We start from the raw sequence: 57,671 nt of genomic DNA, 5'->3' as shown, positions 1-57,671 counted from the left end.
CTGTGGCTAGAAAATCCGGGGCCAAAGTTTTTAACGCACTTGACACTGACTGGCACGAAAACATAAAAGATATCGAGGCAATGGGGGTTGCTGTAGAACAACTTTGTCCTGCACATGGGTGCAGAATTTAGCTTTAGCATGAAATCACCAGAATCAATTCGTTCTTTTACACAGTCTGGAGCCAAGTCGCCCGAAGACCGGCAGCTTAGGGGCGATTTCAGCCGGTAACAAAAGTCCGCTTCTGGCCGAAGAGGACAGTTCAACGTATAAGGCGAACCTTTGGAGAGTTTCCAGCCAATGGGTCAATGGCTTTGACCAAACGAGCAATATGTAAGCAGGGATCTAAAGACATATCTTTTATTTTAAATTTAAATTCGTTTTCTATGTGTGGCATGGCTTGCTTTTGCTTTGAGATTATTGCTCCTAGCCGTACTGAGGAATGATGCGCTTTTAATGTGGCCGCGAACGGTTGAGGTGTTTCTTGATACCTCATCGCAGTCGTGCACATAACATCCGATAGTAGTGCTTCCGGCAATGCGGGTAGGCCGGCATTTTTCCATTCAGTGTGTAATGCACCTTGAATGTCGTGGCCATCTGCCCCGCTCATTTTGATGTCGAATGCACGCAAGACCTCTTTCATGGTTTTTTCCACAAATGAAAGACTTTCCCACCGAGCAAGGGCGTAAGTAGCCTTGCTGTGAAGAATATAGTTGGCCGCAGCGTTCATGTGAATAATGCTCGCAGGATTGAAAACACTAATATTGTATAGAGCGTTATAAAAGTCAGTATATTCTTGCTCCAGAAGCGAATGCCTTTTCGAAGAAATTGAAGAAGCACTACTTTCTGTGATATCAATTACTGCTTGGGTCAACGGTATTTCATCTACGCGCAGCAAGGGCATTCTCAGTAAATACGCGCTGCCGTCAATCTCACAAGCTATGGAAGGAAAGCAATAGGAAATATGACTTCTGTCTCCATAATGCTCGTCAATCCAATTACTAACATTTTTACCGGCATTATCTGGGTGCGAGCCGAAAATTATTCTATAGCCATCTTTTTGGATGGTATCTATAGCGGTGAATACCGCCATTCTGGGGTCCGCTAGTCCGGCTATCCGATGTTTTACATAAAGCATGTATAAATGGAATTTTTCGGTGCCCTGGTCTAGATCATCCTGTGTGATCTCGATTTTTTTCATTCTCTGAAAGTCCATTTATGTTAGTGAGGCCGTACAACCACAAGGTGGCGATCTGGGCTAGGACAGCAGCAACAGTGTATGTCGCATTAGAGGTGGATGGATGAGTCGCTTCTGGCCAGGAGCAGCGCTTGCTGAGAGTCTACTCCTGGCCGTTAGCAGTCCTCTACGAAGGACTGCCTTGGGCTTAAAGTAATTCTTGGCCCCTCCCCCCATCAAACCGCCCCCGAGCCGCCCGAAACTCCTCCGCATTCTCCAGCAACCACGTCCACAACGGCACCATATGCGCCAGAAAACTTCGCCCCAGCGGAGTCAGTTCATAATCAACACGCGGCGGCACTTCGCCGTAATCGCAACGCGAGATCAAGCCGTCTCGTTCAAGTTGTCGCAAGCTGCGGGTCAGCATGCGCTGGGTGATGCCTTGCAGGCGGCGGCCGATTTCTGCGTGGCGCAGTTTGCCTTCCACGCCCAGCGTATGGACGATCCCCAGTGACCAGCGATTGCCCGCGTGGGTCAGGACTTCGCGTTTGAGTCCGTCATCTTCGGCGCTGAGCGCGTCGCAGGTGGCTTGGGACAGGCGGATGACCTCATCTTCACTCATTGCGTTCATGCGGTATCACTCGTGTGCCTTCTTCTGAATATTCGTCAAGGGTGACAGGATAAAACATCGCTGATCACTCACCGGGAATTACTGATGCACTCACACGACACTGCAACAACCGACACTATTCTGGTCCTGGGCGCGGGCGAACTGGGTATGGCGGTGCTTCGCGAACTGGCAGCGCGGCCGGCTGCTCGCGTCACGGTCATGCTGCGGCCATCGGCTTTCGATAAACGCCAAACCCTTGAAGAGCTGAGCGCTCTGGGCATCGAGGTGGTGTCTGCCGATGCCGCAAGCGACTCCGAGGAAAGCCTCGCCGCGCTGTTCAGCGGCTTCGACACGGTGGTCAGTTGCCTGGGTTTTGCAGGCGGTGCCGGGACGCAACTCAAACTGACCCGCGCCGTGTTGCAGTCCAATGTGAAGCGTTATGTGCCGTGGCAATTCGGTGTGGATTACGACGTGATCGGCTACGGTAGCCCTCAAAACCTGTTTGACGAGCAACTGGACGTGCGCCAGATGCTACGCGGCCAGTCGCGTGTGCAATGGCTGATCATTTCCACGGGCATGTTCACCAGCTTCCTGTTTGAACCTGCATTCGGCGTGGTCGACCTCAACCAGAACATCGTGCGCGCTCTGGGTAGCTGGGAAACAGCCGTGACGGTCACCACGCCCGAAGACATCGGCCGCCTGACCGCCTCCATCCTCTTTGAGCCGGCGCTGGTCAATGAAGTGGTTTTCACGACGGGCGACACCCTCACCTACCGGCAATTGGCGGACACTGTCGATCGGTTACTCGACCGTACGGTTGAACGTGTGGAGTGGACAGTGCCTGCACTCATGGCAGATCTGGCTGCCGCACCCGACGACTCGCTGCGCAAGTACCGGGCGGTGTTCTCGCAAGGCAAAGGCGTCGCTTGGCCCAAGGCGCACAGTTACAACGCCGAACGGCAGATCGACACCATCACTGTCGCGCAATGGATTGAACAACATTTGCTCTGAGCAGGTGGCGTGAACTGCGACCCACTCTTTAACTGATCAAGACCGCATCCCCATCCAGATCACCGCCTCAGTCCATGCCGTCACAACCGGTGTCAGAGCCCTGAACCAGGGATCGCGCACATCGATCTGCGCAGCTGAGTGGTCATGATGGTGTTGCTCTTCTTCCACGATCGAGGCAATGGCCGCGACTGCGTGCGGGTCGATATCGCGTAGCTCATGCAGTTGATGGGCCAGGTGTTTGAGCACCACACTTTCAACCGCGACGGTCGTTGCGACAATGGCTTTGCGGCCTAAGAGGCCGGTGATCAAACCCAACGCCAGGCCGCCGATGCCGCACAGCCAGTAACTCCGGCAGCGGGGGTAGTTGCGGCGTTGCAGTTCAGCCTGAAAGACCGTCCGATGGCGGCGTTCGTGGGAGAGAAATTCCTTGAGCTCATCCACCATGCCCGGCGCGAAAAGCCGGGCCATGAACAGCTGGCCGCTGTAGATACAGATCGCACCGTGCTCGCCTGCATGGTCAACCTTCATCATGCGGTTACCGAGGTCACTTCCATTAGCCATGTAGTCTGGGGGGTTCACGCTGAGATGCCTTGTCATGGAAGAGGCCTTGGCCGCGACAGTACGTTGAAACGCTGAAAATGTGTTGCCTGTAAGCAAGTCGTCGCGGCCAAGGCCCCTCCCACAAGTGATATGTACACCTTGACTGATCGGCATTAGAGCATGTACTTGCTCTTCGGCAGGCATCGTGCTGTCACGTCGGACAGATAAACAAGCGCAGCGTTCACATTCCCGCCTCTCGCCCTCGCCCCACAGAAACCAAAGCCGTCACCAGACTGCCCACCCCCGCCACGCCCATCACCAAGGCCATACCTTTCGGTGTCCCATCGGACAACCAACCGACAAGTGCCGCGCTGAAGATGCCGCTGCCGTAGTGCATCGCGCCCACCAATGAAGATGTGCCCGTTGGGGGAAGAAGGCCAGTGCCCAGGTGCCGATGTGGAAAAGTCGTTCGCTGCCCGTGCGGCTCAGTAATCAGCCTTTGGCGTAGTGGTTGATGCGTTGCGTTATCAGCGCTGAGCACCCAGCATCTCGGTGATCCAGCGGATCTGGCGGGTGATTTCCTGCATCTTCTCTTCAGGCACGGCCTGTCGCGCCTGGGCGAAACTGGTCAAGGTCTTATGTTTCTTGAGCAACAAACGCTGCCATTTGAGCAGAAAAGCCGGGCTGCGGGCCTGCATCTGCAACGGGCCGAAAAACAGTTCCTCAGCGCTGTACATCACCGGCCCGGAGCGGTCGGCGACGATGATTTCGTAGTCGAAGCGGTTTTCCCGCAGCACTTCCTCGCAGAGGATACGGTAGCCATTTTCCATCAGCCATTGGCGCAGCGGTTGCTCGCCACCGTTGGGTTGCAGGATCAGACGTTCCTGACCGCTCAGATACGCCTTGCCGCTGTCGAGGATGTCGCGAATCGTCTCGCCGCCCATGCCGCACAGGCTGATCGCAGTGATTCCGTCTTCCGGCCTGATCGCCGCCAGCCCATTGGCCTGGCGCACGGTAATCGATTGCTCCAGGTCGTTCTCGCGCACGGTACGTTGCGCCGCATGAAACGGCGTCAACGCCACCTCGCCCGCCACCGCCGCAACAATGGCACCACGGCGCATCAAGGCCACTGGCAGGTAAGCGTGATCCGAACCGATATCGGCCAGACGCGCACCCGCTGGCACATGCGCGGCGACACGCTCCAGGCGCATGGACAATGTCTGTTCGTTCAACTGCCGCCCCTTTTCACCACAAACGTTCGGCACCTTTGGCCGATCGGGGCGCGATTCTGTCGAGTAATGACGGGGATTTCAAATGTTTGGCCAATAACGCAAAGACAGACCGAACTAGCACACACCCGAAGAGGTTTCAATAGACTGCCTGAGCTATAGGTTTTATCGAGCCCGCGTGGAGAATGTCTTGTTGAACAGTGTTGCCGCTTATCAGGCCCTGCACTACCTACCTGTACATCACGTGGATACGAAAAATGACCCTGAATAAAACTGTTATTCAACTACTCATGGCCGGCGCGACGGTATCGTTGCTTCAGGGTTGCGGGATCGTGGCATCCAAAACCGTCAGTGATACGAGTTTGCAGGAAAAAGCGGCCGTGACACTCAACACCACGCCAGAGAAAGTCAGGATTTTCGACAAGCGCGGCGAACTGGACTCGGTGAAGTTCAAGGCACAAAGCAGCAAAGGTGTTTATAACTGCTATTACACCACCCTCGTGGCTCTGGATTCCGACACGCTTTGCTCGGGTCCGGTGGAAGGTTCCGGCAAACAGACACCGTCTGACACTGCAGCCCCAGCCAACTGCAATGCGCTGCTGAAAGCAGCCAGGCGCTGCGGATCATGAAAGGCTCCGTTAGCGCGCTGTTCACGCTGACGCTGGGCAGCCTGGCACTGAGCGGTTGCGTGCCGATAGCGCCGCCCGCTCAAGGGTTCAACGCCATGTCGGCCCAGCCGGTTTCGCAGCCAGCCTCGATGCTGGAAGCACGAAAGGCTCATGACGAGATGTTTGCCCGGTTCAAGACCTCAGGCAAAGCCATTCTGGTCGTGCCGAGCGCCAGTCTGGACAGCCTCAAGACAGACTTCGGGAACAACGATGACATCGCCAGGTTCTTGCGACTGCGCTCGGGAGTCACCGAATGGACCAACACCTCTCGCCCGTCCTCCAGTATCAAGGTCGGTTACGACACCAGTAACAAACCCGATGAAAACAATGGAGAAAACTCCTACTTCCAGTTGGTATTCGGCAGAACACTCTACAAGATCTACCTGGTCGATCCCGGCCATTACAGCATCAGTGGCGTGAGCTACAACCTCCCCCGCACAGCCGCATTCGAGGCCCCTGGCGGACGCAACATTCAGCCCTCGTCACTGGGTTACGCCATGCTCAAGTCGATAACATTCGATGAGTTCGAGCGGGGCAAGAAATGGGAAGACGCCAGCTACCGCAACGAAACCGTGCAGGAGGATTACTGCACCTCCGTACGCGTGGTCAATAACGAATGCACAAGCTGGGGGAAAAACTCCTACGACGTCAAACGACAGACCTCGCCAGCAGGCTGGACGGAAAGCATAAAGCAGCGAACCATTGAAGCCCGCAGCGTGACGGCCAAGATCAACAAGGAGTTCGCGAGCTTCGATATTGCCTCGGGTGAAGTGATCCTGATCGATGGCTTCTTTGCCGAACCACCTGCCGCCGAACTGCGGGAAAACAGTTGCAAGCAGGCCGATCAGGAACAGATGCGCTGTGAGCTGAAGCAACTGACCCTGGTGCAACTGCTGGGCGAGGTCGAGGAAGTCAGGAAAAGTCAGAACCCGGCGGACTGGGGTTTGCCGAAAATGGCTGAAGTCCTCAAAGGGCTGACCTATCGACCGATCACTATCAAGGCGCGTGAAACCAGCGGCAAGTCGGTGTGGGGACCGTCATATAGCGTGAAGGCGAACTGAGGAAGAGTGATCGCCTTGCCGCCAGCGTGGGGCAAGGCGTTGTCATTCGTTTTCACAGATCAGCGTCGCCCGCTCCGGGTGCTCACATCGACCCACACAGCCAGCACCAGAATGCTGCCCTTGACGATCATCTGCCAGTAGCTGTCCACGTCGAGCATGGACATGCCGTTGTCCAGGCTGGTGATGACCAGTGCTCCGAGCAAAGCGCCATAAACCGTGCCGGAGCCGCCGCGCATGGAGGTGCCGCCGATGAAGCAGGCGGCAATGGCGTCGAGTTCGCCCATGCTGCCGGCCGAGGGCGAGCCTGCGGCCAGGCGTGCGGTGTTGACCATACCGGCGAGCGCACACATCACGCCCATGATGCCGAAGATCCACAGCTTTACGGCCTGCACATTGATACCCGACAGCCGCGTGGCCTCCATATTGCTGCCCACTGAATAGACACGGCGTCCGAAGACAGTCTGGCTGGTCACGTAGCTGAACACACCTAGCAGAATCAGCAACAACAGCACCGGCACGGGGATACCGTCGTAGCTGTTGAGGGTATGGACAAAACCGGCCAGCACCGCGCCGATCAACACCACGCGCAGGATGTCGCGCACCAGCGAATGCGCCGCCAGCCCATGGAGAGCGCGATTGCGACGCTGCTTCCAGGTCAGGAACAGCGTCAGCGCAAACAGCACAACGCCCAGGCCTGTACCGACCGAATGCGGCAGATAGCCCTGTCCCACGTAAACAAGCTCAGACGATACCGGGGCGATGGTGGTGCCGCCGGTAATCCCCAGCAAGATACCGCGAAACGCCAGCATGCCGCCCAGCCCGACAATGAATGACGGGATGCGCAGGTAAGCGGTCATGTAACCGTTGGCGATGCCGATCATCAGCCCGCACAGGACGACAATGCTCAGGTTCGCCAGCAGCGGTACGTGATAGATCACATCGAGAATCGCCGCCAAGCCACCGAGCAGGCCCAGCAATGAGCCAACCGACAGATCGATCTCGCCACTGATGATGACCAACACCATGCCGCAGGCCAGAATCCCGGTGATGGACATCTGGCGCAACAGGTTGGAGAGGTTGCGCGGGGTCAGGAAGCCGCCCTCGGTCTGCCAACTGAAGAACAGCCAGATAATCGCCACGGCGATGACCAGTGCGAGCATTTTGTAGCGGGTGAAAAGCTGTTTGACCTGGTTCATCTAGGCGGACTTCCGATCATTATTGTTATGGCCAGCAGCCTGGCTGAGCGCGGCGGCAAGCACTTGCTCCTGAGTGAGTTCGTGATTGATGAAGTCACCGCGCAACTGACCTTCGCCGATCACCAGCACCCGGTCCGAGACGCCGAGCACTTCGGCCAGCTCCGAGGACACCATGATGATCGACACGCCTTCGGCCGCCAGTGCGCCCATCAACTTGTAGATTTCATACTTGGCGCCAACGTCCACGCCACGGGTAGGCTCATCAAGAATCAGGACCCGGGGTTTGGTCAGCAGCATCTTTGCCAGCACGGCTTTTTGCTGGTTGCCGCCAGAGAGGCTGGTGATCGGCAGGAACGGGCTCGCGGTCTTGAGGTGCATGCGCGCGATTTCCTGATCGATGCCATGCAGCTCGGCTTCAGCATCGATACGGGTCAGCCTGGAGTAGTTCTCCAGTACCGCCAGGGTGATGTTCTGGCCGACACCCAGATCCGGAATGATGCCTTGGCGCTTGCGATCTTCGGGGACCATGCACAAACCGGCACGAATGGACTTGAGCGGCGTGCCGGTGTCGACTCGCTGGCCTTCCAGCCAGACTTCGCCTTCATGACGACCGGGATACGCGCCGAACAGCGCCGAAACCAGCTCCGTGCGACCGGCACCAACCAGCCCGGCGATACCGAGAATTTCACCGCGCTTGAGAACGAATGAAATGTCGTCGACCCGCTTGCGCTTGGGGGTATCGACGTCATAGCAAGTGATATGACGCGCCTCGAAAATCACGTCACCAATGCTATGGGGCTCGGTAGGGTACAGGTTGCTCATTTCCCGCCCGACCATCTGGGTGATGATCCTGGGAATGTCCATGTCCGCCATGTGGGTCGTGGCAATGTGTTTGCCGTCCCGGATCACCGAAATGGTGTCGCAGACGGCAGCCACTTCATCGAGTTTGTGGGAGATGTAGACACACGCAACGCCCTTGGCCTTGAGGTCGCGGATGATGTCCAGCAGCACCTCGATTTCCGAACGGGTCAGGGCCGAGGATGGCTCATCGAGGATCAGCAGGCGCGCCTGCTTGTTCAGCGCCTTGGCGATTTCCACCAGTTGCTGGTAGCCACCGCCGTACTGGGAAACCGGTAGCGAGACATTCATGTCCGGCACTTTCAGCTCACGCATCAAGGCTTCAGCGCGGTGGGTCATGGCCGGGTAATTCATGCGCCCGCCAAACAACGTCAGCTCATGGCCCATGAAAATGTTTTCGGTCACCGACAGGTCGGGAACCAGGGTCAGTTCCTGATGAATGATGACAATGCCGGCGGCTTCGGTTTCGCTGATCGACTGCGCCTTGAGCGGCTGGCCGTCCCAGAGAATTTCACCGTCCCAGGTGCCATGGGGGTAGACCGCCGACAGCACTTTCATCAGCGTGGATTTACCGGCGCCGTTCTCGCCGCACAATCCGACGCACTCCCCCGGCCTGATCCTGATGTCGATGCCATTGAGGGCTTTGACACCGCCAAAGGTTTTGACGATGCCGTTCATTTGCAGCAGGTAGTCGGACATGGCGAGGGCTCACGCAAAGGGTCCACTCCCCGGCAGGGCCGGGGGTTTTACTCAGACCGGTCAGATCACTGCCCGGCAATCTGTGCCTTGGTGTAGAAGCCGTCCTTCTCCAGCAGGTCGATGTTGTCCTTGGTCAACGGGGTGGGCGTGAGCAGGATGGTGTCGACCTTCTTGCTGCCATTGTCGTACTGCGAGCTGTAGGTGGGTTTCTCGTTGCGCGCCAGTTGCACCGACAGCTTGGCGGCCTCGGAAGCGATCAGCTTCAGCGGTTTGTAAACGGTCATGGTCTGAGTGCCATTGATCACTCGCTTGACCGCTGCCAGGTCTGCATCCTGCCCCGAAATCGGCACCTTGCCGGCCAGTTTTTGCGCAGCCAGAGCCTGAATCGCACCGCCAGCGGTGGCGTCGTTGGAAGCGACGATGCCATCGATCTTGTTGTCGTTACGAGTCAGGGCATTTTCGACAATGCTCAGCGCTTCGGTGGGGTTCCACTCCTTTACCCACTGTTGGCCGACGATCTTGATATCGCCCTTGTCGATGGCCGGTTGCAGCACTTTCATCTGGCCTTCGCGCAGAATCTTGGCGTTATTGTCGGTGGGCGCGCCACCGAGCAGAAAGTAATTGCCCTTGGGCGCGGCTTGCAGCACACCGTTGGCCTGCATCTCGCCGACCTTTTCGTTATCGAAGGAAATATAGGCATCGATGTCGGCGTTGAGAATCAGGCGGTCATAGGACACCACCTTGATCCCGGCCTTCTTGGCTTCGGCCACAGCGTTGGTCAGCACGGTGGCGTTGAACGGCACGATGACGATCACATCGACGCCACGGGAGATCAGGTTTTCAATCTGGGAAATCTGCTTCTGCTCGTTGGCATCGGCCGACTGGACAAAAACCTTGGCGTTGAGCTTTTCTGCCGCCGCCACGAAGTAATCCCGATCCCGTGACCAACGTTCCAGGCGCAGGTCATCGATGGAGAAACCGATTTTCGGGTTGGCAGAATCGGCCATGGCCGGGATGGACAGCAGGGCCAGAGCACTGGCCAGTAGCGTGCGTTTGACTTTATTCATGGTGGTGCGTCCTTTTATTGTTGTTTGAAAGACACTGCCTGACGATGAGTATCGTGCTGGTACAACTGTAGAGCGTCGTGAAGCCGGGCCAGTACAGATTTGTCGTGTGAATGTAACAACGTCATTGGCCCGACGAACGGGCCAGACCGTCAGCTATAGATGAACCGGTTGACGACGTTTTCGAGCATTTCCTGCCTGCCGCTCACGGCCTGCGGATTCAACTCCTGGGCAAAGGCATGTTCGGCCAGCGACTCAAGGCTGAAGCCACCTGCCAGCACCTTCTGCCCCAACGGCTGCTGCCAGCCTGCATAGCGTTGATCCTTGAATTGCTGAAGCCGGTCGTTCTGCAGCATGACCGCTGCGCGCTCCAGTGACAGAGCAAGAACATCCATCGCGGCGACATGACCATGAAACAGGTCCACTTCATCGAGGCTCTGGCGGCGCACCTTGGAGTCGAAGTTGAACCCGCCATTCTTGAACCCGCCGGCCTTGAGGATTTCGTAGGTGGCCAGGGTCATCTCTTCGACGCTGTTGGGGAACTGGTCGGTGTCCCAGCCGTTTTGCGGATCACCGCGGTTGGCATCGATGCTGCCAAAGATCCCCAACGACGCGGCCGTCGCAATCTCGTGATGGAAGCTATGCCCCGCCAGGGTCGCGTGGTTGGCCTCGATATTGACCTTGATTTCGTTTTCCAGACCGAACTGCTGCAAAAAGCCGAAGACGGTGGCGCTGTCGTAATCGTACTGGTGCTTGGTGGGCTCCTGCGGCTTGGGCTCGATCAGCAGGTCGCCCTTGAAACCGATCTTGTGCTTGTGCTCGACCACCATCTGCATGAAGCGGCCCATCTGTTCGCGTTCGCGCTTCAAGTCGGTATTGAGCAGGGTTTCATAGCCTTCACGCCCGCCCCACAACACGTAGTTGGAGCCTTTGAGGCGCTGGGTGGCGTTCATGGCGCTGAACACCTGAGCGGCGGCGCAGGCGAACACTTCCGGGTCCGGGTTGCTGGCGGCGCCTGCGGCAAAGCGCGGGTTGCTGAAACAGTTGGCGGTGCCCCACAACAGCTTGATACCGCTCTGCTCCTGATGCCGCTCCAGATGATCGACCATCTGCGCAAAGTGGTTGCGATATTCTTTCAATGAACGGCCTTCCGGCGCCACATCCGTATCGTGAAAGCAGTAATAGTCGATCCCGAGTTTGGTGAAAAACTCAAAAGCCGCCTCCGCCTTGCCAATGGCCACTTCTAGAGGGTCGCCCGCACGCTGCCACGGACGCTTGAACGTACCGGCACCGAACACATCGGATCCCGGCCAGACGAAGGTGTGCCAGTAGCAGACAGCCATGCGCAAGTGCTCGCGCATGGGTTTGCCGAGGATGACTTTATTGGCGTCGTAGTGGCGGAAGGCTAGAGGAGAATCGCTGGCCGGGCCTTCGTAGCGAATCCTGTCGATGTCGGGGAAGAACGGCATGGGTCGTGTCCTTTTGTTGTTCTTGTCGGTGTATCGATACTAGCAACGGCCCTGCGTCTGAAAATTATGAAAGTCACCAACGCAGGGTGCGATTTTGAGTATTGAGATTCACCTTCGACGCGCCTAGGCTGTGACGACCACCTTGGTGTTGGCAGACCCGGGACAATAACAATGAAAACCGTACCGCCCGTTCACCGCGTTGCACTGTTGTTCAACGGCAGCAAGATCTACGACCGCGGCATCATCAGCGGCATCGGCAATTACCTGAGCAGCACCCGCGCCTCCTGGGACCTGTTTCTTGAGGAAGACTTCCTGTGCCGGTTGAAAGGCATCGAGCGCTGGCAGGGTGACGGGATCATTGCCGACTTCGACGACCCGCTGATTGGCGAAGCCCTGGCCGGGATCAAGTTGCCAGTGGTGGCTGTGGGCGGTTCGTATCAGGATGAACGCGCCTATCCCCAAGACATCCCCTACGTCGCCACCGACAACAAGGCCATGATGACCCTGGCCTACGAGCACCTGATCGAAGCCGGACTGACGCGCTTTGCCTGCTTCAGCCTGCCCGAAGCCCAGGCCAATCGCTGGGCGCAGGAGCGGGAAAAAGCCTTTCGCTGGCTGATGCAACGCGATGGCCTGCACGCCGAGGTCTACCGTGGCATGGGCACCAGCGCGCCATTGTGGGACAGCGCCGTCGAACAACAGATCGCCTGGCTGCAAAGCCTGCCCAAACCCATCGGCATCATCGCCGTCAGCGACGCCCGCGCCCGCCAGTTGCTGCAAGCCTGCCTGACCGCCGGGATCGCCGTACCTGAACAAGTGGCCCTGATCGGCATCGACAACGACCCGCTGACCCGCAGCCTGACCCGAGTACCACTGAGCTCGGTCGTCCAGGGCACCGAAACCATGGGGCGCACCGCCGCGCGCCTGCTCCACCAGATGCTGCACGGCATGCCGGCCAAAGGCACACAGATCCTGATCCCGCCAGAGTCGATCAACGTGCAGGTATCCAGCCTGCATCAACCGTTGGGCGACCCTTACGTCATGCAGGCCCTGCTGTTCATCCGCCAATATGCCTGCCAGGGCATCAAGACCGCACAAGTGGCGGCTTATGTCGGCGTATCGCGCTCATCGCTGGAATCGCACTTTCGCAAAGTGCGCGGCTGTAGCGTCCACGATGAAATCCTGCGTTTCAAACTGGCGGCGGCAGCCAAGGGGTTGAAGAACACGGATTCAACGATTGCAGACACGGCCCGAAATTGCGGATTCAAGTCTGCGCAGTATTTGCATACGGTGTTCAAGCGAGAGTTTGGGTGTACGCCGCGCGAGTATCAGTTGGATAGGGCCGTGTAGGAAACGGACGAGACTGTGTAAAAACGCCAGTGTGACTCTGCCCAAACTATTTGGCGGTTGCCGAAGCCCTGGGCTTTGCTTCCTAAAAGTGGGCGGTGTATTAGACCGCTGCACATCGGCCCTCGGGGGACATAGTCGCTGAACTTAACCGCCGGGCAGGAATATTCAGATCAACGCTCAATTGGTAAGCTCCTTCGTTTATCGAACAAGGACAGCTCGTATGATTACCTGCCATGTGAAGTATCTGATTGACCCTTACCAGATTCCTGCTTTTGAAAGCTATTCACGATTGTGGATCCGGATCGTGACTCGAATGGGGGGCTTGCACCATGGCTATTTCCTTCCAGCTGAAGGTGCAAACAATATCGCGTATTGTCTGTTCAGCTTTCAAAACCTATCGGACTACGAACGCTATCGCAAAGAAGCAGAAACCGATGCCGAATGCGTCAAGGCGGTGGCGTTGGCGGTAGAGAAAAAATTCATTGTCAGCTATGAACGTAGCTTCATGCGTCCTGTACTCGAGTGATTTTTCTATCGGCCCAAAAGCCTAGACGACTACGTCAGTGATACCCATCCGGTGCGCATAGTCGACGTCCTTGTCGACGAACTCAACCTCATCTCCTTGGGTTTTGACGGTGCTATTCCGGCTGAAACAGGCCGTCCCGCTGACTACGCCCCTCAATATGCGCCAGCGAACGATCCCGTTCGACCTTGGCTTATTGAGCGCTAACCAAGACAGCTTTTGCTTCCTGCAGATGCTTGCGGAACCGGGCTGCATAATCCTCGGCAACTGCCGCTTGAATGCTAGCGCGGCTGGCAAGCGCACAGCGCCACTCGGCAACTCTGTTCAGTCCGATGAACAACCGATGTTCGGGTTTGAATCCGAGAATGTCGAAGTAACGGAAAACCGGAGCAATAGCGATATCAACCATGCAGAACGTCCCACCAGAGAAATACGGCCCCTCCGCTTTTTCACCGTCAAGTCGTTCCAGCTTGGCTCTCAACGCTGCTGATTTACCGAGCGCTGTCTGCTGATCCGCAGCATTCAGATATCCCCATGCATCAGCAAGCATGGCAGTAGCGAACTCGATCCAGGCACGATGTCGAGCACGTGCGAGCGCCGTTTCCGGGTGCAAGGCGGGCTCCGGGTAAACCTCCTCGAGGTATTCGCAAATCGCGACGCTCTCGAATAGAACAGTCACGCCCTCATTGTCATCCGGCACCGTGAGTAGCGGGACCTTGCCGGTCGGCGACATGGCCACAAACCAGTCCGGTCTGTCCTTGAGATCAACATCGACACGCTGAAATGGAACACCTTTTTCGTGTAACAGAATAGCCACACGCTGAACGAACGGGCACAGCCCGTGGCTGACGAGTGTGAACTGTGACATGGAATACCCACCATTGAATCAACAAGGCCCGCCGCCAGACAGGGAACGGGCCGTATGAACGCTACGTCCGTGCCAGCCCGTTAAAGCGAGCGGCCGCCGTCGACGATGATTTCCGTACCAACCGTCCATCGAGACTCGTCCGAGGCCAGGTACAACACAGCCTTGGCTACTTCTTCGGGCGTACCGAAGCGGCCGAATGGAATGGCCGCAGCGATATCCTTGTTGACCTGCTCCCGATAGGCATCGGGAATGCCGAGCTTGTCATACAGCGGCGTATCGACCGGGCCAGGGCTGACCGCGTTTACGCGAATACCACGCGGTAGGAGTTCACTCGAGAGCGTTTTCGACATGTTCAGGAACGCGGCCTTGGTCGCCGCATAAACGGATGAACGTGCCTCGCCAAGGTGCGCACTGACAGAAGTGTTGAGAACAACTGATGCAGGGTTAGCGAAGACCGGCAGTAGTGCTTGCAAGAGGAAGTACGGGCCTTTGACGTTGATGTCGAAGGAGCGATCAAACATTTCTTCCGTCCAGTCTTCGATTGGTATCCACACTGATACGCCAGCATTGAGGAAGGCAACATCCAGTTGCCCGTAATGAGCCTCAACAGCCTGCGCCAGTTCCTTCTGCGCTGCGATGCTGGCCGAGTCGGCACGCAGCACCAGGACTTCACTTCCCAGGACTGCCTGGGCGTTCGCAATGGACTCCGGATTGACACCTGTAACGATCACGCGCGCGCCTTCAGCGAGGAATTGCCTGGCAGTTTCCAGGCCGATACCGCTGGTACCGCCAGTGATAAGGGTGCGCTTGCCTTGTAAACGGGACATATAAAATTGCCTCTCGATTTGCACGGCCAGCCGAGCGGCTGACCTTATGAGAGGCACTATGTATTCATGCGAAAGCATTGATAAGATGAGAAATTAGAATAGATATCATGCCTGAATTGCATGAATGAGGGAGGCCTGATGGATCGACTGCTGCTAATGACCTGTTTTGTACGAACTGTCGAGACAGGCAGCTTTTCAGCTGCAGGTCGCGATTTAGGGCTGGGACAGCCTAACGTCAGTCGTTATGTGGCGGCGCTTGAAGACCATTTGCAAACCAGGCTTCTTCATCGTTCCACACGGAAGCTGGTACTGACGCCTGAGGGAGAACGCTATTACGCAGACGCTCGGCGCATTCTCGACTCAGTGGAGCAGTCCGAATCTTCACTGAAAGGGAACGTCACTCCGTCCGGATTATTGCGCGTTGCCTGCCCGACCGCATTGGCTCACACCTTCATCGTGCCGCATGTCGCTACCTTCCTGGAACGCTATCCGGAATTGTCACTCGATCTGCAGATCAGCGATCGCTACGTTAATCTGGTCGACGAAGGGGCTGAACTCGCGATCCGCATTGGACACCTGGAAGACAGTGCCATGCGAGCCCGCCCACTGGCCTGGTTCGAGCGCGTGTGCGTTGCCAGCCGTGAATACCTGGCCAAACGCGGGTCCCCAACCTCACCAACTGAACTGAAAGCACACGACTGCTTGATCTATACACTGCTTTCAACGGGTACTAACTGGCGCTTCAAGGGCATCGATGTGCCGGTTTCCGGCCGACTACGTGTCAACTCGCCCGAGGCGATACGCGAGTACGTCAATGCCGGATTGGGAATCGCGCAGGGACCTGAATGGCTTTATGAGGAAGGGCTGAGAAGTGGCAACCTTCAGCTGCTGCTGACTGATTACGTGGCGCCCTCAGTCCCGATTCAAGTCGTCTATCTGGCAAATCGGCTGCTACCCAAACGGGCCATCGTCTTCATGGATTTTATTGCGGATGTGTTTGCGAAGAGTCCCGAATTCCACGAACGCCAAAAGCCGTCTCATAAGCCATGACGGGGTTACGCACGAAGGACCTGGCCCTGTAGCGGAACCTTGGATAGAAGGTTCTCTGCTGCCTGCGGTCTGCCAATAGGTCAGGATCAGTTCCTTATTCACGGCGACCCGAGATTCGATGTAGTCGCCATCAGAGAGCAGGATGGGCCTTGGCCATGCCGATCAAATGCACGAACGGTGAGGAACAAGCGCAATTAACCGGCGCACTCGAAGGTGCCCCATGCAAAGCCGCCATAAGCGACACTTACGACACTTGAAACCCACAAACAGGCTACTAAACCCGACCGCTGATGCTCAGCGACCGACGCAGCCTGGTATCGGGATTTCACAGGCGCAAGGGCTTGAGACTCTCCAGGAAAGTTCACACAGAAGAAAGGGTAAAGCCTGCCAGAAAGGTCCTGCACAGAAGGGATTTTCGTTAGCTGAAGTAACGAACTCACAGCAACCGCGTAGAGGTAATGCTGATCCGTTAAAGTCATGAATTACGTTGTGGGAGGCAGCTTGCTGGCGACTTCATACAGACACAGAATATCTGCCGGTTTTCAGGCCTTTATCGCCAGCAAGCTGACTCCCACAAGTTTGTACCCGGATATGCCTACACCGCCACCGGCACCGTAAACCTGAACTCGCTCCCCTCGCCCACCGTGCTGTCTGCAGTCAGCACGCCGCCGTGAGCCTTGATGATGCCTTGGGAGATGTAGAGCCCAAGGCCGGTACCGGTCGGGTTGCCTTCCTTGATGGTCCAGTAGCGCTCGAAGATGTGCGGCAGTTGCTCGGGCTGGATACCTTCGCCGGAGTCGCGCACGGTGAAGACGATCTCGTTGCCGTCAGGCACTGCGGCCACGTCGATCCTGCCTTGCTTGGGCGTGAACTTGATGGCGTTGCCAATCAGGTTCGACAGCACCTGGAACAGGCGCTCCGGATCGGCGCTGACTCTCAGGTCCGGTTCGCTATGGAAGGAGATATCGATGGATTTATCCATGGCCAGCGGCGCCAGCAATGAATAGGCTTCCTCGAAAATATGACTCACTTCCAGCGGCTGAGGCGAAATGATGTAGCGGCCTGCTTCGATTTTCGAGGTGTCTAGCAAGTCTTCCAGCAGAACATTCATGCGGCTGGCAGCCTGTTGCATGGTGTCGATGGCGGAAGAAATGCGCCGCGAGGTGTGTGGGCCATCGGAGCTGAAGGCTTTTTGCATCATGCCGCAAAGCATGGAGATGACCGTCATGGGGTTGCGCAGGTCATGGGACACAACCGCGACCAGTTCATCCCTGGCACGCACTGCCAACTGCTCACGGCGGACCTGACGGGCAAGGTCGTCTTCCAGCGCCGAGCGGCGCAGGTCGTTGGCGGCGAAGACATCGCCATGGCTCCACTTGGTAGAAATGCCCGCCATCTCGACTTTCCAGATCTCGAACGACGTGCGCGGCCTCAGGCGCAGGCCCGCGCCTGAGCCTTCCATATCCAGCGGCTTGTTCGGGTTGCCGCTCCACTGAATGCTTTCCTTGACCTCGGGACGGAACCACAACACGCCGTTGTCGACCGGTTTGGGCAGGCTCATGGCCAGAACACCGCTGGCATGCTGCTGATAAGCCTCGGCCGCAGGATAGACACTCGACAGATGATGACTGGAAAAGACCTGCTGCCCTCTTGCCATCAGCCATTTATGCAGCGCCTTGATTTCAGCAGGCTCAGGGCAGGTGCCAAAGACATGCAATTGCTTGTCTTCAATGATCGCCACACCCGAAGCGCCCACCAGATCCATTAATACTTGCGGTTGTTGTCCCAGACCGTCGAAGACGTTTTCCGAAGCCGACACCATGGAGTCGTTCAGGCTCTTGAGCATTTGCAGCTTCGCCTCGCGCTGACGGCTGACTTCCAGCGCCTCCATTGCGCGGATCTGCAACGACAGGACCTGACCGATGGCCTGGCAGGCGCCGCGCAGTTCGTGAGACACGTACAGTGGCGTGCGGTGGCCGCAACTGATCAGGCCCCAGAGTTTGTCGTCCTTGAGCAGGGAAACGCTCATGGAAGACAGCACGCCCATGTTCTTCATGTATTCGCAGTGGATCGGAGAAACACTGCGCAGTGTCGAGAAACTCAGGTCCAGCGGCTGCCGGGTATCTGGACGCAACTGTGGAATCAGCGGAACCGGCGTGTAATCGGCATCGGGAATGATGCGCAACCAGTTGCGACGATAGAGTTCGCGAGCCTGGTCCGGAATGTCCGAGGCAGGGAAGAACAAGCCGTTAAACAGCTCCATGTCCGGCGAAGAGGCTTCGGCGATGACCTGGCCGTGGCCCTCTTCTTCAAAACGGTATATCAATACACGGTCATAGCCGGTCAGTTTCTGGATTTCGCGAACACTGATTTCATACAGCGCCTGCAGTGTCTTGGCCGCCTGCAATTGGCGCAGCATGCGCCCCAGATTGGAAATCCGCTCACTGTTGGCGACCTGCGAATCCTTGTCCTGAACTTCAAGCTCCAGCACCAGCACGCCCTGGTGCCGATGCAGCATCGCCTCAAATTCACGGCCATTGAGGGTGATCAGAAGTTGCGGAATGTCGTTGAATGACTCCTGAAGGCTGGCGCTCTTGAGCACGGCAGCCCACCCCTCCCCCACAACCGACTCAAGCGGCTGCCCAAGGATGTGATCGGGGTTCTTGTCGAGCAGTTCCTGCACATTGGCGCTGACCTGCAATATGACAAAGTCCGGCTCGGTGACGGTGAACAACACGCCGTGAGGCTGAATGGCACCCGGATACTGGATAGGCTCGTTTGCACAATTGGCCAACAGGGCTTCAAAAGTATCTTTATCGAGTTGGCTCATAACAGTACCTCTTGACCATCGAGCCAGTGCTCGAAACATGCAAATGTGGATTGGGCCGCCAGCACGGTAGCCTCTGTGGTTGCAGCGTCGGCCGGCACGCTGTCCATATAGGCCAGGAACGCTTTCCAGCGCATGCCGGTGGCACTGCCATAAACATTCAGAAAAGCCGAGCCACTGTGCTCGTCCAGCCCAAGTCGCTTGTGGATTTCACGGCGCAGGATCTGTCCGCCGAGAGTAGCGCCCTCCAGAACATACAACACGCCAAGGCAGGCTCCGGGCGAATCGATCACCGGCAATTGCCTGCATTGGGCCAGTAAGTTTATGGCCTGCTCTGTCATGCCAAGGGTTTGCAGATCCTGAAACAGCACAGGGGTTTTGACTCGCTCGGCTGGCGTCAGTTCTGCCGGTATCAAGCCACTGGCCTGCAAAGCAGCTTCCAGTGGGCGGTAGAAACCGTAGTAAGCCTGGAGCAGACGAAGGTAGTAAACGCTGTTTAAAACAGAAGAGAAAAACGGCAGGCGCTTTTCCAGACCGACATGCAGTTGATTCGTTTCAGCACGCAGAGCATCAAGCAGTCTGGCCGGGGAAGCCTGGGTACACGTTGCCAACATCCACAATGCTCTCAAAGGTGGGAACGACAAAAAACCGCATCCAGGCGAAATAGAGCCCCCAACATACAGACTGCCGACGATATCCGACAGAGCTTTACAAGAATTACCGATGAATTACAGAAGGTTAAGCATCGGAAAAGTCTGTTGTTGAACTGCGAAATTTTACCTGAAGGACAATTTTCAGCGTAGCAGAGCACTCACACTGTCTGCTATTCCATTACCAGGTGCGAAAACTCGTTTACGTCGCGCAAGCGCTTCTGGATCACAGAGGCAGAAACATTTATTTCAGACAGGCCGCGACGGGCGTGGATGATGAGGGATTGCGGGTAAAGCATGCCCCTTCATTGCGACTGAATGTCGTGAATGAAGGGGCGGGTGAAAAGCGCTGATCAGCGCACGTTGCGATACAGCATCAAGCGCGAACTCTCATGCAGACCGCGCGTCAGGTCGCGTAACCGCTCAAACTCCTCAGGGTTCTGCTCGGCAACGTTGTCCAGCGGGGTCCGCGAGGCCAGGTCATGCAGCGTGGGCGAACTGCCATCGTGCTCCATTTGCAGCAGGTAATGCCGGGTGACAGCACCGATCAGCGGGAAGGTGCCTTCACGCAAGACCAGCGGCACCACTCGCTCGCCTTCCGGTGCCGGTTGCTGGATATCGCGCCCCATGGCGCCATTGCTGAATTCGACGCCCGCCATGCCGGCGACCGTGGGCAGCAGGTCCGCCAGCCCGACCGCTTCTTCGATGACCCGCGAGCCCAGCAGTGCAGGCGCGTGAATCAGCAGCGGAACGTTATTGCTCTCCAGCCCCAGTTGCTCGAAGGCCGGCGCCATATGAGGAATCTGGCTGATGCGGGTGTTGTGGTCGCCAAACATCACGAAGATGGTGTTCTCGTAGTAGCCACCCGCCTTGGCCAGCTCCATCAGACGCCCGATATTAAAGTCCAGCAGACGCACGGCGTTGTACTGCTCGACACTGCGCGAACCCGCCGCCTGCACCTGTTCCAGCGTCAGGTTGCTGACCTCGAAGCCATCGTTCTCCTTGGGAATGGTGAAGGGCCGATGATTGCCTGCGGTCTGCACATACGCAAAGAACGGCCGGTCCTTGGGCAGTTCGCGCAGGATCTTGTCGCTTTCCTTGAACAGGTCCAGATCGGAAATCCCCCACACATCCACCTGCGGCGACTTCCAGTCACGCTCGTCATACAGGCGCACGTCATCGATGCTGCGACGAATCAGGGCATTCATGTTGGCCCAGCCCGAGTTGCCGCCAATCATGTAGAGCTTCTGGTAATCCTTGAAGTCATTGATGATCGTGTTCTGGCGGGTCAGCAGCGGATGGCGCGTCGCGGTTTCCTGACGGGTAACATCCGGTACGCCAGTGATGCTGGCCCAGACTGTTTTGGCCGTGCCGGTCACCGGAACATAGAAATGCCTGAAGAACCAGCTTTCGGTCGCCAGACGATCCAGGTTCGGCGTGGGATTGAGCGGGTTGCCATAAGCCCCTACTGCGCTGGTGCCCAGGGATTCGAGCATCACGAAAATCACGTTCGGCGCACGCTCGCCGTCGATCCGGTAAGGCTGCACGGGCTGCTGGCGTTTGAAGTTCAGGGCCTGGGCATCGGGCTGCTGGACACTCAGGTAATGGGCGACCACGTCATAGTGCTGACGCACCTGACCTTCGTCGTAGCGGGATTGGGAAACCTTGAGGGTGTCATACAGAAACAGCGCAGGGTTGAGCCCCAGAGCTGCCACTTGGTTATTGCCGGAGAAAAACGCATCGCTCCAGCGCAACGGCACCGGGTTTTCCAGGTTGAGGTTTTCCACACGGCCAAGCAGCCCCAGGAAAGTCGCGCAGACAATCACTGCCGCGCCCCAGGCCGCCGACCAGCGTTTGACCGGGTGTGGTGCTCGATCAAGCGTCATGCGCTCCAGCCAGATCAGGACGCGGCCCAGCACCAGCAGGGTCAGCAACCAGCCGAGGCTGATCCACACCACCGGATAGGTTTGCCACAGCATGTCGCGAGAAATCTGGGCATCGTCCAGATAGCGCAGGACACTGGCGTTGAGCCTTACGCCGAGGTAGGCGTAATGGCCGAAGTCGATGACATGAATCATCGTCAGCGCCAGCAATGCCAGCAGCAGGTATGAACGACCTATCCAGCGCAGGGCACGGACGCTGACCATGTTCCAGCGAGGCACGTACAGCAGGAAAGCCACCGGCAGGGACACCAGCAGCGCCAGACGCAAGTCGAAGCGAAAACCGATGCCCAGGGTTTGCAGCACGGTCGGGTCGCTAAACAGCTTCTCGTGCTCGACCCCGGAAAAGCTCCAGAAGAACACGCCCCTCAACAGTGCCGACAACAGGAAAAACAGCACGATTGTGCCTGCCCAATACTGCAGGCGTCGTGATTGCAGCCAACTCATTTTTATTCCTCTGGTAGTGCATTTCTGTAGAGCAATCGGGCGGAGTTCTGCTTATTCGCGAATACGTTCGCTACAGGCTGGGTTGTGTGCGATGGCGATACAGGCGGCGTGCAACGAATACCAGCAACGCAATGCAGCCGTACAACGCCAGGAACGGGTCGATCAGGTAATCCCAGTAGTTTTCCGAAGGTTTGATCCGGAAGGTGAAGGCCAGTGTGGCCAGCGCCAGCATCAAGGCACCCAGATGGCTGCGCAGGTACAGCAGGCCAAGGGTGATGATTCCGACAATAATGATCATTGGCCGTGGGTTGAAGCCCCAGCGGTAAGGGTCGAAATACGTAATGCCCAGCGTGGCCGGGTAAAGAATCAGTGCCAGCGCCGCGAGTACCGACAGCACCAGCAAACGCTGGCGACTCTCCAGAGGCTGGATGAGCCCCAGGCGCTGGGCGGTCAGCCAGACCAGGCCGACAAGGCTCGGGATCGCCAGGTCATCGCTCAAGCTGCGCACATAGGACGCCAGTGACAGACCATCGATGGACACCACACTCGCCAGCGAAGCACCGGCCAGTATCACCAGACGCCAGCGCTGCGAGGATGTCCAGGAAGACAGGATCAGAAACAGCACCAGCGCAAACGCCAGATGTGTCAGCCATTGCGCGATCATAACAAGTGCTCCGCCAGCCAGGCTTCGTTGAAGCTGACATGCTTGATAAAGGTGTTGTTCCAGGAATAGACCAAGTGGTACATGCCGTCCGGGCTGCGGATGAAATACGGGTATTCGTATTCAAAATCGCACCCTTGCGGCGAGCAGACTCGCTGGTCCAGGTTGCTCAGGAACTCCGCTTCCAGAGACTGGCGCCGCGCACCACTGGAGGCCCGGAAACCTTCACCGAGGATTTCCCGATAGGCCTCCAGCGAGAACGGATTGCCCAGCGGATCGGGGGATTTATCCAGGTCGATCACCGGGCGCCACTGGTTCATCTGCTCATCAGTGCCGTACAGGCTCAGTTTGAAGCGACCGTCACGCAAGTCATTCAGGGCCACCAGCAGACCGCGCCCCGGCACACCGACCGCCGCCAGCGACGAGTTGGGGTTGCTCGGCTCCAGCGGGTGCGGCTCGCTCCAGGTCTGGCCGCCATCTTCGGTGCGGCTGGCCAGTACGCGGTGATAGGTATTTCCCGCATAGCGCAGCAAGGCCACGGCCCGCTGCCCGTCCAGCGGTACGACCGTGGGTTGCAGGGAGTTGGTGCCGCGACTGATGCGGAACTTGTCGATCACGTCACCGCTGGGGCTCAGGTAAAGGTACTCGGCAAACTTGCCCAGAAACTCGTGATAGACCGGCAGGCCGATGGAGCCATCAGCATGAAACACCGGTGCTGCACGAACCAGAGTGCTGATGTTCAAGAAAGGCGAAGTGATCAACTGACGCGGCTGCGACCAGGTGGCGCCCATGTCCTGAGACACCATGGCATTCACCGAACTCCCGGCCCAGCCGCCCACCGACACCGACACATAAAACAGCCAGAGGCGTTGGTCAGGAGCCAGTGCGACCACCGGATTACCCAGCTTGCGAATGTATTTGCCCGTGCCGGCCTGGGTGGACTCACGGGTCGCCAGCACCTGTTCATTGCCCCACTCACCGGCGCTGGCATCGAATCTGGAGGCGCGAATCTCCACATCCCCAGCGCCTTCGCGGGAGCCGGCAAACCACACCGACATCAGGTCGCCACCGGGCAAGGCGGTAACAGCGGACGAATGCACGAAATCATCGAGGTCGGAGGATGCAAAACGCGAACTATAAGTCGCCGCCGTCGCAACAGCGCCCTCGGCACTGATCGGCGTCTCGCTGACCGCGAAAGGAGAAAGCTTGTGCAGCGGATGGCTGAGCCAGGCGCTGAGAAAAATCAAGACAACAGCAAGGCCTGCGCTCCATGCAGCCAGGTTTCGGGAAATAACGGGCATGAAAATCCAGCACCTTAGCGAAGGGAGTTACGGGTCTGTTCAGTTGTCGGTTTGCTCGGGCAATGAGCGCCGCTTGCCGGTCAACATCGACAGCGGCAGGTTGTCACGCACCTGAAAGCTCTCGAATATCGCGGCGGCCATGTGCAGCACCACCAGTGCGCAAAGGGCGTCAGCCAGAGTTTCGTGAATCTGCAGCGGCCAGTCGGCGCCCCACAGGGCATCCACTTCTTCCATCATCCAGCCGGTCAGGCCGATGGAGAAAATCAGCGCCATCATCAGGACCATGACCAGCGCGCCCAGAGGCGAATGACCGAGCCGGTGAACAGGTCGCCGGTCGATCAGCGACTGCACATGAGCACGCAAACGGCTCGGGCTCGGCCAGAAGTCACTCCAGCGGGCACTGCGCGGCCCGATGAATCCCCACACCACTCGCACGCTCAGCCAGGCAACGGCGTAATAGCCCAACCAGACATGCCAGTCGCCGCCTGCTTCATTAAAGAAGTAGTTGGCAATGAAGACGCCCGCGACAGAGAGATGAAACAGTCTGACCAAGGGGTCCCACAGGCGCAGGGAAACCCGGTTCATCAGCCCTTGATCTCTGTCTTCACGGCCTTGCCGGACACAGGGTCATGGTAGATTTCGACCTTGCGTTTGTCCTTGTCGAAGCCGTAGATCTCGTAGCAGTTGCCGTCGGTGACCTTGAACTTGCTGATCTGGTAACCCTGGGCCTTGAGTTGTTCCTGGAACTTGGCCTGGTCCTGCCACTGGGATTTGTCGGCGGTGGTGCATTGCGGGCCGGCAAGCGCCAGAGGGCTGGCCATCAGCAAGGAAATCAGCAGGACTTTACGCATGTTCGATACTCGCAGCAGTTAAGGAGTCGCTACTGTGCGAAAGCAATCTTAGGAAAAGCTTAAGGTGTAACAGGTCGTTACATCTTCTCGACATATGGCTCTACGCGAGCCACGCCCATAACGGCATCATGGCGCCCCGTCCTGCCCCCAATCCATTGCCCGGAACCTCTTATGCGTCTGCTTCTGGTGGAAGATGATCGTGCCATCGGCCAAGGCATCAAAGTCGCCTTGAACACCGAAGGCTATACGCTTGACTGGATCGAGGACGGGCTCAGCGCCCTGCATGCCCTGCGCAGCGAGCGCTTCGACCTGCTGCTGCTGGACCTCGGTCTGCCGCGTCTGGACGGCTTCGACCTGCTGCGCCAGTTGCGCTCCGAACAGCAATCGCTGCCGGTGCTGATCCTGACGGCCCGTGACGGCACTCAGGACCGCATCGCCGGGCTGGATGCCGGAGCCGACGATTATCTGATCAAGCCTTTCGACGTCAACGAACTGAAAGCCAGGGTGCGCGCCCTGTTGCGCCGCAGTCAGGGTCGGGCGCAACCGCTGCTGGAGCACGCCGGCATCAGCCTGGACCCGGCCTCGCAACAGGTCAGCTTTCAGGGCAGTGAAGTCCCCATGACGCCGATGGAGTATCAGTTACTGCATCAACTGATGATCCGTCCCGGCAAGGTCGTCACTCGCGAGCGTCTGTCTACCACGCTCTATGGCTGGCAGGAAAAAGTCGAAAGCAACACCCTGGAAGTGCTGATTCACAACCTGCGCAAGAAACTGTCCACTGACCTGATCCGCACCGTTCGCGGCGTCGGTTACCTGCTGGAGCTCAAGGCATGACCTCGGTACGCGCACGCATCCTTGCCCCGGTATTGCTGCTGTTGCTGCTGGGCGATCTGATCATCGGCCTGCTGGTGCTGCGCGACAGTCACCATGAAATCGAAGAAGTCTACGACGCCCAACTGGCGCAGAGTGCCCGCTTGCTGCAAGGCGTGCTGCGCCAGCGTGTCGAGGACGAAAAGGATCTGAACAAGTTGTATGAAGCGTTCGATGAAGCCATGAGCAGGGTCGGCACCAGCGGCGTGGCGCATCCTTACGAAACCCGCCTGACGTTTCAGGTCTGGCGTACTTCGGGAGAGTTGCTGGTGCGCTCGGCCGAAGCCCCGGTGCTCACTGAGCCGCCAAGAGAAGAAGGCTCCCACGACTTGGTGGAGAATGGCCGTGAATGGTGTGGCTTCCTGCTGGCCGATCCGCAGCAAGGTTTCATTATCTGGGTCGGCGAGCGCGACGATGTGCGTCAGGGTCTGATCCAGATCATTGTGAGCCACACCGTCTGGCCGACCGTGATTGGCGTGCCGTTATTGATCGTGTCCATCTGGCTAGTGATCGGCTGGGGCCTGCGCCCGTTGCAATCCATGGCACAGGTGATCCGCAAGCGCGATGCAGAGAGCCTGGAGCCTCTGGCGCTGTCGCCATTGCCCAAGGAGCTGGAGCCCATGCAGACAGCGCTCAACCGTCTGCTGACCCAGATCGACAATCTGCTGGAGCGCGAACGACGCTTTATTGCCGATGCAGCCCATGAACTGCGCACGCCCTTGACCGTGCTGCGCATTCACGCGCAAAACGCCCGTCAGGCCGAACTCCCCGAACAACGCCTGGAAGCACTGGATTTTCTGGTCAGCGGCGTCGACCGGGCAGCCCGTATCGCCAGCCAGTTGTTGACCATGGCAAGGCTTGAACCGCACTTGAGTCCAGAGCAATTGAAGACCTTTGAGCTCAATACGCTGGTCCAGGAAGAAATGGCCGAACTCACGCCGCTGGCGCTGGAGAAACGTGTAGAGCTGGTGCTGGAAGCCGATGAGGTATGCGTGATCCACAGCGATCCGGGTGCCATCACCATCGCCTTGCAGAACCTGCTGACCAACGCACTCAACTTCGCCCCTGCCGCCAGCGAAATCCGGGTGGTGTTGCAGCGTCAGGAGGATGGCAGCGCTCATCTATGCGTCGAAGACGCCGGCCCCGGTATCGACGAACACCACAAGGCACGGCTGCTGGAACGCTTCTACAGCCAGGGCAACAGCAATGGCGCGGGATTGGGGCTGGCGATTGTCGACATGATCGTGCGCAAGCTGCAAAGCAGCCTGCACCTGGGCAACTCACCACAAGGCGGGCTGCGGGCGGAATTGCGGATCAGTAGCGCTCTTCGTGAATGAATTCGCTCCTTCAAACCGCGTAGGAGCGAATTCATTCGCGAACCCGATCAAACCCCAGGCACATACACCCCTGCCGTCTTGCGACGCACCAGGGCAATCAACAGAATCGTCCCGGCCACCGCTGCCGTCATCAGGGTTTCATAGCGGTAGTTGGGGCTGATGAGCATGTAGCCCAGCACCAGAGTGATCAGCCCGATCACCAGCCAGGTCAGCCAGGGGAACAGCCACATCTTGAAGGCCGGTTCCTGGCCTTCCCTCTCCAGCCTTGTGCGCATCCGCAACTGGGAAACGGCAATCACCAGATACACCAGCAGCGCAATGGCGCCCGTGGTGGACAGCAGGAAGCCGAACACCTTGCCCGGAAAGGCGTAGTTCACAAAGCAACCGACAAAACCTGCCAGGGTGGAAGCGATCACCGCCACGGTCGGCACACCGCTGCCGGAAACCCGCTTGATCTGCGCCGGAGCTTCGCCACGTGCGCCCAGGGAATACAGCATCCGCGAAGCCGTGTAGAGACCGGAGTTCATGCAACTGGTGACCGCCACGAACACCACGATATCCACCACCATCTTGGCGCCCGGCACATTGATGATTTCCAGCGCCCGCTGGAATGAACCCACTTGCAGCAAGCGCGGATCGTTCCAGGCCACCAGTGAAACGATAAAGAAGATCGAGAAGATGTAGAAAATCGCGATGCGGTACACCACAAGATTGGTGGCCCTGCGAATTTTCTCTTTGGGGTTGGCCGTTTCGTCGGCGGCGATGGTGACGATTTCTGCGCCGAAGAACGAAAAGATCGTGATCAATACCCCGCCCAGTACCGCGCCGAATCCGTTGGGCATGAAGCCGCCGTTCTGCCAGAGCTGCGAAACGCCGGAGGTTTCGGCCAGCGGCCAGACGCCCAGCACCGCCAATGTGCAGACCCCGATGAACGCCAGAATCGCAATCACCTTCACCAGTGCGAACCAATACTCGAACTCACCAAAGTTCTTCACGCTCACCAGGTTGGTACACGACAGCGTGATCATGATCAGGAAGGCGAACAACCAGGACGGCACCGAGGGCATCCAGGCGTGCAGGATATCGGCACCGGCAATGGCTTCGACCGGAATGATCAGCACCCAGAACCACCAGTACAACCAGCCGATGGTAAACCCGGCCCATGGACCGATGGCCTGTCCGGCATAGGTGGAGAATGAGCCGCTATTGGGGTTGGCAATCGCCATTTCACCCAGCATGCGCATCACCAGCAACACCAACAGGCCGGCAATACCGTAAGAGATCAGAATCGCAGGTCCCGCCGTGGCGATGGCCTTGGATGAGCCGATGAACAGGCCGGCACCGATGATGCCGGCAATGGAAATCATCGAAACCTGCCGGGATGTCAGCCCGTGTTTCAGGGAACGGTGCTCGTTCTTTTTATGGGAAACCATGTTCTACCCTCAACGTTGAGGTTGCACAGGGCGGCCCACGAAAAGGCAGCCCGACGACGCAACCTGTTTTTGAATAAGCATTCTTGTTGGCGCAGTGTTGTCACTGCTTTTATGGGCTTACTTTCAAACGGAATTCAGATAGACCGGATGCCGAAAGACCGCCACGGCAAAGCCGGGCCAGGTATGAAACTTGCCATGTGCATTTCCTTGAGTCGATTTCGTACGGCAGCAGAAATTGAACGAGAACTTTTGTTGTATGGCGTTTTATTCGTTGTAGAAAATCAGAGTACGACCCGCAGACATTGCCCCGCGTGATACAGCGTAAAACCGGCATCGTAGGCCAGTGTGCGCAATGCACTGCCCGCGACCGCCTTGCTCTTCGAGAAACTCACCGGCAGAGCCTTGGCATCGTTGCTCAGCAGGTAATCCGCAAAGCATTTGCCCACCAGCGTTCCGGTCGTCACGCCACGGCCATTGAAACCGGTAACGGCCAGGAGGCCGGGGGCTGGCTCGAACAGACGCAGCAGGTGGTCTGGCGTAAAGCCGATACGGCCCGTCCAGGTGCCTTCCCACTCGACCTTGCCCAGTTGCGGAAAGTAGTGCTGCTGGATGCGGTCAGCCCACTGGCGGATAAACCACAGCGGATAATTGCCCGCATTGCCCAGACTGCCAAGCACCAGGCGCCCGTGCGCGTCGCGGCGAATACTGCTCAATACCTTGCGGGTGTCCCAGGAGCCCTGCCCGCCGTGAAGAATGCCTTCCTGCTCGGGCCCCGTGAGCGGCTGCGAGGCCACCTGATAGTAGTAACCGGCAAAGATATGACTCTTCACATCGGTCCATTCGCCTTCGGTGTAGGCATTGGAAGCGATGATGACTTTTTCGGCCCGCACACTGCCCTGACCGGTGCTGACCTTCCAGCCATCATCGGTGCGCTGCAGCCCGGTTACCGGGGAGTCGCCGAAGATCATCCCGCCCCGCGTAACCACACTGCTCGCCATGCCAGAGACATAGGCCATGGGGTTGACAGTGCCAGCCCGATAATCCAGCAGCGCACCGGATATCCTGGTGGTCCCGCAGGCATCTTCGCAGGCCTTGCCGGTCAGCAGCTCGACATTGGCACCACGGCGCTGCCACTGCTCGGCACGGCTGCGCAGGTCAGCCAGCCCTTTGGCGTTGTGCGCCATATGCAAGGTGCCGGTGCGGGTTTCCTGACAGTCGATGTTGTACTTGTCGATGGTGGAGAACACCAATGCCGGCGCAGCACCCAATGCGCCATTGAGGCGATTGGCCTCGGCGCTGCCCAGGACTTTTTCCAGATCGTCCGGCGCCACCCAGGTCCCTGCGTTGACCAGCCCCACGTTGCGACCCGAACCACCGTGGCCCACCTGATGGGCTTCAACGATGCACACCGACTTGCCGCCTTCGATCAACTGAAGGGCGGCGGACAGGCCGGTATAACCACCACCGATCACGCAAACGTCAGCCGTTCGCTCACCGCTCAATGGCAGATGGCTGGGCCTTTGCGGCGTCAGTTGCTCCCACAGGCACTCTTGACGAAATTGCGTCATTGCAACACTCCAGCCCCATGAAGTTTCAGGCTCGCAGGGCGAGCCTGATGCCCTGTCTGTCAGTCGAACACGATGCCCTGAGCCAGCGGCAGTTCGCGGGAATAGTTGACGGTATTGGTCTGACGACGCATGTAGGCCTTCCAGGAATCGGAACCGGACTCACGCCCGCCACCGGTTTCCTTCTCGCCGCCAAATGCTCCACCGATCTCTGCACCGCTGGTGCCGATATTGACGTTGGCAATGCCGCAGTCACTGCCCGCCGCACTCTGAAAAGCCTCGGCTTCACGAAGGTCGGTGGTGAAGATGCATGACGACAGACCTTGCGGCACTTCGTTGTTGAGGCGCAGTGCTTCCTCGAATTCGTCGTAAGCCAGCACGTAGAGAATCGGCGCAAAGGTTTCGTGACGCACGACATCGCTCTGGGCCGGCATCTCGGCAATGGCCGGAGTCACGTAGTAGCCATTGGGGTATTTGTCCTGCAACTGGCGCTCGCCGCCGAAGACCTGGCCGCCCTCATCACGGGCCTTGCCCAGCGCATCCTGCATGGCTGCAAAAGCCTGCTTGTCGATCAGCGGACCGATCAGGTTGCCTGCACGCGGATCGCCGACACGTACCTTGGCGTAGGCCGCTTTCACACGCGCAACCACTTCGTCCTTGATGGAGCGATGCACGATCAGACGACGCAGCGTGGTACAGCGCTGACCGGCAGTACCGACCGCGCTGAAAAGAATGCCGCGCACAGCCAGATCCAGATCGGCGCTCGGGGCCAGGATCATGGCGTTGTTGCCGCCCAGCTCCAGAATGCTGCGACCGAAACGAGCCGCTACACGCGGACCCACTTCACGGCCCATGCGGGTGCTGCCTGTGGCGCTCACCAGCGGCACACGCGGGTCATCGACCAGCGCTTCACCGGCCTCACGGTCACCGATGACCAGTTGCGCCAGACCTTCAGGCGCATCACCGAAGATTTTCAGGGCTTTCTCAAACAAGGCCTGGCTGGCCAGAGCGGTCAGCGGGGTTTTCTCGGAAGGTTTCCAGATCACCGGGTTGCCGCACACCAGCGCCAGCGTGGTGTTCCAGGCCCAGACCGCCACCGGGAAGTTGAAGGCGCTGATAACACCCACCACGCCCAGCGGATGCCAGGTTTCACGCATGTGGTGGCCTGGACGTTCGGAAGCGATGGTCAGACCGTACAACTGACGGGAAAGGCCGACAGCGAAGTCGCAGATGTCGATCATTTCCTGCACTTCACCCAGACCTTCCTGGGTGATCTTGCCGGCTTCGATGGACACCAGTTCGCCCAGCGCAGCTTTGTGTTCGCGCAGCACTTCACCAAAGATGCGCACCAGCTCGCCACGGCGTGGTGCCGGAACCGTGCGCCATTTCAGAAACGCGCTGTGGGCGCGGTCGATGCGGGCCACGACCTGCGCCTTGCCTTCCAGGCTGACGGAGGCAATCTGGCTGCCATCGATTGGGGTGTAGACGGGGTAGTCCCCTTCTGTGTAAGCACTTTTCGCTACGCCCAGGCTTTCTAACAAATTGGCAACCACATTGATTCTCCTGCAGATGACACTGGTTGAAATCATTGATGTGGATCAGTATTGACCCGCAACAGTCCTTGTCACAAACGACCATTTAGAAAAACATGATTCCGTTTTGGAATGAACCACCCCGCACGTCAACAGGAAACCGTGAATGTCCAAGCGTTTGATGCCCTCGACGACCGCCTTGCAGTGTTTCGAAGCCTCGGCCCGTCACTTGAGCTTCACTCGCGCGGCCCAGGAACTGCACCTCACCCAGAGCGCCGTGAGCAAACAGGTCGCGCAACTGGAAGAGATGCTCTGCCACCCGCTGTTCCAGCGTATCCGCCGCCGTCTGCACCTGACGCCAGCGGGCGAGTTGTACATGGCCGAGGTGAACAAGATCCTCATTCAGGTCGACATGTCGAGCCGCTACATCCTGACCTATGGCGGCGAAACAGAGGTACTGAAAATCGCCACCCAGCCGACGTTCGGCGACCGTTGGCTGGTGCCGAATCTCAAGGGTTTCGGCAGCCAGAACCCCGGCATTCACCTGGACATCCGCAGCGAGCTGGAACCCTTCGATCTGGTCAGGGCCAAGGCCGATGTGGCGTTCTTTTTCGGTCAGGGCACCTGGCCCGGCGCCACCTGTATCGAGCTGTTCAAGGAAGAAGTGGTCCCGGTGTGTGCGCCGGACCTGCTGGCCCACGGCGACATCCCCAGCGCTCAGGCCCTGACCGGCCATACCCTGCTGCAATGCACCTCGCGACCGGAGGCCTGGCATGAATGGTTTCTGGAGCAGAACCTGCATTCGCAAAGCAGCTATCACGGCCCGCGTTTCGACACTTTTTACATGTGCATTCGTGCCGCTCAGGCCGGTTGCGGCATTGCCCTGATTCCGCGCTATCTGGTCAGCGAGGAACTGGCCGAAGGCAAGCTGGTGATTGCCTGGGACCACCCGATGCAGAGCGATGGCTCGCACTTTCTGGCCCATGCCGAACATGCGGCGCAAGTCCCCAAGGTCAAGGCGTTCGTGGAGTGGATCAAACAGCGGGTAAAAGCCCGACATTCAGAATTATTGGAATGACACGACGATTTTATTTCGTTTGCGGGGCATGTCCGTTGTTCGTTTAGATAGACCCAACGTTCAACACAGCAGGATGCCCCGATGTCTTCGCCGAACACCCTCTCCAGAACCCGTCGTGATTCGTTGCCGGAGCGTTTCCAGTGAGCAACGAAAATATCAGCGCGTCCATTTCATTCGTTCACCCTGTCACCCTTTCCCACGGCAAGAACGCCGAAGTCTGGGACACGACCGGCAAGCGTTATATCGACTTTGTCGGCGGCATTGGCGTGCTGAACCTGGGCCATTGCAACCCGCGGGTGGTCAAGGCCATTCAGGAACAGGCCGAAAAACTGACCCATTACGCCTTCAACGCAACGCCCCATGATCCGTATATCCAGTTCATGAACACGCTGGAGCAGTTCATGCCGGTCAGCTACCCGCTCAGCGGCATGCTGACCAACAGCGGTGCGGAAGCGGCAGAAAACGCCTTGAAGATCGTGCGCAGCGCCACCGGTCGCACGGCGGTCATTGCCTTCGATGGCGCCTTTCATGGCCGTACCCTGGCGACCCTGAACCTCAACGGCAAAGTGGCCCCCTACAAACAGCGTATCGGCGTACTGCCTGGCACCGTCTATCACATCCCGTTTCCGAGCAAGGACACAGGCGTCACCACTGCAGAAGCGCTGAAGGCCATGGATCGTCTGTTCAGCGTCGAACTCGATGTCAGTGATGTGGCCTGCTTTATCTTTGAAGCGGTTCAGGGCGAAGGTGGTTTCCTGCCCATGGAGCCTGAGTTCGCACAGGCGCTGCGCACGTTCTGTGATGAGAAGGGCATTGTGTTGATTGCCGACGAGATCCAGTCCGGTTTCGGTCGCACCGGACAGCGCTTTGCCTTCAGCCGCCTGTGCATCGAGCCGGACCTGATTCTGCTCGGCAAAAGCATCGCAGGCGGCATACCGCTGGGCGCGGTGGTGGGACGCAAGCACTTGCTCGACACCCTGCCCAAAGGCGGCCTGGGCGGCACCTATTCCGGCAACCCCATCGCCTGCGCGGCCGGGCTGGCGTCGCTGGCGCAAATGAGCGACGAAAACCTGTCGCAATGGGGCGAAACCCAGGAAAACATCATCCTCAGCCGCTACCGTTCCTGGCAGGAGAAAAAGCTCTCGCCTTATCTGGGCAGGCTGACCGGCGTCGGTGCCATGCGTGGCATCGAACTGATCACCCCCGAAGGCGCACCGGGCACCCAGCAACTGGCGCAACTGCTGCAACTGGCCAGGGACGCCGGGCTGTTGCTGATGCCCAGCGGCAAGGCACGGCACATCATCCGGTTGCTGGCACCGTTGACCATCGAGCCGGATGTACTGAATGAAGGGCTGGATATTTTCGAGCGCTGTCTGGCAGCACTGGACTGAACGCCACCTGTTAAACGGAATTCGTGCGGAGAAACGATCCAGATGAACACTGCAACCTTTGCAAACCGTGATGAGATTCGAGCCAGTTTTTCCCGCGCCATGTCGCAGATGTACAAGACCGAAGTGCCGCTCTACGGCACCTTGTTGGAGCTGGTGTCCGAGGTCAACGACGGGGTCATGACCCATCAGCCTGACGTTCTGGAGAGCCTGAAGCAGACAGGCGAAATCCAGCGCCTGGACAAGGAGCGCCATGGCGCGATCAGGGTCGGCACCGCACTGGAGCTGGCAACCCTCGCCCGGCTGTTCGCGGTCATGGGCATGGAGCCTGTGGGCTATTACGACCTGACGCCTGCCGGTGTGCCAGTCCACTCCACCGCGTTTCGGGCGGTACATGAGCAGTCGTTGCAGGTCAGCCCGTTCCGGGTCTTCACCTCGCTGCTGCGCCTTGAACTGATCGAAAACGATGAGCTGCGCACCTTTGCTGCAGAGGTGCTGGCCAGGCGGATGATCTTCACGCCCAGGACATTGGCGCTGATTGAAAAGCACGAGCAGCAAGGCGGCTTGAGCGAGTCGGACGCGAGTGAGTTCGTGCAGCAAGCACTGGAAACCTTCCGTTGGCACAACAGCGCGACGGTTTCGTTGCAGGACTACAAACGGCTCAATGCCCAGCATCGCCTGATTGCCGATGTCGTGGCCTTCAGAGGCCCGCATATCAACCACCTGACCCCGCGCACTCTGGATATCGATGCCGTTCAGGCCGGCATGCCCGGCAAAGGCATCACGCCCAAAGCCGTGGTGGAAGGCCCGCCCCGTCGCCAATGCCCGATTCTGTTGCGCCAGACCAGCTTCAAGGCGCTGGAGGAAGCCATCACGTTCAGCGGCGAGTCCGGCAGCCATTCGGCCCGCTTTGGTGAAATAGAACAACGCGGCGCAGCACTGACGCCCAAAGGCCGGGCGCTGTACGACCAGTTGCTGAATGCGGCCCGCGACGAACTGGGCGAATTCCCCAACGAAGCCAACTCGGTGCGTTATGCCCAATTGCTGGAGAAAGCCTTCCTGGCCTTCCCCGACAGCTACCAGGAAATGCGCGACCAGGACCTGGCCTACTTCCGCTATTTCCCCACCGAACAAGGCATCGCCGCCCGCCAGAACGGCTCACAACCCGGCGATCTGGAACAACAGATAAAGGCCGGGCACATTCGTTTCGAGCCATTGGTGTATGAAGACTTCCTGCCGGTCAGCGCTGCGGGCATCTTCCAGTCCAATCTGGGCGACGACGCACAGTCGCATTACACGACCGGCTCCCATCAGGACGAATTCCAGAAGGCTCTGGGGCGTCAAACCATCAATGAATTGAAGCTGTATGCCGATACCCAGCGCCGTTCATTGGAAGCACTGGGGCTGTAAAAAAGTGAGAGGCGGCTTATCGATGACGGCTGGAGATGCCGCCAAGCCGCCTCCCATAGCCACCGAACAATGCCCCCTCAAGCGACGGTCACATCCGCCTGGCCACTTTCGACCAATGCGTTTTTGACAAAGCCCTCAGCCTTCTTGCGCTCGACAAAGGCCCTGACAAACGCCGCGCCAGCCTCACACTGGCGCGGTACGGCCATGGCCTGGCGGATGGAGGTGAATGCGCCGTCCAGTACGCGGTAGCGCGAATCGCTGGCCGCGACCTTTTCCAGCGGCTGACGCACACCCGCTGCCGCCTCCAGGCCTTGTTCGATGAACAGGTCCACAGCCCCCGCTGAAGTGTCCGCTCGTTCCAGACGGGCATTTTTCAGGGTGCGACTCAGGTACAGGTCATAGGCCGCGCCCTTGCCTACTGCAATCCCGATACCCGGCTGGTCAAGCTCTTCGACCGAGACATAAGGCGCCTGGGCCTTCACCAGATACGTGCCCTCGATAATCACATAAGGCTCACTGAACGCGACCTGCTCCTCACGAACCGGCTCGATGGCCAGGAACGCGATATTCCAGATGCCTTCTGACAGCGCCGCGAAAACCTTGCCCGCCGCATCGAAGGTCACCATCTCCAGAGGCACGCCCAGCTCCTGCGCCAATGCCTTGGCCAAAGCGACTGACACACCTTGCGGCGAGCCATCCGGCGCTTTCTGGGCCAGCACCGGATTGCCGAAATTGATGGCAGCGCGAAGCACACCCTGAGGTGCCAGATCATTGATTACTGCCGGGCTGATCGAACTCATCGAACTCTCCTCAAATGCTTAGCGGGCTTGCTGGCTCAGGGCCTGACCTTCGTCGGCGGACGGGTTGGTAACACGCATCAGGATCGTCATCAGGAAACCTGCCAGCAACAGCGCAGACAGAAACAGTAACCCATTGGAAGCGCTCTGGCTGTTGCCTTTGACCAGGCCGATCAGAGAAGGCCCTACAAAACCGCCCAGGTTACCGATGGAGTTGATCACGGCGATGGAAACCGCCGCTGTCGAGCGGGTCAGGAACAGTGTCGGCAAGGCCCAGAAGGGAGACTTGAAGCTATAGAGGCCTGACAGGCTCACACAGATCATGGCCATTGCCAGAACCGGACTCTGCAAGGCACCCGCCCCCATCAAGCCCAGCGCAGCCACCAGCAGCGGAATCGCCGAATGCAGCTTGCGCTCATTGCGGCGGTCGGAGCTGCGCGACCAGACGATCATCGCCACCGTGGCGACGATATAAGGCAGCATCGCAATCAGGCCAATCTGTGTGTGGGTCAACGAGTCGGAAAAACCTTTGATGATCTGCGGCATCCAGTAGCCAATCCCGAGGCTGCCGCACTGATAGACGAAGTAGATGAACGACAGGTAGAGGACCTTGGGATTGGTCATGGTCTTGTAGACGCTCAGGCTCTTCACGTTCTTGCGGCTTTGACGATCACGTTCGAGTTCGTCTATCAGCCAGGCCTTTTCATGCGGCTTGAGCCATTTGGCCTGCTCGGGACGGTCCGTGAGGTAGAACAGGCAAGCGATGCCCAGAAAAACCGCCGGGATGCCTTCAAGGAACAGCATCCAGCGCCAGCCGCTCCAGTTGAACCAGTTCACGTTATCCATGATCCAGGTGCTCAGGGGCGCACCGATGATGTAGCTCACCGGAATCGCCGCTGTGAACAGCGCCACAGTGGTTGCCAGTTCTTTGGAGCGAAACCAGAAGGTCAGGTAGACAATGATGCCCGGAAAGAAACCCGCCTCGGCCACGCCCAGCAGAAAGCGCAGCACATAAAGCTGGTTGGCGTTCTGGGCAAAGGCCGTCAGGGCCGCAATAAAACCCCAGGTCACCAGAATGCGTGCAATCCAGACCCGGGCGCCGAACTTGTTGAGCATCACGTTGCTGGGGACTTCAAACAGGAAATAACCGATGAAGAAAATCCCCGAGATGAACCCGAATGCTTCGCTGGTCAGGGCCAGTTCCTTGTTCATTTGCAGCGCCGCATAACCGATATTGGCGCGGTCCAGATACGAAACGATGTACAGCAGAAAGACAAACGGAATGATCCGCAGCGTGACTTTGCGGACGACCGCAGTTTCGTCGATTGCAGTGTTGTTATTCATCGCGACCTCACGGGATGCAGGGCCGTGCCTGCATCCATTGTTTTTATAGTGTTGCGCTTTATGCGGTAAAAACCATGCACACCGGGCTGCCGGTGGAAATCGAGAAGCCGGTCTTGCTCAACCCGCCCTTTTTCGCATCGACCGCCATCGAAATGATGGTGTCGCTGTCTTCGTTGAGCGCAAACAGGAACCGCTCGTTGGGCGTCAGGGTAAAGAAACGCGGCGTCTTGCCCTCGGTCGCGACGAACTCCACCGGGCTCAGCATGCCGGTGCCTTCGTCGATGACAAAGGTGGCGACACTGTCGTAGCCACGATTGGAGGCATAGAGAAAACGTCCGCGACGGTCGATCTGAATCTCCGATGCCCGACTGTTGCCGGTAAAGGTCGCGGGCAGCGAAGGCAGCACCTGAATGGCCTTGAGTGCGCCGCTCGAAGCATCGAAGCGGTAGGTCGTGACTGTCGAATCCAGCTCATTGATGGCATAGGCAAAAGGTGCGCCGGGATGCAACGCCACATGCCGCGGGCCAGCACCTTCGCGAGTAGTGACGAACGGCTGGTCGGCCGGGTAGAGCTTGCCATTGTCGAAGCGAAAACTGAAGATCCGGTCCAGCCCCTTGTCCGGGACCAGCACGAAATGACCGGACGGATCGAAGGGGTTGAAGTGCGGCTTGGAGAACGGTTGCTCGACCCGATGCGGCCCCAGCGGCCCTTCGAGTTTCAGCAACTGGTTCAGGGTACCGAGGGAGCCGTCTTCGGCCACATTGAGCACCGCCAGCGAACCGCCGATATGGTTGGACACCACCAGAAACCGTTCGCTGGGGTCGAGCGCCAGATGCACCGGGTTCTTGCCCTCGCAGCTTTGCCGGTTGATGAACGTCAGCTTGCCTGTGGCCTTGTCGATACTGAAGGCGCTGACCTCGCTCTGGTCGCCATGCACGGTATACAGCCGGTCATTGGCGCGGTTGAGTGCCAGAAAGGACGGATTGACCAGATCTTTCAGCACCTGGACCGGCTTGAGGGTGCCGTGCTCCTGATCCACTTCATAAACCGTGATGCCTTCGCCACGGGCATTGCGTTCACGCGTGGTTCTTGACCCGACATATGCGTACATGGGGGTTGTTCTCCGGGTAGCCTTGGATGGTCTGTTCGATGTTTCAGTCGCGTCTGCACGCCCGATCGGCACCAGGGATGCGAGCATCGCAAAGCCAGCGGCGGTGCCCATTTGCCTGATAAGCGTTCGCCGGGTCAAACCGGCCCCATCAGGGGAAATGGCAGGCGCGCAAGGGCCTGCGTCTCTGTCGTCGCTGTGCATGTCTGCCTTCCTTATTATTGTTGATCGCAAAACTCGCCCTTGAACCGGGACACTCACTGCCGGGTGCGCTTGACCACCTTGCGAATCACGAATGGCAATACACCGCCATGGGTGAGGTAGCGAATCTCCTGCAACGAATCGATACGCACCGACAGCTCGACCTGACGGTGCTCTCGCCCGGCAGACCGAATACTCAGCACGACCGGGTTATCGCCTGCCACCAGTTCATCGAGACCACTGAAATCCAGATGCTCGGTGCCATCGAGATGCAGGTCTTCAACCGTTTGCCCGGCCTTGAACTGCAGAGGAATCACACCCATTCCGATCAGGTTGCTGCGGTGAATGCGTTCGATGCTGCGAGCCACCACGGCCTTGACGCCCAACAGTGCCTGGGCCTTGGCTGCCCAGTCACGGCTTGAACCCGCGCCGTAGTTGATCCCGGCGAAAACCACCATGGGCGTATGGCTGCTCGCGTAACTTTGAGCGGCCATGAACAGCGGCAGGCACTCGCTGTGATCTGCATTCCAGGCCCAGACACCCGGCCCTGGCTGTGCGTCACCCAACAGCAGATTCCTGACCGAGGGATTGGTGAATGCACCCCGCAACATGACTTCGTGGTTACTGCGCCGCGTGGAGTACTGATTGAGGTCCTGTGGGTCCTCGCCCCGCTCCAGCAGCCATTGGCCGGCCAGGCTGGCAGCAGGAATGGCACCGGCAGGCGAGATATGGTCGGTGGTGACGTTATCACCCAGCACCATCAGCACCCGTGCATCACGAATCCCCAGGCTGGCCTTGGGCTCGATACCGATATCCGTCAGGTACCGAGGGCGGCGCAAGTAGGTGGATTGCGCATTCCATGGAAACTGCACGCTGCCCTCGGCAGACAGTGCCTGCCAATGGCTCGTGCCGTCCCAGACGGTTTCCAGACGCTTGCGAAAGAACTCCGGCCTGACCACGCCCAGCGCCAGCTCTGCGACATCCGCATCGCTGGGCATCAGATCCCGCAGATACACCGGCTGGCCGTTGCTCTCATACCCCAGCGGCTGCGACTCAAGATCGATATCGATAGTGCCGGCAATGGCATACGCCACGCACAGCGCCGGAGAAGCCAGATAACCTGCTGGTACTTTCGGGTTGACCCGCCCCTCGAAATTGCGATTGCCCGACAGCACCACCACGCTCTTGAGGCCTTGATCGGCAAACGCTTCGACATGCTCTTCAAGCTTGCCGGAGTTGCCGATGCAGGTCATGCAGCCAAAGCCTGCCAGATCGAACCCCAGTGCCGAGAAATCCGTCAGCAGATCGGCCTGTTGCAAGTAATCCGCGACCACTTGAGAACCAGGGGACAGTGACGTCTTGACCCATGGCTTGCGCTTCAAGCCCAGACTGCGCGCCTTGCGGGCCAGCAATCCGGCCTGGATCATCTGCGACGGATTGGCCGTGTTGGTGCAACTGGTAATCGCCGACAGCACCACAGCACCATGGGTAATGGGCTCTTGAAACGAGGGCTCGAAAAAGGACTGGGCAGCAGGCCCGACAATCAGATCAGTACCGCCCAGCACGTCATCGCGAAAAGATGCAGCGGCACTGGAAAGTGTCTGTCTTTGATGGGGTTGGTGCGGGCCGGCAACGCTGGGCTCGATGCTCGCCAGATCCAGTTCGATCAACTCGTCGAACTCGGGCTCGGCCAGCTCATCGCGCCGCCAGAGACCTTGCGCGTTCATGTAGCTGACGATCCTGGAACGCAACTCCCGGGAGCGGCCACTCAATTCCAGGTAGGACAGGGTTTCATCGTCGAACGGGAAGAACACCACCGTCGCACCGTACTCGGGTGCCATGTTTGAGACAGTACCACGAGCCGCCCAACTCAAGGTCGAAAGGCCCGGCCCGGTAAACTCGACGAACTTGCCCACCACTTTGCGCTGACGAAGGATCTGCGCGACATACAGGGAAAGATCGGTGGCCGTGACGCCAGGGCGCATCACATTGCTGACGCGAATTCCGATCACTTGAGGAAAGCTGATCGGCACCGGCTCTCCTACCATCGCCGCCTGCCCTTCCAGACCGCCCACTCCCCAGCCCAGCACGCCGATGGCATTGATCATCGGCGTATGGCTGTCGGTAGCGACCATATCGTCAGGGTGCAGCAGGCGCTGGCCGTCCTCGGTGCGACTTTCCCAGACCACCTGCGCCAGGGCTTCCATGTTCATCTGGTGGATGATTCCGGTGCCCGGCGGAATGACGCCAAAGTTATCGAGGCTTTTCTGCGCCCATTTGATGAAACGATAGCGCTCGCTGTTGCGCCGGAAGTCGATCTCCAGGTTCTGCTGCACCGAATCAGGCTGTGCATAGCTTTCGACAATGACCGAGTGATCGATGGTCAGGACCGCCGGGATGGACGGATTCATCGCCTGAGGATCGCCGCCCAGTTCCGCGACAACATCGCGCATGCCCGCAAAATCGGCCAGTGCAGGCAAACAGGTGGTGTCGTGGAACATCAGACGGTTAGGCTGAAACGGCACTTCGCAGTCAGGGCCGTTATCCACCGCTCGGGCCAGTACCGAAGGCAATGCCTCAGGAGCACAGCGAGCAACGTTTTCCAGCAGGATGCGGATCGAATAAGGCAGTTTTGCCAATTGCTCGGACGAAAGCATCTTGTGCAAATCGACGAAAGCAAACGGCTCATGGTCGATGACCAGATGGTTGATCAGGTCGTGGGCGATCTCGGTCATACGCTTGGGCTCGGCTTTTTTATAGTATTCGCGGCACTGACACCGCTATGAAGCCGATACTAGGGGCACTGCCCACGGATGAAAATTGAAGTCTCGCCAAGGGAGCGTTCGCCGATGGAGAACGCTCAGTCGGTAGCCAGCCTGAAGTTATCGATCAGGGTTTTCAGAGTCGGCGATGCCGCTTCGTACTTTCTGAACACCAGCAACAGCGAGCGTTGCGCCCAGGTTTCGTCCAGTGTCACCGCCTTGAGTCTGTGGCTGCGCAGGTACTGTTTGATGACACTGCGCGGCAGGATCGCCACCCCAAGCCCGGCGCCCACCATCCGGCACATGCAGTCGAAGCTGCTGATGCGGATTCTGAGCCGCAGGTCCATGCCCAGCTTTTGCGCCTCGCTGGTCAGCAAGGTGTGCATGGAGCTTTCCAGGTGCGGCCCGACGAATTCGTGTTCCAGCGCTTCCTCGAAGCGCACTGACTTGCGGGTCGCCAGAACATGATCGGCAGGCACCACCAGCGTCAGTTCATCGTTGCGGTAGGGCAAGGTTTCCAGCCCCTGAGAAGCCGTCTGCGCAGCAATGATTCCCAGATCGGCCCGACCGTCCGCCACGGCACGAATCACCGCAGAGCCGACCCGCTCCTCGATATCGAATTTGATCTGGGGATACAGGGCAATGAACCCGGCCACGTCGTCGGGCAAAAACTGCGAGAGCGCCGAGGTGATGGCATGAATCCGCACATGCCCCTTGACCCCGCTGGCGTACTCCCCAAGCTCGGTATCCAGTTGGGCGAGGGTTTGCTTGAGCTGGCGTGCATAGAACAGCATCGACTGACCCGCCGGGGTCAGCTCGACCCCTCGTGCGTTGCGCAACAGCAAGGGCGAACCCACCTGGGCCTCAAGCTCTGTGATGCGCTTGCTGATGGCCGATACCGCCAGGTGCCTGATGCGCGCAGAACGGGTCAGGTTACGCTCTTCGGCAACAGTGATGAAAACGTCCAGGCTGGTCAGGTCATAGCGCAATGGGAAGTCCTCGCAGAGGGGTGAAGCATTAAACAGGATTTCACGTCTGTCTTCGCGCCCGCAGCGGCAGAAAAACCCTGTTTTCTGTGTTCTGATTAAGGCAACGATAAATAAAGTTCGCAATATTGGTGTGCAGCATGCTGCTCTGCATACTCGCACCCAAAGGTTCACAGCAGCCTGGGCCGATATCACTCTGCGGCCTTACAAGAATATTCAGCCCCACAAGGGCTTCCATGGGCTCCATGGATTTTTAAAGCTGCCCCGGGCGCCACAACGCGCCCTCCTGAAAAGCACAACAACGATTGATAAGGCCTATTAAAAGGTCATTCAGCAGGCAAGGGGATCATCATGCAACACTCACAGGCCGCAGTGGCGGGTGACAAGCAGGCTGTTTCAGCCACCGTAAAACTGTATATCTGGGCCGCGATCATCCTTATCGTCGCCGAAATGATCGGTGCCATCAGCATCCCTCTGGGCCCCGGCAAAGTCGTCTTGCTGCCCATGGTCTGGGCCCTGGTGCTGGGCGCGGTGATCGGTATAGCCAGCCGCCGCATGCCAGGCACCATCGGTGTCGACCACGCCACGCAACTGCGCTCGGCGTCCATCCTGCAACCTGCCCTGCTGATTTTCATCGCCAAACTCGGCCTGGTCGTCGGCGGTTCGCTTCCAGTGGTATTCGCCTCCGGCTGGGCGCTGCTGTTCCAGGAGTTCGGTCATTTCGTCGGCACAGTGATTCTCGGCCTGCCGGTTGCACTGATGCTGGGCATCAAGCGTGAAGCCATCGGCGCCACCTTCTCTGTCGGTCGTGAGCCGAGCCTGGCGATCATCGGTGAGCGCTATGGAATGGACTCCCCCGAAGGTCGTGGCGTACTGGCCGAATACCTGACCGGCACCCTGTTCGGCGCGCTGTTCATTGCCATCGTGGCCGGCTTCATCGCCAGCCTCGGCATCTTCCACCCCAACTCCCTGGCCATGGGCGCGGGCATCGGTTCGGGCAGCATGATGGCCGCCGCCGCAGGCGCCATTGCCGCTCAGCAGACCCCGGAAGTCGCCAAGGAAGTCATGACGCTGGCGGCAGCCTCCAACCTGATCACCACCACCATCGGCACCTACTTCACCCTGTTCATTTCCCTGCCGCTGGCGGTCTGGGGTTATCGGGTGCTGGAGCCGCTGATCGGCCGCACCACCAAGGCCTCCATCAGCGACGAAAACATCAGCAGCAAGGACGTCTCACTGGATGTTCCGGAGCTGAGCTGGGCCGGCAAGGTCAGTGCCTGGCTGGCAGCCGGTGCGCTGGCGCTGATCGCCAACTATGTCGGTTACAAGACCCTGTCCACCGATGCCCTCACCGGCATGGGTATCATGATCTTCTGTACCTTCGTGGGTGAAATGCTCTGCAGCCTGCTGCGTCGCAAGATCCCGGCTGTGTGCACGGTGTCGCTGGTGGCAATGTTCCTGACCTCGCCTGCCTGCCCGTTCGCAGCGGAAATCACCCGCCTGACCAGCTCGATCAACATGCTGGCAGTGATCACCCCGATGCTGGCCTTCGCCGGTCTGTCGGTTGCCAAGGATCTGCCTGCGTTCCGTCGCCTGGGCTGGAGGATCGTACTGGTCTCTTTCCTCGCCAACTTCGGCACATTCATCGGTGCCGTACTGATCGCTGAACTGTTCCATTGATCCCTGCTGACCGGATATGAAAAGGGCGCGTCGATTGACGCGCCCTTTTCATTTGTCCTGTGTCGCTTCGCTGACCAGCCAGTCGTGCACCGCACGCCGGGACGGCGTACTCAACGCGCCCTCACGATAAGCCAGCACGTACTTTTTCTTGGCCTTGATCGGATGCCCGAAAGGCACGATCAGCGAGCCCTGCTCCAACTCGTCGGTGATCAGCGCCTTGCGGGCAATGGCCACACCCATGCCCATTCTCGCGGCATCGATGGTCAGGTGATTGCGGTTGAAAGTATGCCCGCGCCGCACGTCGATGCCGGCTGCACCGATAGCCGCCAGGTAGAACTCCCACTCGGCATACTCGTAGCTGCCACGCCAGGCCGTGATGTCGTGCAACAGCGGAAAATGCACCAGTTGGCTGGGCGTATCCAGAGGCGGCTTGCCTTCCAGCAGTGCGGGCGAGCACACAGGGAACAGCTCTTCTTCCAGCAAGGGCGTGGTCATCAAACCCGGATAGCTGCCATCGTTGAGATCGATGGCCAGATCGAAGTCGTCGTCCCGCAACGAGCCGCTGCTGTCTTCGGCAATGATCCGCAACTGGATATCCGGGAAAGCCTCCTGCAAGCGTGGCAAGCGTGGCATCAGCCATTTGCCGAGAAAGGAAGGAATGCAGCGCAGCTTGAACACGCCGCCGATCCGTCCGGAATGCAGCAGGCGCAATTCATCGCTGATACGGCTCTGCACTTCATTGGCCACCAGCGCCAGCCGCTGCCCTTCGGCGGTCAGCTCAAGCCCGCGCCCGACCCGATGAAACAAGGCGAAGCCCAGACGCTCTTCGAGCTGACGCATCTGCTGGCTGATGGCACCCGGCGTCACATGCAGCTCTTCGGCGCAACGGGTGAAAGAAAGATGTCGGGCGGCACAGGCAAAGACCTGTAACCAGGCGTGCATCTGTGCATTGAAAATTCTGCTCATTGAAGAGTTCCGCTAAAGCGTTGCATAGGAACAATCGTTTGTCGTTTGGAAGCCCTGAGCCAACTATGAGAACCATGAACAGGGAGTTCCATGACTCCCATGGAAACTCATTTGCAGGACCTCCGTGATGGCTATCAGCGTCTTCGACATGTTCAAAATCGGCATTGGCCCCTCCAGTTCACACACCGTAGGACCGATGCGGGCCGGGGCGCTGTTTGTAACCGACCTTCGCGAGCGCAACCTGTTGCATAGCGTAGAACGGATCGAAGTGCGATTGTACGGATCTCTGTCGGCCACGGGCATCGGTCACAGCAGTGATCGTGCGACTGTCATGGGTTTAATGGGCGAATGGCCAGACCAGATCGACCCCAGCCAGGTCAATCAACGCATCGACGCCCTGCTGGAGAACGGCCAGTTGATGCTGGCTGGCGAGCGGGAAATCAAGTTCCTCTGGCAGCGCGACATGTGCCTGCTGGACGAAAGCCTGCCCTATCACCCCAACGGCATGACGCTGTGTGCCTACGGAGCGACCGGCGAACTGCACGAGCAGACTTACTATTCGGTGGGTGGCGGTTTCGTGATCGACGCCGCGCAGGCCGCCAGCGGCGTGCTGGACAGCGATGAAACCGTGCTGCCTTATGACTTCTCCAGCGGTGCGGAATTGCTCAAGCTGTGCAAGACCCACGGCCTGAGCGTTTCCGGGTTGATGATGGCCAACGAAAAGGTCTGGCGCAGCGAGGAAGAAATCCGCGCGAAGATTCTGGTCATCTGGGAAGCGATGCGTGAATGCGTGAACAAGGGCCTGAACGAAACCGGGATTCTCCCTGGAGGCCTGAAGGTCCGTCGTCGTGCCTATCGCCTGCATCAGAACCTGCAGAACCTCGATAACCCCAACGTGATCGGCTCGACCCTCAGCGCCATGGAGTGGGTCAACCTTTTCGCCCTGGCAGTGAACGAAGAAAACGCCGCCGGTGGCCGCATGGTGACTGCGCCCACCAATGGCGCAGCGGGTATCGTGCCTGCGGTGCTGCATTACTTCATGAAATTCAACCCGGCAGCCAATGACGACGACGTGGTGCGTTTCTTTCTCAGTGCCGCTGCGGTGGGCATTCTGTGCAAGAAAAACGCTTCCATCTCGGGCGCGGAAGTGGGCTGTCAGGGGGAAGTCGGATCGGCCTGCGCCATGGCAGCAGCCGGGCTTGCCGAGATTATCGGAGCCTCGCCGGAGCAAGTGGAAAACGCCGCGGAAATCGGCCTGGAACACAACCTTGGCCTGACCTGCGACCCGGTCGGCGGGCTGGTTCAAGTGCCTTGCATCGAGCGCAACGCAATAGCTGCCGTGAAGGCGATCAATGCGGCACAAATGGCAATGCGCGGGGATGGCGAGCACTTCATCTCTCTGGATCACGCCATCCGCACCATGCGCGATACCGGTGCCGACATGCACGACAAGTACAAGGAAACGTCACGGGGCGGGTTGGCGGTGAATCTGGTAGAGTGCTGATAGCACCCTCTTCGCGAATAAATTCGCTCCTACACCCAACCCGGCAGGAGCGAATTCATTCACGAAAAACACCCATCAACTCACCGGCAGGCACTGCTCCACCAACGCCGTCCATACCGCAACGCCAGGTTCGATCACCTGATCGTTGAAGTCGTAGTACGGGTTATGCAGCGCGGCGGAAGGTTTCTCGCCGTCCACACCCAGCCAGACATAAGCACCCGGACAGGCATGCAGCATGAAGGCGAAGTCTTCGGATGCCATGGACGGGTTGCAACCCCACTGCACATTGGCCTCGCCCACCGCAGCAACAGCCGCTCGACGAATCGTGGCTGCCGCTTCGACATGGTTCTCGGTGACCGGGTAGCCGACGTTATAGACCAGCTCGCCCCGTACCCCGAAAGCAACCGGCAAGCGCTCGACGAACTCGCCGATCAGTTGCTGGACTTTGGCCCGCACCGGCGTCTGCAAGCAACGCACCGTACCGCGCAACACGGCTGTTTCCGGGATGACGTTGATCGCTTCACCGGCATTGAACTGGGTGATGCTGACCACCGCCGAATCCAGCGGTGAAAGACGCCGCGACACGATGGTTTGCAGGCCCAGTACCAGTTCGGCAGCCGCCACAATGGGATCGGTGCCCTTGTCCGGCATGGCGGCGTGGCTGCCTTTACCGGTCAGGGTGATCTCGAAGGTATCCAGCGAAGCCATCATCGGACCGGGGTTGATCACGACATTGCCTGCCGGAACGCCCGGCCAGTTATGCAGCCCGTAGATCGCATCCATCGGGAACAGCTCGAACAAGCCGTCCTCGATCATGCGCTGGGCGCCACCCAGGTTTTCTTCGGCTGGCTGGAAGACAAAATGTACCGTGCCACGAAATTTGCGGGTTTCGGACAGGTGCCGCGCAGTCGCCAGCAGAATCGCGGTATGGCCATCGTGACCGCAGGCATGCATGCAGCCTTTGTGTACCGACTTGTGCGCGGTGTCGCCCAGTTCCTGGATCGGCAGCGCGTCCATGTCGGCACGAATGCCGATGACCGGGCCGTCGCCATTGCGCAGTGTACCGACGACACCTGTGCCGCCGAGGCCGCGATGGACTTCGATGCCAAAGCTGGTCAGCAGATTCGCCACCTTGTCGGAGGTCTGCTGCTCCTGGAAACCCAGTTCGGGGGCCGCGTGGATCGTGCGACGCCAGACAGTCGCCTGATCGATCAGGGCTTTGGAAATCTTCATTACAGTTACTCCAGACTCGCGCCATAGCCAAAACTGGCAGCAGGCTTGGCGGCAGTTTCAACCCAGACGCTTTTCACTTCGCTGTACTCACGCAACGCATCGAGGCCCGAGGAACGGCCATAACCGCTTTCGCCGTAACCGCCGAAGGGCGAGCTGACGTGAATGGTCTTGTAGCCATTGACCCAGAAGGTCCCGGCGCGTACCTGTTTGGCAACGCGATGGGCACGACCGACATCACGGGTCCAGACGCCACCGGCCAGGCCGAAACGGCTGTCGTTGGCGATGCGGATGGCGTCTTCTTCGTCCTTGAACGGTATCGCCACGACCACCGGCCCGAAGATTTCTTCCTGGGCGCAGTACAGGTCGTTGGTGCCGGCCAGTACGGTCGGATTGACGTAGTAGCCCGGCTTGTCCGGGATCGGATCGGCCTCTTTGCCAACCAGCTTCGCGCCGTCTTTGAGTGCGCCTTCGACCATGGTTTTCACATGGTTGTATTGCTTGGCGTTGTTGATCGGGCCGATCTGGGTTTCCGGATCGCTGGGGTCACCGACCTTGAATTGCGTGGCAGCCACGGCCAGGGCGTTGGTGAATTTTTCAAAGATCGATTCCTGCACCAGCAGGCGCGAACCGGATACGCAGCTTTGCCCGGCACCGGAGAAAATCGCCGCCTGAGCACCGCGCAAGGCGACTTCCAGATCGGCATCTTCAAACACGATATTGGCCGACTTGCCGCCCAGCTCCAGTACCGCCGGAATGCAACGCTGAGCCGCCGCCACCGCAATATGGCGACCGGTTGCAGGCGAGCCCACGAACACGACCTTGCGAATGTCGGCCTTGGCGATGAAGGCCTGACCAATGGAATTGCCGAAACCGGCAATGACGTTGACCAGACCTTTTGGCACGCCCGCACGCTCGATCAGCACGCCGATCATCAGCGAGCTGAGGGGCGTCAGTTCGGACGGTTTGAGAATCACCGCATTACCGGCAGCAATCGCCGGCGCGATCTGCCAGCCGCAGGTGAAGATCGGCGCGTTCCAGGGCGTGATCTGCAATACGGTGCCCAAGGGCTCGTAGGTCACGTAGTTCAGGTGCGTGGTCGGAACCGGAATGATCTCGCCATGCAGCTTGTCAGCCCAACCAGCGTAGTACTCGAACATCTCGGCCACTTTGAGCACTTCGACACGCGCATCGCGAATCGGCTTGTTGGCGGTCAGGGATTCGATCTGGGCCAGGTTTTCCTGCTCTTCGCGAATCAGGGAGCCGATCTGGTACATGGCCCGACCACGGGCCTGAGCGGTCAGTGCCCACCATTGAGCCTGAGCGGCCTTCGCGGCCTTGTCGGCCAGTTCGACCAGGGACTCATCGGCATCAGGAAAACTCAGCAGGACGCTGTCGTCATGGGCGTTGCGCACTTCGACCGGAGCACCGTGGCCTTCGACGAATTCGCCGCCGACGTAGCTGGCAATGACACTGCGGTCGCCCCAGTAAGGACGCAGCAGATCAAGGATTTTTGCAGTGCTCATCGGTTACTCTCCACGGCCGTAAAGTTGGGCATCGGTACGCTGCACGATTGCGCAGAAGTCTTCGTTATCTGCCAGGGTTTCGCTGCTGGCTTTCCACAGTTGTGCGACCACACGCGACAGCGGCAGCTCCATGTCCAGGCTGTCCGCCAGATCGCTGGCCAGCCCCACATCCTTGCGCATCAGGCCCATGGTGAAACCGGAATCGTAGGCTTTGTTGAGCACCCAGGTCGGAAACATGACTTGTGTCGCGCCGCTGCGTCCCGAACCGGCGTTGAGGCCTTGCAGCAGTTTTTCCGGATCGACGCCGGCCTTGGCCGCCATGGCGACCGCTTCGGCGGTGCTGATCAGGTGGCAGGCCGCCAGCATGTTGTTGGCAATCTTGGCGACGTTGCCGGCGCCACACTGTCCGACGTGAACGCGGGTGCCGCTCATTCCTTCAAGGACAGGCATGACACGGGCCAGGTCATCGTCCTCAGCACCGATCACCATGGACATGGTGCCGGTGGCTGCGCCTTTGGGGCCGCCGGAAACCGGGGCATCGATAAAGGCCACGCCGGTTTTCAACAGCTCGGCCGCGACCTTGCGGCTCATTTCCGGGGTGGACGTAGTGGTATCGACGACGACCAGCCCCTTGCGCCCGAACTCGATGATGCCGCCCTCGCCCAGGCAAACCGACTCGACATGCTCGGCCTTGGGCAGCGACAGGATCAGAATGTCCGAGTCCTGGATCAGTTGCTTGCGGTCGGAAACCGGCTTGACGCCTTTGCTCTCGGCTTGCGCCAGTGCGGCCTGAGACAGGTCGAAACCGCTCACATCGAAGCCTTTGCTCGCCAGGGTGGCCGCCATGCCGCCGCCCATGTTGCCCAGTCCGATCACACCTACTTTCAAAGTCATGTTCCGCATCTCGGTTAAAGGTTTTGTACAAATTCAAGGATGACGTTGCCCGCCGCTTCGGGTTGCACCATGACGCGGCCTGGCACTTGTTCGTGAGGTACTTCGTTGTGTTCGAGGATGAAGCGCACCGTGTCCAGGCTTTTGGTATGCAGGCCGATGGCGATGGCATGGGCGCGCTCGCTGGCGGCGTGGGGCAGCCTGACGCCCGGGTATTGAGTGGCTGCGGTGGCGGCATCCATGGCTCGCAGGAGGCCGCAACGGGTATCGGCTTGCAGCACGTTGCCGATGTAGGTGACGGCGTCGCCGTAAAGGGCTTTCCAGCGCGCTTCAAGCTCTGCCGGATCAGCCAGGTAGGTCACGCTGAAAATCCCGTCCACGCCATTGCAGTGGTTCTGCCAGCCTGGCACCCAGATCAGTTCGGGGCGGTGCTGATGGCAGATAAAGTTCGAGGCGTCGGGCAGCGCCGGGTCGATGAACAACCCCAGGGACACAACCGCTTCATCGGGACGACCGTCAGGCAACGTCATGCTGCGGCGAAAATCGATACGCCCCTGGCTCGGCAGACCTGCTTCGACCAGACGTGCGTGATCGGCGTCCGCATCCTGGCTGTGCAAGGCCACCAGCGAAACGCCCTCTTCGCCACGGTCCAGAAACTCGCCCAACTGGCGACCAAAGCAGAAACCGTTGACCGAGTTGGTGCCGAACTTTGCCGGATCGTCGATCCCGATCAGTTCGATGAAATTGCTTTCAAACATCATCAGCGAGGTCACGCTGCCCCATGGGTGATAACTGACAGGGGACGGCATGAAGCCCATTTTCCGATAGAGCTGCAACACATGGGCGTGGTCACGCACCGTGACCAGCGGATGATCGATACCTTGTGGAAACTGAGCGACGGCTGTCATATATGAACTATCCCTGCATTATTCTTGTGATTTTGTCGTGAAGGTAGCGAGTGAAGCCGGTGCCGTGCCGACGGGTCTGGCAGGCGCACCGGCCACCACGACGCCCGCAGACACGGATTTGAGTACAACGGAATTGGCGGCCACGATGGCCCGCTCGCCCACCTCGATATTGCCCAGTACGGTCGCACCGGCACAGATCAGCGCACCGCGACGGACTTTGGGGTGACGATCACCGGCTTCGCTGAGCGTGCTGCCCAGGGTGACGCCATGCCAGAGGCTGACTTCATCCTCGACCACAGCAGTCTCGCCAATCACCAGCCCGATGCCGTGATCGACGAACAGTTTTTTGCCGAGCCGGGCGGCCGGATGAATATCGATACTCCAGGCACTGGCCGCCCAGTTCTGCAACAGAACGGCACTCTGGATATCGCCGTCGTTCCAGAGCGAATGAGCGATGCGATAGGCCTGCACGGCCTGGATACCGCGAAAGGTCAGAAATGCAGTCAGGTGGTCGGGGCAGGCAGGATTGACGATGACCAGATGATTGATGTCGGCAGCCGCTGCTTCGGCGATGGCCGGATTGGACCGCAGGATGGCCGTAAACCAGCTCTGCAGATCGGCATCAGGCACTTTGTCCTGTAGCTGGTGGGCCAGATTGGCTGCCAGCGCAGACTCAAAGGACGAGTGCGCCAGCATCCGGTTATGTGCATACAGGGCAAGCACCGGATTACGTTCACCAAGCTGTTGCGCCTGTTGGCGCAGACGTTGCCAAAGAGCTGTCATACACCCTCCCGTTTGCCTATGGATCGAGTATGGACAGCGCTGACACCCATCAGCAATAATCAAAAAATTGAATTTATGTTGCCTTTACCGCAACACAGGAAAAATCATGAGCCTCGTTCAGGATCGGCGGATTCTTTATTTCTTCGAAGCAGTGCGCCTGGGCAGTGTCCGGGCTGCGGCTGATTTCCTGAACGTCGCGCCTTCGGCCGTCAGTCGACAGATCGCCCAACTGGAACAGGAGCTGGGTTCACCGCTGCTGGAAAGGCATCGCCGTGGCGTCAAACTCACTGAAGCGGGCGACAAGGTGCTGGCGTATTACCGGCAACGGCTCACCCAGCAGGAAGTGTTGCTGGAATCCATTCAGGCGTTGCGCGGACTGCACAGCGGTTCGGTCACGCTGGTGTCGGGGGAAGGTTTTCTGGAAAGCCTGGCGCAACCGCTGGCAAAGTTCTCGGCGCTCTATCCCAGAATAGAACTGATCGTGAATGTCTGCGGCAGCAACGAAGTGATCCGTCAGGTGGTGGAGGATGAGGCGCATATCGGTCTGGTCTTCAACCCGGCCGCCGACCCGAAAATCCGCTCTCATGCCCATCAACGGCAACCCGTCTGCGTGGTGACCAGTCCTGATCATCCACTGGCTCAGGAAAAAGGCCCTCTCGAACTCAAGGGGCTGGATCGTTATCAACTGGCTTTGCCAAGCGTGTCCTACGGCATCCGCCAGATTCTGCTGCAGGCCGAGCATCAACTGGGCGTTTCAGTAAAACCGGTGCTGACGTGCAACACCTTTTCCATGCTCAAGCATTTCGCCATGCATGGCGGCGTCACACTGCTGCCCACCTTCGTGATCGAAGAGGAAATGAAAGCCGGAAAGCTGCTGGCCCTGCCCTTGCAGCATGAAGTGTTCAGCAGCCCCCAGACTCATCTGATCAGCCGCCTGGGGCGTCAGCTCAGTGTCGGTGCCAGCCGGCTCATGACGCTGCTGTTGCAGGAGATGACAGCGTTCAATAACTCGGATCGATAACAGCGCTCAGTCAAATATCTCGACCAGAGCGCCCTGCTCCACGACCAGAGCCTGCCCCAGAAGGCTTTGGGTCATCATCAGCAGACAATCGTGAAAGCTGGTCGCATGGCTCACCAGCGCAGCAGGCGAATGCAGGCCTGGCCAACGTGGATTTACCGTTGCCCGTCATTGCAATGATCGGGTTGCCAAACGACTTGAGGCTTGGGATCAGCTTGACCACTTCTTCAGTCTCGCCGCTGTAGCTGATCAGAATCAGAACATCGACAGGCTTGAGCATACCCAGGTCGCCATGAAAGGCCTCTGCCGGATGCAGGAAGAAACCCGGCGTGCCGGTAGAGACGAATGTGGCGACCATTTTTTGCCGATCAAACCGGACTTGCCCATGCCACAGACAGCCGCACGCCCTTTGCAACCAAGGATGAGCTCAACAGCACGCTGAAACTCCCCGTCCAGGCGGTCTGCCAACTGGCCGATAGCCTGAGCCTGGGCAATAAGGGCCTCTTTGGCAATGGACAGGTGATTCATGATTCGACTTGCGTCCGTAAGGCAATAAACAAGGGCGGCGATTCTTATGGGTTTTGGGGCGTTGCGTACGCGAAGGCGTCACCGCCCCGTATTGCCTGGCCTTATCCGTCGCTCAGACGAGTGCGTAACGCTCCTTGAGCCCGCGCAATGACTCCCGGATAACGCTTGCCGGGATAAGGCGCCATCCTGGCCAGTTCGCCAAACCCTGGCAGCCCTTCGATATGCCGCACCATGCGCTCGCGCAGGGCCTTGTCGGGTAACTCGCCATACATCGCCAAGGCATTCTCGCGAGCATGCTCGGGATTGCTGGTTGCCGGCAGTGCACAGGTCACTGCCGGATGCGAGATGACCCACTTGAGGAAATAATGCGACCAGCTACGAATGCCGGCTTCGTGTGCAAAAGCCGGTACTTCTTGCCCCTCAACCAGCTTGAACAGACGCGCTTTCTCAAACGGCATATTGGTCAACACCGCCACGCCCTTGTCGGCAGCAGCGGGCAACACTCGCTGTTCGGCGGCGCGGTTGAAAATCGAATATTGCACCTGAACGAAATCCAGCCCGCCCTTCTCCACCCATCCTTGCAGCGCCTGTAGATAGTCGTTCAGGTAATGGGTGACTCCGGTGTAGCGAATCAACCCTTCCTTCTTCCAGGCATTCAGATACGGCGCAATGACCTCAACGTTCACCAGGCTATGGCATTGCATCAGATCGATCCGTTTTCGCCAGAGGCGGCTTTCCGATTGCTTCAGGCTGGCCAGTGCATGGCTTTCATCAGCCAGGAAGTCCCCCGTCGACCAGATTTTGTTGGCGATGAAAATCTGTTCACCGATCCCCAGTGCTGTGGCGTAATCCCCCACACTGACTTCCCCGGTGCCATACAACGGCGAGGTATCAATAACGCGCACGCCCTTTTCCCAGGATGCCTGCAACACTTGGCGGACAAATTCGCGTTGCTCACCGGCAATAACGTCAAACGTCAGGAAGGTGCCCAGACCAATGGCGGGTAACAGCTCTGCGCTACTGGGTATGCGCCGTGTAATCAAGCCAGGGGGCAAGGCCGCAGCAGGTGTGGCTGCACTGGCCAGTGACGACGGCAACAATGTTCCCGCCAGCGAGGCGACAGCACCGGCTCCAAGCAACTTCAACGCATCACGACGATAGATGGGGGCGATGTCTCGCATGAGGCCTCTCCAGATTTAATAAACACAGCACAGTGAATGGCGAAGCATCGGCGCGCGGATCACATTCGCATCAGCTCGGAACCGGAGCATGCCCGGCGATAAGGCGCTCCTGCTTGAGTTCGGCCCAGAAGTCAGCCGGGATGGCGACTTTCATGGACTGGGCATTACTGGCGATCTGTCCCGGTACGCGTGACCCGGGCACGATGGCAGACACCAGCGGGTGCGCGGCAGCAAACTGCAAGGCGGCGGTACGCATGTCGATGCCATGACGACCGGCTATGGCAGCCAGTCTGGTGCGACGTTCGACAGCAAGGGGCGGCAATTCGGTCGAAAAGTTGAAACGCCGACCGCCTCCCAGGAATCCGTCATTGAGCGGAGTTCCGACAACCACGCTTGTGCCTTTTTTGGCCAATGCGGGCAGAGTCCGGTCAAGCGCCTGTTCGTGATCGACAATGGAATACTGGCAAGCCAGCAAGACGATGTCCGGCGTAGGGTCGTCATGCTCTACAGCACGAACAGCGGCGTCAGGCCGGTTGATTCCGAATCCCCAGGCTTTGATAAGCCCCTCTTCGCGCATTTTTTCCAGCTCTCGCATGGCTCCCGTGCGGGCAACTTCATAGGCCGCTTCCCAGCCACCCTGCAACTCCGTGTTGTCCGGCGACAGGTCGTGGATGTAAACCACGTCTATACGCGCCAGGCCGAGCCTTTGCAGGCTGTCCTCGACAGAGCGCCTGGCTCCGGCAGCGGTGTAGTCATAGCGGTATTCAAAAGGTGCCGGGGACGTCCAGATCGAGCTATCGCCACGAGGCTTGCCTGCTGCCTTGAAGACGCGCCCGACTTTGGTGGAAATGACATAGTCATCCGGGTTGCGGTTATGCAGGAAACGTCCGAGGCGATATTCGCTGAGGCCGAATCCATAGAAGGGCGATGTATCAAACAGCCGCACGCCCGAATCCCAAGCCGATTGCAAGACAGCTGCCGCCTGCTCATCGCTGATGGGGGCAAAGATATTACCGATTTGCGTCCCACCCATGCCGAAGCGGTAAGGCGTCATGTAACGAAGGTTGTGCCGGGCCGGGTTTGTCTGCAGCGCTGTGCGCACCACATTGCCACGAGTCGGCAGCACGCTGCCGCGCTCACCCACTGGCACGCTGGTCAATGTCTGGGCATTACCCACCATGGGCAGCCATGTGGCCGCCAGTGCGCCGCCTGCCGAAAGCCTGAGAAAATCACGCCGATCCATCACAGATTCCTTGCTCAATATCGTGGGGGGACACCAGGGAGAACCCCAAGATAGACGAGCGGTTTTGAGGGACGTGATCACAATCCGATGCTCTTTTTGCACAATCCTGCCGACCCACTTGAGCAGATGACATCTTCTACGCACACTGCAATCCTCGGTCTTTGCAGGGTTACGTTCATGAATCAATCGTTGGCGTTGTCGGCCCTCAGTCCCGTTCGGGAAGGCGATGGTCTAAAGCGGCTTACTTCGCGGTTGCTTGCCCATACTGCCGGTAGAGAGGCTCACCACAGTGCCATTCACGGCCTGACCTTCTACCGCATGGAGGCTCCTGGATTACCGACCTATTGCGTCTACGAACCCTGCATGGCGCTGATTGTTCAGGGCACCAAGCACACCGTATTCGGCCATGACGAATTGTTGTCAGAGCCAGGCGGCTTTTTCGTCACCTCGATTGATATCCCCACCACCGCAAAAGTCATCCAGGCCAGTGCCGAGCGCCCTTACCTCTCAGTGGTATTGAAACTCGATATGGCGATTCTGCACGATGTTGTTCAGAGCGTGCCTGTGGTCGAGAGCAGCACCCATCCGACTCGTTGCTACGCCGCCGGACAAGCATCGGATGAGTTGATCGATGTATTCAACCGCCTGGTGGGCTTGCTGGATCGTCCTCAGGAGATTCCGCTCATGGCAGAGCTGGTCAAGCGAGAGGTCTGTCTGCGGCTGCTTCTCAGTGAAGCTGGAGGCTGGCTGCGCTGGATCGTACGGGAAGGGTATCGCTCACGGGGAATCGTGAGGGTCATTGACTGGCTCAAGCGCAACTATGCCAAACCGTTGCGCATAGCCGAACTCGCTGAAATTGCGGGTATGGCTGGCTCGACCCTGCACCATAACTTCCGCCAGCTCACCGGCACCAGCCCATTGCAGTATCAGAAGACACTGCGCCTGCATGCAGCACGTAGCCTGATGCTGACGGAGCGGCTGGACGCCAATACAGCGGCATTGCGAGTGGGATATGAAAGCGTTTCACAATTCAGCCGCGAGTACGCCCGACACTTCGGCGCGCCACCTTCACGCGACATTCGCCAGACGCGGACTTCGATTCCGGCTTCTTAGGTTCTGTCGCTGGCAAGCCGCCCCCACTGTTTCGTCCTTGGTCGAAGACCAGAAAGACAAAACCCCCACCTGCGTTCGCAGATGGGGGTTCTGAATTTGAATCTTGACGATGACCTACTCTCACATGGGGAAACCCCACACTACCATCGGCGATGCATCGTTTCACTGCTGAGTTCGGGATGGGATCAGGTGGTTCCAATGCTCTATGGTCGTCAAGAAATTCGGTAGCCGGTGCGTACTTGGGTACGTACCCGCGAATGGGTGTGTAATAGAGGTGTTTCGGTAATCTGTGTGTGGCGCAAACTTTCGGTTCGTCATCTTCACTACACCGCAATCCGCTCTTCGCAAATTGCTTGGGTGTTATATGGTCAAGCCTCACGGGCAATTAGTATGGGTTAGCTCAATGCCTCACAGC

The 57,671-nt window shown here is 58.7% G+C and carries 49 protein-coding genes, 1 rRNA gene and 2 pseudogenes (1 of these 52 running past the window's edge); 17 read left to right on the top strand and 35 right to left on the bottom strand.

What is annotated here, in order from left to right:
- Nucleotides 1-131 carry the 3' portion of a hypothetical protein gene (locus tag CKW23_RS24320; RefSeq protein WP_025259137.1) on the top strand. The gene continues 343 nt to the left of window position 1, outside the view, so the window shows 131 of its 474 coding nt (coding positions 344-474); its start codon lies off the left edge, out of view; it ends in the stop codon at nt 129-131.
- 128 nt (nt 132-259) lie between these two features.
- Here the strand turns inward: CKW23_RS24320 and CKW23_RS24315 are convergent, their stop codons facing one another.
- A complete protein-coding gene (locus tag CKW23_RS24315) occupies nt 260-1,198 on the bottom strand; it encodes a hypothetical protein (RefSeq protein WP_025259136.1) in 939 nt (312 codons plus the stop codon).
- Nucleotides 1,199-1,382: 184 nt separating this feature from the next.
- Nucleotides 1,383-1,796, bottom strand: coding sequence for a helix-turn-helix domain-containing protein (locus tag CKW23_RS24310; RefSeq protein ID WP_095068511.1), 414 nt, complete (start codon nt 1,794-1,796; stop codon nt 1,383-1,385).
- A gap of 93 nt (nt 1,797-1,889) precedes the next feature.
- On the opposite strand from CKW23_RS24310, the gene CKW23_RS24305 reads away from it, so the two are divergent.
- Nucleotides 1,890-2,795: an aromatic alcohol reductase gene (locus CKW23_RS24305; protein WP_095068509.1), complete on the top strand. Its 906-nt coding sequence runs from the start codon at nt 1,890-1,892 to the stop codon at nt 2,793-2,795.
- Between the two features lie 36 nt (nt 2,796-2,831).
- Here CKW23_RS24305 and CKW23_RS24300 read toward each other — a convergent pair whose 3' ends face one another.
- Both CKW23_RS24300 and CKW23_RS24295 read right to left on the bottom strand, forming a co-directional pair.
- Nucleotides 2,832-3,326: a demethoxyubiquinone hydroxylase family protein gene (locus CKW23_RS24300; RefSeq protein ID WP_095068507.1), complete on the bottom strand. Its 495-nt coding sequence runs from the start codon at nt 3,324-3,326 to the stop codon at nt 2,832-2,834.
- Between the two features lie 536 nt (nt 3,327-3,862).
- The gene (locus CKW23_RS24295) at nt 3,863-4,567 is read right to left on the bottom strand and encodes a tRNA (adenine(22)-N(1))-methyltransferase TrmK (RefSeq protein ID WP_095068505.1); all 705 of its coding nucleotides are present in this window, start codon (nt 4,565-4,567) and stop codon (nt 3,863-3,865) included.
- 254 nt (nt 4,568-4,821) lie between these two features.
- Between CKW23_RS24295 and CKW23_RS24290 the strand changes: the two genes are divergently transcribed.
- Nucleotides 4,822-5,193: a hypothetical protein gene (locus tag CKW23_RS24290; RefSeq protein ID WP_095068503.1), complete on the top strand. Its 372-nt coding sequence runs from the start codon at nt 4,822-4,824 to the stop codon at nt 5,191-5,193.
- A complete protein-coding gene (locus CKW23_RS24285) occupies nt 5,190-6,293 on the top strand; it encodes a hypothetical protein (protein ID WP_256590482.1) in 1,104 nt (367 codons plus the stop codon). Before CKW23_RS24290 ends, CKW23_RS24285 begins: the two co-directional genes overlap by 4 nt.
- Nucleotides 6,294-6,352: 59 nt before the next feature.
- On the opposite strand, the gene CKW23_RS24280 is transcribed toward CKW23_RS24285, so the two are convergent.
- The 4 genes from CKW23_RS24280 to xylA all read right to left on the bottom strand — a co-directional run bounded on the left by CKW23_RS24280 (nt 6,353) and on the right by xylA (nt 11,579).
- The gene (locus CKW23_RS24280) at nt 6,353-7,489 is read right to left on the bottom strand and encodes a sugar ABC transporter permease (RefSeq protein WP_025259129.1); all 1,137 of its coding nucleotides are present in this window, start codon (nt 7,487-7,489) and stop codon (nt 6,353-6,355) included.
- Nucleotides 7,490-9,046, bottom strand: a complete 1,557-nt coding sequence (xylG, locus tag CKW23_RS24275) for a D-xylose ABC transporter ATP-binding protein (RefSeq protein WP_095068501.1) — start codon at nt 9,044-9,046, stop codon at nt 7,490-7,492.
- Nucleotides 9,047-9,111: 65 nt separating this feature from the next.
- Nucleotides 9,112-10,113 carry a D-xylose ABC transporter substrate-binding protein gene (xylF, locus tag CKW23_RS24270; protein ID WP_025259127.1) on the bottom strand — a complete coding sequence of 334 codons (1,002 nt, stop codon included), beginning with the start codon at nt 10,111-10,113 and terminating at the stop codon, nt 9,112-9,114.
- A gap of 149 nt (nt 10,114-10,262) precedes the next feature.
- A complete protein-coding gene (gene xylA / locus CKW23_RS24265) occupies nt 10,263-11,579 on the bottom strand; it encodes a xylose isomerase (RefSeq protein ID WP_025259126.1) in 1,317 nt (438 codons plus the stop codon).
- Between the two features lie 171 nt (nt 11,580-11,750).
- On the opposite strand from xylA, the gene CKW23_RS24260 reads away from it, so the two are divergent.
- The 3 genes and pseudogenes from CKW23_RS24260 to CKW23_RS27340 form a co-directional block, all read left to right on the top strand.
- Nucleotides 11,751-12,929 (top strand): XylR family transcriptional regulator, encoded by a 1,179-nt coding sequence (locus CKW23_RS24260; protein ID WP_025259125.1) that lies wholly within the window; start codon nt 11,751-11,753, stop codon nt 12,927-12,929.
- 220 nt (nt 12,930-13,149) lie between these two features.
- The gene (locus CKW23_RS24255) at nt 13,150-13,455 is read left to right on the top strand and encodes an NIPSNAP family protein (RefSeq protein WP_025259124.1); all 306 of its coding nucleotides are present in this window, start codon (nt 13,150-13,152) and stop codon (nt 13,453-13,455) included.
- A 12-nt stretch (nt 13,456-13,467) separates the two neighbouring features.
- Nucleotides 13,468-13,596, top strand: a pseudogene (locus CKW23_RS27340) (hypothetical protein); the annotation flags it as partial.
- Nucleotides 13,597-13,645: 49 nt separating this feature from the next.
- Here the strand turns inward: CKW23_RS27340 and CKW23_RS24250 are convergent.
- Nucleotides 13,646-14,320, bottom strand: coding sequence for a glutathione S-transferase family protein (locus tag CKW23_RS24250; RefSeq protein WP_025259123.1), 675 nt, complete (start codon nt 14,318-14,320; stop codon nt 13,646-13,648).
- An 80-nt stretch (nt 14,321-14,400) separates the two neighbouring features.
- Nucleotides 14,401-15,147, bottom strand: a complete 747-nt coding sequence (locus CKW23_RS24245) for an SDR family oxidoreductase (protein WP_025259122.1) — start codon at nt 15,145-15,147, stop codon at nt 14,401-14,403.
- A gap of 138 nt (nt 15,148-15,285) precedes the next feature.
- On the opposite strand from CKW23_RS24245, the gene CKW23_RS24240 reads away from it, so the two are divergent.
- A complete protein-coding gene (locus tag CKW23_RS24240; RefSeq protein WP_025259121.1) occupies nt 15,286-16,197 on the top strand; it encodes a LysR family transcriptional regulator in 912 nt (303 codons plus the stop codon).
- Nucleotides 16,198-16,792: 595 nt separating this feature from the next.
- Here the strand turns inward: CKW23_RS24240 and CKW23_RS24235 are convergent.
- The 7 genes from CKW23_RS24235 to CKW23_RS24205 all read right to left on the bottom strand — a co-directional run bounded on the left by CKW23_RS24235 (nt 16,793) and on the right by CKW23_RS24205 (nt 24,874).
- Nucleotides 16,793-19,027 (bottom strand): ATP-binding protein, encoded by a 2,235-nt coding sequence (locus CKW23_RS24235; RefSeq protein WP_025259120.1) that lies wholly within the window; start codon nt 19,025-19,027, stop codon nt 16,793-16,795.
- Complete coding sequence (locus tag CKW23_RS24230; protein ID WP_025259119.1) at nt 19,024-19,638, bottom strand: biliverdin-producing heme oxygenase; 615 nt, start codon at nt 19,636-19,638, stop codon at nt 19,024-19,026. Before CKW23_RS24230 ends, CKW23_RS24235 begins: the two co-directional genes overlap by 4 nt.
- Nucleotides 19,639-20,027: 389 nt before the next feature.
- Complete coding sequence (locus CKW23_RS24225) at nt 20,028-22,061, bottom strand: LTA synthase family protein (RefSeq protein ID WP_025259118.1); 2,034 nt, start codon at nt 22,059-22,061, stop codon at nt 20,028-20,030.
- 70 nt (nt 22,062-22,131) lie between these two features.
- Nucleotides 22,132-22,725, bottom strand: coding sequence for a hypothetical protein (locus tag CKW23_RS24220; protein ID WP_025259117.1), 594 nt, complete (start codon nt 22,723-22,725; stop codon nt 22,132-22,134).
- Nucleotides 22,722-24,023, bottom strand: coding sequence for an exo-alpha-sialidase (locus tag CKW23_RS24215; protein ID WP_025259116.1), 1,302 nt, complete (start codon nt 24,021-24,023; stop codon nt 22,722-22,724). The genes CKW23_RS24220 and CKW23_RS24215 overlap by 4 nt, the downstream gene beginning before the upstream one ends.
- A gap of 39 nt (nt 24,024-24,062) precedes the next feature.
- On the bottom strand, nt 24,063-24,608 hold the full coding sequence (locus tag CKW23_RS24210) for a cytochrome b/b6 domain-containing protein (protein ID WP_025259115.1): 546 nt from the start codon (nt 24,606-24,608) through the stop codon (nt 24,063-24,065).
- Entirely contained in the window at nt 24,608-24,874 is a 267-nt protein-coding gene (locus tag CKW23_RS24205; protein WP_025259114.1) for a PepSY domain-containing protein, read from the bottom strand. Before CKW23_RS24205 ends, CKW23_RS24210 begins: the two co-directional genes overlap by 1 nt.
- A 171-nt stretch (nt 24,875-25,045) precedes the next feature.
- Between CKW23_RS24205 and CKW23_RS24200 the strand changes: the two genes are divergently transcribed.
- Nucleotides 25,046-25,708: a response regulator gene (locus CKW23_RS24200; RefSeq protein ID WP_025259113.1), complete on the top strand. Its 663-nt coding sequence runs from the start codon at nt 25,046-25,048 to the stop codon at nt 25,706-25,708.
- A complete protein-coding gene (locus tag CKW23_RS24195; RefSeq protein ID WP_025259112.1) occupies nt 25,705-27,081 on the top strand; it encodes an ATP-binding protein in 1,377 nt (458 codons plus the stop codon). The genes CKW23_RS24200 and CKW23_RS24195 overlap by 4 nt, the downstream gene beginning before the upstream one ends.
- Before the next feature lie 47 nt (nt 27,082-27,128).
- On the opposite strand, the gene CKW23_RS24190 is transcribed toward CKW23_RS24195, so the two are convergent.
- From CKW23_RS24190 to CKW23_RS24180, 3 genes are all read right to left on the bottom strand, one after another.
- Nucleotides 27,129-28,514, bottom strand: coding sequence for an amino acid permease (locus CKW23_RS24190; RefSeq protein WP_025259111.1), 1,386 nt, complete (start codon nt 28,512-28,514; stop codon nt 27,129-27,131).
- Nucleotides 28,515-28,795: 281 nt separating this feature from the next.
- A complete protein-coding gene (locus tag CKW23_RS24185; RefSeq protein ID WP_095068499.1) occupies nt 28,796-30,082 on the bottom strand; it encodes an FAD-binding oxidoreductase in 1,287 nt (428 codons plus the stop codon).
- A gap of 59 nt (nt 30,083-30,141) precedes the next feature.
- Nucleotides 30,142-31,632 carry an aldehyde dehydrogenase family protein gene (locus tag CKW23_RS24180; RefSeq protein WP_095068497.1) on the bottom strand — a complete coding sequence of 497 codons (1,491 nt, stop codon included), beginning with the start codon at nt 31,630-31,632 and terminating at the stop codon, nt 30,142-30,144.
- 145 nt (nt 31,633-31,777) lie between these two features.
- Here CKW23_RS24180 and CKW23_RS24175 point away from each other — a divergent pair, with 145 nt between their 5' ends.
- The 3 genes from CKW23_RS24175 to CKW23_RS24165 all read left to right on the top strand — a co-directional run bounded on the left by CKW23_RS24175 (nt 31,778) and on the right by CKW23_RS24165 (nt 35,487).
- Nucleotides 31,778-32,689: a LysR family transcriptional regulator gene (locus CKW23_RS24175; protein WP_025259108.1), complete on the top strand. Its 912-nt coding sequence runs from the start codon at nt 31,778-31,780 to the stop codon at nt 32,687-32,689.
- 140 nt (nt 32,690-32,829) lie between these two features.
- Nucleotides 32,830-34,080: an aspartate aminotransferase family protein gene (locus CKW23_RS24170; RefSeq protein WP_095068495.1), complete on the top strand. Its 1,251-nt coding sequence runs from the start codon at nt 32,830-32,832 to the stop codon at nt 34,078-34,080.
- Between the two features lie 42 nt (nt 34,081-34,122).
- Nucleotides 34,123-35,487 (top strand): VOC family protein, encoded by a 1,365-nt coding sequence (locus tag CKW23_RS24165; protein WP_095068493.1) that lies wholly within the window; start codon nt 34,123-34,125, stop codon nt 35,485-35,487.
- Between the two features lie 77 nt (nt 35,488-35,564).
- Here the strand turns inward: CKW23_RS24165 and CKW23_RS24160 are convergent, their stop codons facing one another.
- From CKW23_RS24160 to CKW23_RS24140, 5 genes are all read right to left on the bottom strand, one after another.
- Nucleotides 35,565-36,287, bottom strand: coding sequence for a transporter substrate-binding domain-containing protein (locus CKW23_RS24160; RefSeq protein ID WP_095068492.1), 723 nt, complete (start codon nt 36,285-36,287; stop codon nt 35,565-35,567).
- A gap of 18 nt (nt 36,288-36,305) precedes the next feature.
- The gene (locus CKW23_RS24155; RefSeq protein ID WP_095068490.1) at nt 36,306-37,628 is read right to left on the bottom strand and encodes an MFS transporter; all 1,323 of its coding nucleotides are present in this window, start codon (nt 37,626-37,628) and stop codon (nt 36,306-36,308) included.
- Nucleotides 37,629-37,686: 58 nt separating this feature from the next.
- Nucleotides 37,687-38,739 (bottom strand): lactonase family protein, encoded by a 1,053-nt coding sequence (locus CKW23_RS24150; RefSeq protein ID WP_095068488.1) that lies wholly within the window; start codon nt 38,737-38,739, stop codon nt 37,687-37,689.
- A gap of 254 nt (nt 38,740-38,993) precedes the next feature.
- Entirely contained in the window at nt 38,994-41,672 is a 2,679-nt protein-coding gene (acnA, locus tag CKW23_RS24145; protein ID WP_095068486.1) for an aconitate hydratase AcnA, read from the bottom strand.
- Nucleotides 41,673-41,797: 125 nt separating this feature from the next.
- A complete protein-coding gene (locus CKW23_RS24140) occupies nt 41,798-42,688 on the bottom strand; it encodes a LysR family transcriptional regulator (RefSeq protein ID WP_095068484.1) in 891 nt (296 codons plus the stop codon).
- A 348-nt stretch (nt 42,689-43,036) separates the two neighbouring features.
- Here CKW23_RS24140 and CKW23_RS24135 point away from each other — a divergent pair, with 348 nt between their 5' ends.
- Complete coding sequence (locus tag CKW23_RS24135; RefSeq protein WP_025259099.1) at nt 43,037-44,365, top strand: DUF3100 domain-containing protein; 1,329 nt, start codon at nt 43,037-43,039, stop codon at nt 44,363-44,365.
- 48 nt (nt 44,366-44,413) lie between these two features.
- On the opposite strand, the gene CKW23_RS24130 is transcribed toward CKW23_RS24135, so the two are convergent.
- On the bottom strand, nt 44,414-45,331 hold the full coding sequence (locus CKW23_RS24130; protein ID WP_025259098.1) for a LysR substrate-binding domain-containing protein: 918 nt from the start codon (nt 45,329-45,331) through the stop codon (nt 44,414-44,416).
- Nucleotides 45,332-45,458: 127 nt separating this feature from the next.
- On the opposite strand from CKW23_RS24130, the gene CKW23_RS24125 reads away from it, so the two are divergent.
- Complete coding sequence (locus tag CKW23_RS24125) at nt 45,459-46,835, top strand: L-serine ammonia-lyase (protein WP_025259097.1); 1,377 nt, start codon at nt 45,459-45,461, stop codon at nt 46,833-46,835.
- A gap of 75 nt (nt 46,836-46,910) precedes the next feature.
- On the opposite strand, the gene CKW23_RS24120 is transcribed toward CKW23_RS24125, so the two are convergent.
- From CKW23_RS24120 to epsC, 5 genes are read right to left on the bottom strand one after another with little or no spacing between them, the layout of a single operon-like run.
- Nucleotides 46,911-48,068, bottom strand: a complete 1,158-nt coding sequence (locus CKW23_RS24120) for a M20 aminoacylase family protein (RefSeq protein ID WP_095068482.1) — start codon at nt 48,066-48,068, stop codon at nt 46,911-46,913.
- A 5-nt stretch (nt 48,069-48,073) separates the two neighbouring features.
- Entirely contained in the window at nt 48,074-49,591 is a 1,518-nt protein-coding gene (locus CKW23_RS24115; RefSeq protein WP_095068480.1) for an aldehyde dehydrogenase family protein, read from the bottom strand.
- Nucleotides 49,592-49,594: 3 nt separating this feature from the next.
- Nucleotides 49,595-50,485 carry an NAD(P)-dependent oxidoreductase gene (locus CKW23_RS24110; protein WP_025259094.1) on the bottom strand — a complete coding sequence of 297 codons (891 nt, stop codon included), beginning with the start codon at nt 50,483-50,485 and terminating at the stop codon, nt 49,595-49,597.
- Nucleotides 50,486-50,499: 14 nt separating this feature from the next.
- Complete coding sequence (locus tag CKW23_RS24105; protein ID WP_025259093.1) at nt 50,500-51,390, bottom strand: VOC family protein; 891 nt, start codon at nt 51,388-51,390, stop codon at nt 50,500-50,502.
- Between the two features lie 18 nt (nt 51,391-51,408).
- Nucleotides 51,409-52,173, bottom strand: coding sequence for a serine O-acetyltransferase EpsC (epsC, locus tag CKW23_RS24100; protein ID WP_025259092.1), 765 nt, complete (start codon nt 52,171-52,173; stop codon nt 51,409-51,411).
- Nucleotides 52,174-52,279: 106 nt separating this feature from the next.
- Here epsC and CKW23_RS24095 point away from each other — a divergent pair, with 106 nt between their 5' ends.
- Nucleotides 52,280-53,194 carry a LysR family transcriptional regulator gene (locus CKW23_RS24095; protein WP_095068477.1) on the top strand — a complete coding sequence of 305 codons (915 nt, stop codon included), beginning with the start codon at nt 52,280-52,282 and terminating at the stop codon, nt 53,192-53,194.
- Nucleotides 53,195-53,209: 15 nt separating this feature from the next.
- Here the strand turns inward: CKW23_RS24095 and CKW23_RS24090 are convergent.
- From CKW23_RS24090 to CKW23_RS24080, 3 genes and pseudogenes are all read right to left on the bottom strand, one after another.
- Nucleotides 53,210-53,719 (bottom strand): annotated as a pseudogene (locus tag CKW23_RS24090) (SIS domain-containing protein); the annotation flags it as partial.
- Between the two features lie 101 nt (nt 53,720-53,820).
- On the bottom strand, nt 53,821-54,900 hold the full coding sequence (locus tag CKW23_RS24085) for an aldo/keto reductase (RefSeq protein ID WP_025259089.1): 1,080 nt from the start codon (nt 54,898-54,900) through the stop codon (nt 53,821-53,823).
- A 70-nt stretch (nt 54,901-54,970) separates the two neighbouring features.
- Nucleotides 54,971-55,954: an aldo/keto reductase gene (locus CKW23_RS24080; RefSeq protein ID WP_025259088.1), complete on the bottom strand. Its 984-nt coding sequence runs from the start codon at nt 55,952-55,954 to the stop codon at nt 54,971-54,973.
- Between the two features lie 366 nt (nt 55,955-56,320).
- On the opposite strand from CKW23_RS24080, the gene CKW23_RS24075 reads away from it, so the two are divergent.
- Nucleotides 56,321-57,256, top strand: a complete 936-nt coding sequence (locus CKW23_RS24075; RefSeq protein ID WP_074568941.1) for an AraC family transcriptional regulator — start codon at nt 56,321-56,323, stop codon at nt 57,254-57,256.
- 101 nt (nt 57,257-57,357) lie between these two features.
- Here the strand turns inward: CKW23_RS24075 and rrf are convergent.
- Nucleotides 57,358-57,473: ribosomal RNA gene (gene rrf / locus CKW23_RS24070) — 5S ribosomal RNA — on the bottom strand.
- Nucleotides 57,474-57,671 lie beyond the last annotated feature (198 nt).

This window comes from Pseudomonas sp. Irchel 3A18, assembly GCF_900187465.1.
In the GTDB taxonomy this organism is placed as follows: domain Bacteria; phylum Pseudomonadota; class Gammaproteobacteria; order Pseudomonadales; family Pseudomonadaceae; genus Aquipseudomonas; species Aquipseudomonas cichorii.
The sequence above is the reverse complement of the archived record's forward strand: the minus strand, read 5'-3'. Positions and strand labels throughout refer to the sequence as shown.

Excerpts from the sequence above, each read along its gene's own strand:
- CKW23_RS24235 (WP_025259120.1), bottom strand. The coding sequence starts at position 19,027 with ATGAGCCAACTCGATAAAGATACTTTTGAAGCCCTGTTGGCCAATTGT.
- CKW23_RS24315 (WP_025259136.1), bottom strand. The coding sequence starts at position 1,198 with ATGAAAAAAATCGAGATCACACAGGATGATCTAGACCAGGGCACCGAA.
- CKW23_RS24155 (WP_095068490.1), bottom strand. The coding sequence starts at position 37,628 with ATGAATAACAACACTGCAATCGACGAAACTGCGGTCGTCCGCAAAGTC.
- CKW23_RS24260 (WP_025259125.1), top strand. The coding sequence starts at position 11,751 with ATGAAAACCGTACCGCCCGTTCACCGCGTTGCACTGTTGTTCAACGGC.
- CKW23_RS24305 (WP_095068509.1), top strand. The coding sequence starts at position 1,890 with ATGCACTCACACGACACTGCAACAACCGACACTATTCTGGTCCTGGGC.
- CKW23_RS24150 (WP_095068488.1), bottom strand. The coding sequence starts at position 38,739 with ATGTACGCATATGTCGGGTCAAGAACCACGCGTGAACGCAATGCCCGT.
- CKW23_RS24215 (WP_025259116.1), bottom strand. The coding sequence starts at position 24,023 with ATGCCCGTTATTTCCCGAAACCTGGCTGCATGGAGCGCAGGCCTTGCT.
- CKW23_RS24130 (WP_025259098.1), bottom strand. The coding sequence starts at position 45,331 with ATGAGCAGAATTTTCAATGCACAGATGCACGCCTGGTTACAGGTCTTT.
- CKW23_RS24135 (WP_025259099.1), top strand. The coding sequence starts at position 43,037 with ATGCAACACTCACAGGCCGCAGTGGCGGGTGACAAGCAGGCTGTTTCA.
- CKW23_RS24210 (WP_025259115.1), bottom strand. The coding sequence starts at position 24,608 with ATGAACCGGGTTTCCCTGCGCCTGTGGGACCCCTTGGTCAGACTGTTT.
- CKW23_RS24120 (WP_095068482.1), bottom strand. The coding sequence starts at position 48,068 with ATGAAGATTTCCAAAGCCCTGATCGATCAGGCGACTGTCTGGCGTCGC.
- CKW23_RS24285 (WP_256590482.1), top strand. The coding sequence starts at position 5,190 with ATGAAAGGCTCCGTTAGCGCGCTGTTCACGCTGACGCTGGGCAGCCTG.
- CKW23_RS24230 (WP_025259119.1), bottom strand. The coding sequence starts at position 19,638 with ATGTTGGCAACGTGTACCCAGGCTTCCCCGGCCAGACTGCTTGATGCT.
- CKW23_RS24310 (WP_095068511.1), bottom strand. The coding sequence starts at position 1,796 with ATGAGTGAAGATGAGGTCATCCGCCTGTCCCAAGCCACCTGCGACGCG.
- CKW23_RS24080 (WP_025259088.1), bottom strand. The coding sequence starts at position 55,954 with ATGACGCCTTACCGCTTCGGCATGGGTGGGACGCAAATCGGTAATATC.
- CKW23_RS24175 (WP_025259108.1), top strand. The coding sequence starts at position 31,778 with ATGTCCAAGCGTTTGATGCCCTCGACGACCGCCTTGCAGTGTTTCGAA.
- CKW23_RS24280 (WP_025259129.1), bottom strand. The coding sequence starts at position 7,489 with ATGAACCAGGTCAAACAGCTTTTCACCCGCTACAAAATGCTCGCACTG.
- CKW23_RS24075 (WP_074568941.1), top strand. The coding sequence starts at position 56,321 with ATGAATCAATCGTTGGCGTTGTCGGCCCTCAGTCCCGTTCGGGAAGGC.
- acnA (WP_095068486.1), bottom strand. The coding sequence starts at position 41,672 with ATGACCGAGATCGCCCACGACCTGATCAACCATCTGGTCATCGACCAT.
- CKW23_RS24185 (WP_095068499.1), bottom strand. The coding sequence starts at position 30,082 with ATGACGCAATTTCGTCAAGAGTGCCTGTGGGAGCAACTGACGCCGCAA.
- CKW23_RS24190 (WP_025259111.1), bottom strand. The coding sequence starts at position 28,514 with ATGGTTTCCCATAAAAAGAACGAGCACCGTTCCCTGAAACACGGGCTG.
- CKW23_RS24300 (WP_095068507.1), bottom strand. The coding sequence starts at position 3,326 with ATGATGAAGGTTGACCATGCAGGCGAGCACGGTGCGATCTGTATCTAC.
- xylG (WP_095068501.1), bottom strand. The coding sequence starts at position 9,046 with ATGTCCGACTACCTGCTGCAAATGAACGGCATCGTCAAAACCTTTGGC.
- CKW23_RS24095 (WP_095068477.1), top strand. The coding sequence starts at position 52,280 with ATGAGCCTCGTTCAGGATCGGCGGATTCTTTATTTCTTCGAAGCAGTG.
- CKW23_RS24250 (WP_025259123.1), bottom strand. The coding sequence starts at position 14,320 with ATGTCACAGTTCACACTCGTCAGCCACGGGCTGTGCCCGTTCGTTCAG.
- CKW23_RS24115 (WP_095068480.1), bottom strand. The coding sequence starts at position 49,591 with ATGAGCACTGCAAAAATCCTTGATCTGCTGCGTCCTTACTGGGGCGAC.
- CKW23_RS24255 (WP_025259124.1), top strand. The coding sequence starts at position 13,150 with ATGATTACCTGCCATGTGAAGTATCTGATTGACCCTTACCAGATTCCT.
- CKW23_RS24160 (WP_095068492.1), bottom strand. The coding sequence starts at position 36,287 with ATGAGTTCGATCAGCCCGGCAGTAATCAATGATCTGGCACCTCAGGGT.
- CKW23_RS24085 (WP_025259089.1), bottom strand. The coding sequence starts at position 54,900 with ATGCGAGACATCGCCCCCATCTATCGTCGTGATGCGTTGAAGTTGCTT.
- CKW23_RS24200 (WP_025259113.1), top strand. The coding sequence starts at position 25,046 with ATGCGTCTGCTTCTGGTGGAAGATGATCGTGCCATCGGCCAAGGCATC.
- CKW23_RS24205 (WP_025259114.1), bottom strand. The coding sequence starts at position 24,874 with ATGCGTAAAGTCCTGCTGATTTCCTTGCTGATGGCCAGCCCTCTGGCG.
- CKW23_RS24110 (WP_025259094.1), bottom strand. The coding sequence starts at position 50,485 with ATGACTTTGAAAGTAGGTGTGATCGGACTGGGCAACATGGGCGGCGGC.
- CKW23_RS24290 (WP_095068503.1), top strand. The coding sequence starts at position 4,822 with ATGACCCTGAATAAAACTGTTATTCAACTACTCATGGCCGGCGCGACG.
- CKW23_RS24225 (WP_025259118.1), bottom strand. The coding sequence starts at position 22,061 with ATGAGTTGGCTGCAATCACGACGCCTGCAGTATTGGGCAGGCACAATC.
- CKW23_RS24195 (WP_025259112.1), top strand. The coding sequence starts at position 25,705 with ATGACCTCGGTACGCGCACGCATCCTTGCCCCGGTATTGCTGCTGTTG.
- CKW23_RS24240 (WP_025259121.1), top strand. The coding sequence starts at position 15,286 with ATGGATCGACTGCTGCTAATGACCTGTTTTGTACGAACTGTCGAGACA.
- epsC (WP_025259092.1), bottom strand. The coding sequence starts at position 52,173 with ATGACAGCTCTTTGGCAACGTCTGCGCCAACAGGCGCAACAGCTTGGT.
- CKW23_RS24220 (WP_025259117.1), bottom strand. The coding sequence starts at position 22,725 with ATGATCGCGCAATGGCTGACACATCTGGCGTTTGCGCTGGTGCTGTTT.
- CKW23_RS24105 (WP_025259093.1), bottom strand. The coding sequence starts at position 51,390 with ATGACAGCCGTCGCTCAGTTTCCACAAGGTATCGATCATCCGCTGGTC.
- CKW23_RS24125 (WP_025259097.1), top strand. The coding sequence starts at position 45,459 with ATGGCTATCAGCGTCTTCGACATGTTCAAAATCGGCATTGGCCCCTCC.
- xylF (WP_025259127.1), bottom strand. The coding sequence starts at position 10,113 with ATGAATAAAGTCAAACGCACGCTACTGGCCAGTGCTCTGGCCCTGCTG.
- CKW23_RS24165 (WP_095068493.1), top strand. The coding sequence starts at position 34,123 with ATGAACACTGCAACCTTTGCAAACCGTGATGAGATTCGAGCCAGTTTT.
- xylA (WP_025259126.1), bottom strand. The coding sequence starts at position 11,579 with ATGCCGTTCTTCCCCGACATCGACAGGATTCGCTACGAAGGCCCGGCC.
- CKW23_RS24245 (WP_025259122.1), bottom strand. The coding sequence starts at position 15,147 with ATGTCCCGTTTACAAGGCAAGCGCACCCTTATCACTGGCGGTACCAGC.